A 57,350-nucleotide genomic window follows, 5' to 3' on the forward strand; every position below is an offset into this window, starting at 1 on the left:
GGCGGGCGAGCAGAGCGAGGCGCTGCGCCGTCGCCTCCTGCACCTGATCCTCTCCGGCAGTCCCGTTCCCCGGTCCGCCATCGCCGACCTCTGCGAGCAGACGGGGTGGACGCTCCCCGAACAGGTCACCCTGATCGCCGTCCGCGCCCCGGCCGGCCTGGACCGGGTCGGCGTGGACAGCGACGTACTGGTCGATCTCAGCGACCCGCAACCGCACTTACTGATCCCGGGCCCCTTCGACGAGGCCCGAAGACTCATGCTGGAGCAGGCCATGACCGGCGCGCACGCCGCGATCGGCCTGACGGTCCCGACCGCCCTCGCATCGGACTCGGTCCGCTGGGCACGCCGAGTGCTCGAACTCGTCGACTCCGGCGTGATCGGCGACGCGCCCTTCGTGCACTGCGAGGACCACCTCACCACGCTGTGGCTGCTCTCCGACCCGGCGCTCCTCGATCAGCTCACCGAACGCGAACTCGCCCCGGTCGGCGGGATCAGCGCCGCCCGGCGGGAGAGACTGATCGAAACCCTGAGCATCTGGCTCGACACCCGTGGAACGGCGGCCCAGATGGGCGAGTTGCTCAGCGTGCATCCTCAGACGGTCCGTTACCGGATGCGCAACCTGGAGTCGATATTCGGTCAACAACTGATCGATCCGGAGGCCCGGTTCTCCACCGAGGCGGTGCTGCGCGCCCTGCGACTGCGGGCCCGCAGCGAGCACAGCTCCGGCTGAGCCGGATCACGCCTTCGGCCACAGGTCAACTTACTTACAAGTAAGGCGAAATAGACGGTCAGTCCCAAACGGTTGCGACACGGAGACGCACTCAACGAGAAACCTGGAACCGCGTCCCGTACATATGGAGGAGTCCGGCCGCCCATCCGGTGGCCACACGCACCACCTCCTGGCCAACCATCCGAGAGGGAACCCCACATGACCGCCTCGCACCTGCTCGTACCCGTACCGATCCCCGACCGCGTCGCCGCGCTGATCGGCGCCTGCACTCCGCCGCACATCCTGCAGGCGGAGTTCGACGCCGACTGCGCGGCACGCGAGATCCGCAGGTTCCGCGGACCGCGCCTCGGCATCGAGGACCAGGCCGACCGCGAGCAGGCACTCTCCGAACTGGCCCGCGCCAACAAGGTCCTCTCCGCGTACCACCCCCGGCTCGCCGTGCACGCCGACTCCGTCTGGTGAGCCCTGATGGAGTGCTGTTACCTTACTCAAAAGTAAGTTTACTCCGGAGTAAGGAGCTGGCGTGGCCGACAAGAGCAGCAACCTCACCGCCGAACTGGCAGGACTCGACTTCGCGGCCGTGTCCCCCCAGGAGTTCGCGCGCATCGTCAAGGGGCTCTCCGCCCAGCAGCTCGGCGCGGTCATGCACGGCGAGCTGCGCGCCCGTGTGCTGCGCGAGGTGTTCGGCCGGATGAAGCAGCAGTTCCGCCCCGAGGCCGCCGGGCAGCTCACGGCCCTGATCCGCTGGAAGATCACCGGCGAGAGCGACGAGGTCTTCGAGACCTCGATCGCGGAGGGCCGCTGCACCGTCCGCGAGGGCCGCTCGGAGGCGGAACCCCGTACCACCCTTGTGATGGCCGACGCCGAGTTCCTCAAGCTCGTCTCCGGCAACGGCAGTCCCGTGACGATGTTCATGACGCGGAAGCTGAAGGTGGCCGGTGACGTCGGTCTGGCCTCGGGCCTGACCCGGTACTTCGACATCCCGAAGGCCTGAGCCGGTGAGCTACTTCTCCCTCGCGCTCACCGAGGAGCAGCAGGATCTGCGTAACTGGGTGCACGGCTTCGCCGCCCAGGTCGTCCGCCCCGCAGCCGCCGAATGGGACGAGCGGGAAGAGACCCCGTGGCCCGTCATCCAGGAGGCGGCACGGATCGGTCTGTACGGATTCGAATCGCTCGCCGACATGTACGGCGACCCCAGCGGGCTCTCCCTCCAGATCGCCAACGAGGAGCTCTTCTGGGGCGACGCCGGAATCGGCATGGCGCTCTTCGGCACCTCGCTCGCCGTCGCCGGTATCTTCGCCTCCGGCACACCGGACCAGCTCGCCGAGTGGGTGCCGCAGTGTTACGGCGACGAGACCGACCCGAAGGTCGCGGCCTTCTGCGTCTCGGAACCCCAGGCGGGCTCCGACGTGTCGGCCCTGGCGACCAGGGCCCGCTACGACGAGGCCCGCGACGAGTGGGTGCTCTCCGGGCAGAAGGCATGGATCACCAACGGCGGGATCGCCGAGATCCATGTGGTGGTGGCGTCGGTCGACCCGGCACTCGGCGCCCGCGGCCAGGCCGCCTTCGTCGTACCGCCGCGCACGAAGGGCCTCGAAGCGGGCCGGACCATCAAGAAGCTCGGCCTGCGCGCCTCGCACACCGCGGACGTGTTCCTGGACGACGTCCGGATCCCGGGCCACTGCCTGCTCGGCGGCAAGGAGAAGCTGGACGCCCGGCTCGCCCGGGCCCGTGAGGGCACGAACACCAAGGGCCAGGCGGCGATGGCCACCTTCGAGGTCAGCCGTCCCACCGTCGGAGCGCAGGCCCTGGGCATCGCGCGGGCCGCCTACGAGTACGCGCTGGAGTACGCGGGGCAGCGGGAGGTCTTCGGCCGGCCGATCATCGAGAACCAGTCGATCGCGTTCGCCCTGGCAGACATCCGTACCGAGATCGAGGCCGTACGGCTGCTCATCTGGCAGGCGGCGTGGATGGCCCGCAACGACCGGCCGTTCGACGCCGGCCAGGGTTCCATGTCCAAACTGCGCGCCGGTGAGCTGGCCGTGTCGGCGGCGGAGAAGGCCGTCCAGATACTCGGGGGCGCGGGGTACAGCAGGGAGCATCCGGTGGAGCGGATGTACCGCGACGCCAAGATCTACACGATCTTCGAGGGCACCAGCGAGATCCAGCGGCTCGTGATCGCGCGGGCCGTCTCCGGACACCACATCCGCTGAACCGGGGCCTGCCCCCGGGATGGAGAATGGCGGGCAGCGGCGGCGCACCGCCTGCCCGCTCTCACCTCCCCGGGAGTACGCCTTGTCCACCGCATCCGCCGATCGCCGCCCGTCCCTCCTCTATGTCACCGACTACACGTATGAGGCGCGCGGCCGGCGCTACTGCGACGAGGACATGTTCCTGAGCGAGCGGATGCGGGAGGAGTTCGACGTCGTCGTGTGTCCCCCGCGCGACGCCGCCGCCATGCTGGACGGCATCGACGTGGCGGTCGTACGCAACAGCGGTCCGGTGATGAACTACCAGGAGGCGTACGACGCCTTCCGCGCCCGCGCGCGCGAGCTGAGGACCCGGGTCTACAACCCCCTGGACGGCCGCGGGGACATGGCGGGCAAGCAGTATCTGGTCGACATGAGCCGCGCCGGTCTTCCGGTCATCCCGACCGTGGACCGTGCAGCCGATCTGGGGCTGCTGCCGGAAGCGGCGGAGTACGCGGTCAAGCCGAAGGCCGGCGCCGACTCGGCCGGGCTGAGCTTCACCACAGATCCCGTACTGCCGGAGGGCTCGGACGGCACCCTGCTCGTACAGCCCAGGATCGACTTCCGCTACGAGGTGTCCTTCTACTTCGTCGACCACGACTTCCAGTACGCCCTGTACGCGCCGGACACGGAGCGGCGCTGGGTGCTGGAGCCGTACGAGCCGAGCCCGGCGGACCTGGAGTTCGCCCGCACCTTCATCCGGTGGAACAGCCTCACGCACGGCATCCAGCGGGTCGACGCCTGCCGGACACCGGAGGGTGAGCTGCTGCTCGTTGAACTGGAGGACCTCAATCCGTATCTCTCGCTCGACCGGATTCCCGAGGAGGTCCGGGAGGCGTTCGTCGCACGGATGAAGACCTCCGTACGCGGTCTGCTGGCCTGACCCGTCCGGTCCTTCCCCGCATGCGCCGCCGGATGGCGGATGTGAGGGTGCAAGCGTGACCACTGCCAGCGAGACCACCCCCGCCGCGCAGAGTGCCGCCGCGCCGCCGCCCGTGCTGGACCCGCGCCGGCGGAACATCGTTTTCGCGACCATCGTGCTGGGAATGTTGCTGGCCGCCCTGGACCAGACGATCGTGGGCACCGCACTGCCCACGATCGTCTCGGAGCTCGGGGGCGCCTCCCACATGTCGTGGGTGGTCACCGCGTACCTGCTGGCCGAGACGGTGGCGACGGTTCTGGTCGGCAAGTTCGGTGACCTGTTCGGCCGCAAGCTGATCTTCCAGGTCTCGGCGATCATCTTCATCACCGGTTCGTTCCTGTGCGGTCTCGCGTCCGACATGGTGCTGCTGATCATCTGGCGGGGCATGCAGGGCATCGGCGCGGGCGGTCTCATGGTCACGTCGATGGCGCTGATCGCCGATGTGATCCCGTTGCGCGAACGGGGCAAGTACCAGGGCGCGATCGGTGCCGTCTTCGGGATCTCGACGGTCATCGGACCGCTGCTGGGCGGGCTCTTCACCGACCATCTGACCTGGCGCTGGGCGTTCTACATCAATGTGCCGATCGCGATCGTGGTGGTCATCGCGGCGGCCCGCAACATTCCGTCGGTGAAGGCGGTCGAGCGGCCGGTCATCGACTATCTCGGCATCGCACTGGTCGCCGTCGGCGCCAGCGGACTGATCCTGGCGACGAGCTGGGGCGGCAACGAGTACGCCTGGGGATCGCCGGTCATCATCGGCCTGTTCGTCGCCGGTCTCGTCGCGCTCGCGCTCTTCTGCGTGGTGGAGGGGCGCGCGAAGGAACCGATGCTGCCGATGCGGCTGTTCCGGAACCCCGTGTTCACGGTCTGCTCGATCCTGAGCTTCATCGTGGGCTTCGCGATGCTCGGCTCCATGATCTTCCTGCCGACGTATCTGCAGTACGTGGACGGGGACTCGGCGACGCTCTCGGGCGTGCGTACGCTCCCGCTGGTCGTCGGTCTGCTGATCGCCTCTATCTTCAGCGGCAACGTGGTGAGCAAGACGGGCCAGTACCGGGTGTTCCCCATCGTGGGCACGCTGATCATCGCGCTGGGGATGTATCTGCTCTCCCGGATGGGTCCGGAGACCGGAGTCTGGCTGGAGTCGGTGTTCATGCTGGTGCTGGGGCTCGGCATCGGACTGGCCATGCAGGTGCTGACGATCGCGGTGCAGAACACCGTCGACTACTCCGATCTGGGCACGGCGACATCGGGCGTGACGTTCTTCCGTACGCTCGGCAGTGCCTTCGGTACGGCGGTGTTCGGCACGATCTACGCCAACGCGCTGCGCCCGAACCTCGCCGAAGGCGTGGCGCAGGCGACGCGGGCCGGTGGCGATCCGGCGGTCCTGGCGACGGCCTCGCAGAGCCCGCAGGCCGTGCACGCGCTGCCTCCCGAGCAGTCCGCGCCCCTGGCGCAGGCCTACGCGGACACGCTGCACACGGTCTTCTTCTGGACCGTGCCGGTGGCCCTGATCGGTTTCGTCGTGGCGCTCTTCCTCAAGCAGGTGAAGCTCCGGGACTCCGCACGGGCGGGCTCGACGGACATGGGCGAGGGCTTCGCCCAGCCGAGTGCCGGGGACTCGGCGAGGCTGCTCGAATTCGCCGTGGCCAAGATCCTGCACGGCGCGGGTCCGGAAACGGCGCGACGGATCGTGGCGGACTCGGACACCAGGCTCGACATGGCGGGGGCCTGGGCGGTGATGCAGGTCGACCTGTTCACGAGGATGGTCGGCCATGCGGGCCTCGGTCTGATCGCGACCCGGCACCGGATTCCGCCGGAGGTCCTGGTGCCGGTCTTCGACCGGATGATCGAGGAGGGCTATCTGACCGGGGACGGCAGCCTCTTCACCCACACGGCGGCGGGCCGACGGGAGGCCGCGACGATCTCCGACGCCTGGGCGCGCTGGCTGAACGAGTGCCTGACCGTGGACGGCGCCCGGCCGGACGACCAGCAACTGCGGGCGGCCGTCGACGTGATCGCCAAGCGGCTGCTGGCCGAGGACCTGGCCCAGGAACTGTCGCCCGCTGCCCCGGTGCACGGGTCGGCACAGGTGGGCTCCCCGGTCTGAGATCAGGCATGGTCCCAGGCGCGGGCGCGGGTCTGGGCCGCCCATTCAGGGCGGAGCAGCGACAGGAGCGCGATGTCGTAGCGGCGCCCCCGGTGCAGGCAGGCGGAGCGGCGTACGCCCTCGTGGACGAAGCCGGATCCGGCGAGGACGCGCAGGGCGGCGGCGTTGTCGGTGTGGGTGTGTGCCTCGATCCGTTCGATGGGCAACTCGCCGAAGGCCAGGTCCGTCAGGGCGTCGAGGGCGTCCGCGCCATGGCCCTTGGCCCGGTGTTCCGGGGCCAGGGTCAGATATGCCTCGGCGGTTCCGTCGGCCAGCTGCTGGTCGGTGAGGGCGACGTGCCCGATCGGGGTGCCGTCCGGGAGGAGGACGAGGAAGTCGTCACGGCTGCTGTCGTCGAGATAGCGCTCGATGCGTTCGCGGAGCTCGTACAGCGAACTCGGCCAGGCACCGGTCTCGTGGGCGGTCACGGGGTCGGAGCGCCAGCGCCGGATCAGTTCGGCGTCGTCGGTCTCGACGGGGGTGAACGCGATGTTCCGGCCGCGCCAGCAGGGTTCTCGTACGATGTCCGGCTCTTCCGTGTCCTCGCTCATGCGCGGATCGTACGGGCCGGTGGGCGGCCCCGACACCGGTTATTCCGTGTGTTCAGTCGACGAAGACGCCCGTCGTATAGACCCAGTCGCCCTCGTGGCGGACGAAGCGGCTCTGCTCGTGGAGGGAGTCGGGGCGACCGTCGTCCGTGTAGTGCGCGCGGAACGTGACCGTGCCCGTCGTGTGGAAGGGGCTGCCTTCCGTCGTGCCCAGGATCTCCAGGCGCACCCAGCGCATTCCGGGGTCGAAGTCGACGGCGGGCGGCCGGGTGTCGGGGTGCCAGGTGCGGAGCAGGTACGCGGCGTCCTGGACGACGAAGGCGGCGTACCGCGAACGCATCAGCGCCTCGCAGCTCGGTGCGGCGGCACCGGCGTGCAGGCGGCCGCAGCAGGCCCCGTACGTCGCGGGCAGGCCGCACGGGCACGGAGAGTCCGGGGTGATCCGGGGTGCGGGGGCTCCGGTGCCGGTGGAGCGGCGCGGGCGGGAGGTGCGTCGTGACATGCCTCCATTGTGGCCTGCGCGGCTGCCGCTCAGCGGGCCGGGCCGAAGCGGTCGCGGTACGCGCTGGGGGTGAGGCCCGTGCGGCGGCGGAGCTGGGTGCGCAGGCTGGTCGCCGTGCCGAGACCGCTGGTCCTGGCGACGACGTCCAGGCGTTCCTCGCCGCGTTCGATGAGCCGGCGGGCGAGGGTGACGCGCTGCTCGGTGAGCCAGGCCAGCGGGGTGGTGCCGAGCTGGGCGCGGAAGCGGCGGTGGAGGGTGGCGGGGCTGACCGCGGCGTGGGCGGCGAGCCCGGTCACGCTCAGTTCGGTGCCGAGGTGCCGCTGGGCCCATTCAAGGAGCGGGCCGAGCGAGGTGTCGGCGGTGTCGGGCAGCGGGTGCTCGACGAACTGGCGCTGGCCGCCGTCGCGGTGCGTCGGGAAGACCAGGCGCCTGCCGACGGCGGCGGCGATCTCCGCGCCGTGGTCGCTGCGGATGAGGTGGAGGGCGGCGTCGAGCGCGGCGGCGCTGCCCGCGGCCGTGATCACCCGGCCGTCGTCCACGAACAGGACCCCGGGGTCGAGGTGCACCCGGGGAAAGCGGGTCGTGAAGGCATCGGCCCACTTCCAGTGGGTGGTGGCACGCCGTCCGTCGAGCACTCCGGCCGCGGCGAGCGTGAACGAGCCCGTGCAGAAGCTGACCAGCCTGGCGCCCCGGGCGTCGGCGCGCCGGATGGCGTCGAGGACGGCCGGGTCGGGCGCGGCCTCCGGGTCGGGCCGGTTCGGGACGATGACGGTGTCGGCGCGGTCGGCCGCTTCGAGCCCGGAGACCCCGGAGAGCTGGAAGAAACCGGCGTGCATGGACACGGCGGGGGTGGCGGCGCAGAGCTCGAACTCGTACCAGGGGACGGGCAGCTCGGGGCGGCGCAGGCCGAAGAGCTCGGTGGCCACGCCCAGTTCGAAGGGGTTGGAGCCGGCCGAGACGATCATCGCGACGCGGTGCGCGGGTCCGTGCGAGGATTCTTTCGCCATGTGCGATTCCTAGCACTCCCCCGCACCGCGCGCCAAGGCCGAGGATGAGTGGCATGAGCGAAGACACCGCACAGGCCCTCCCCGAACCGATTCTGCTGAACGATGCGCTGAAGTCGTTCGACGCGCTGTGGAGCCCACGGGTCGTGACCCGCGTCAACGACTACGACGTACGGGTCGCCAAGGTGCACGGCGAGCATGTCTGGCATGTGCACGAGGACACCGACGAGTTCTTCCTCGTGGTCGACGGTTCCCTGGACATCGGGCTGCGCGAGGAGAGCGGGGAGCGGTCCGTCACCCTCGACCGGGGCGCGGTGTTCGTCGTCCCCCGGGGCACCTGGCACAAGCCCTCCTCGGCGGACGGCGCCTCGCTCATGCTGTTCGAGCCGTCCGGTACGTCGACCGTGGGCGATGCCCACGACGAGATCCCGGACCATGTGGACGCGACGACCGGGCACGCGCTCGCCCTCTGAACGCGACCGCCGGATACCGGGGTTGACACTGTGACCGGTCACGGGACAGAGTCCCGCCGATGGAGATCACCGACCTGACCCCCGCCGAGCGCCGCGTCCGGGACGCCTACCCGCGCGGCGCTCTCGTCGACTTCCGTACGGGAGTGGCGGACGAGGACGACCCGGAGGGCGGGGCGGACTGGGGTGCCGAGCGCACGGTACGTGCCGAGGTGCTCCGGGCGCTGCTGCTCTCCGGGGAGGAGACGGACGGAGAGGTGTCCGCCCTGCGGGTGTGGGGCGCGCGGATCTCCGGGGCGCTGAACGTGCGGTACGCGGTCGCGGAGTGCGCGGTGCTGCTGGCCGGCTGCTCCTTCGAGGCGGCGCCGAACCTGTACGCGACGCAGGTGCGGCAGCTGAATCTGAGCGGTTCGGTGCTGCCCGGCCTGGACGCGGCGACGCTTCGCGTCGACGGCGTGCTGCGGCTGACCGGCTGCCGGATTCCCGGCCCCGTGCGGCTCGGCGGCTCCCGGATCACCCGGGCGGTGTTCTTCGACGGAACCAGGATCGGGGTGAACGCCGACGGCACGACCTCCCCCAACGACGAGCCCGTCCTCCAGTTGAACCACGCCGTCACCGAGGACGATCTGTGGTGGCCGCGGCTGGAGGTCCACGGTGAGGTCAGGCTCGACGGGGCCGCGGTCACCGGGCAGATCCAGCTCGACGACGCGGTGCTGGTGAATCCTGGCGCGACGGCCCTCCAGGCGGAGAACCTGAACGTCGGCTCCGATGTGCACGCCATGCGCCTGCGGGTGCGGGGGCGCGTCAATGTCCGCGGGGCCCGCATACCGGGCCAGCTGAATCTCGCGTACGCCCGGCTCTCCAACCCCGGCGGGGCGGCGCTGCGTGCGAGCAGTTGCACGGTCGGCGAGCTGTGGCTCCGGGAGGCGGAGCCGATCGAGGGCGGGGTCAATCTGCGGCGCTCCCAGATCGACCTGATCCACGCCGACCCCGACGTATGGCCGCCCGAGGTCCGGCTGGACGGACTGACGTACACCTCGCTGCTCCCCCACCTCCCCGCGCACCGGCGGCTGCCGCTCCTCGAACGCGAGGTGGAGGGCTACGCGCCGTACGCCTACGAGCAGTTGACGGCGGCGTACCGGCGGATCGGGGACGACGACGCCGCCCGCACGGTGCTCCTCGCCAAGCAGCGCCGGCATCGCACGACGCTGCCCGCGTACGCCAGGATCTGGGGATATGTGCAGGATGCCACGGTGGGGTACGGCTTCCGGCCCGTGCGTGCGGCGGCCTGGCTGTTCTCGTTGCTGCTCGCCGGTGCGCTGGCGTACGCGAGCCACCATCCGCGCCCGCTGAAGAACGGCGAGGCGCCGCCGTTCAGCCCGCTGGTCTACACGCTGGACCTGCTGTTGCCGATCGTCGACTTCGGCCAGGAGAAGGCGTACAACCCGACGGGCTGGTACCAGTGGCTGTCGTATCTGCTGATCGTGACCGGGTGGCTGCTCGCGACGACGATCGCCGCGGGCATCACCCGGTCCGTCAGCCGTCAGTGACGGCGGGCGATCAGGGCTTGCGGGCGACGCCCGCGTATCCGGGAATCGGCTCGTCGCCCGGGACGTCGATGACCTCGCCGAGCTCGGGGCGCCAGTCCGCGGAGAGCGAGACACCGGGCTCGACGAGCTCAAGTCCGTCGAAGAACTTGGTGAGTTCGGCGTGGGTGCGCGGCCGGAGCGTCATCCCGCGGGACTTGTACATGGCGCGCGCCTGGGCCGCGCCCTCCGGGTTGAAGTCGCCCGTGGTGTGCGAGAGCACCAGATAGCTGCCGGACGGCAGTTGCTCCACGAGCCGGTCGACCAGTTCGGCGGCGCCGTCCTCGTCGTCCAGGAAGTGCAGCAGCGCCAGCAGCGAAAGCGCGATCGGCTTGTTGAAGTCGAGTACCTTGCCCGCCTGTTCCAGGATGGTCTCGGGCTCGCGCGCGTCCACCTGGATGTACTCGGTGGCGCCCTCGGGCGTGGAGCGCAGCAGTGCCGCGGCGTGTGCGAGCACGATCGGGTCGTTGTCGCAGTAGACGATGCGCGCGTCCGGGGCCGCCTGCTGGGCGATCTGGTGGAGGTTGGGCTCGGTCGGTATGCCGGTGCCGATGTCGAGGAACTGGCGTACGCCGTTCTCGGCGAGGTAGCGGGTGGCGCGGTGCATGAAGGCCCGGTTCACCCGGGCCATGTCGCGGCCCCGGGAGTCCAGGGCCAGCAACTGCTGTGCCATCTGTTCGTCGACCGGGTAGTTGTCCTTGCCACCGAGAAACCAGTCGTACATCCGCGCGGGATGCGGCTTGCTGGTGTCGATCTCGATGGCATGGCTGGCCTGTGGATCTTGCCCGGTCATATCGCGCTCCATTGGGATTCGTAGGTCGGCGATCACAGCGAACATCTGCTGCGGCGAGAATATGTGCCGGTCCGTCAGGTGAGAAGGAAGTCGGCCTGACCTGCCTTGGCACCCTGGATGAATGCGGCGATCTCGCCGTTGGAGTAGATCAGGGCGGGGCCCTCGGGGTCCGCGGACTGGCGTACCGCGACTCTGCCGTCGGCCAGCTTCATGGCCTCGATGCAGTTGCCCCCGTTGCCTCCGCTCCAGGGCTTGGACCAGCCTTCGGAGCCGAGATCGGCGGCCGGCATGCCGTTGTATATGTCGCTCATCACAGCTCCTTGCGGAAGTCCCGGAGGATTTCCTTCGTGCGTTGTGCAGTTGCGGCCTGAGCCGCCATGCGGTCCATGACTTCGAGGTAGGAGGCCACCTCGGGGCGCGCGTCGAAGTAGACGGCACCGGTCAGGTACTCGCTGTAGACCATGTCGGGCAGTTCGGGGACGGCGAAGCGGAAGAGGACGAAGGGGCCGTACGTGCCCGGATGGTGGCCGGTCGCGAACTCCGCGATCTGCAGCGTCACATTGGGCATCTCGGTGGCTTCCAGCAGCCGGTCGGTCTGGCCCCGCATCGCGTCGGCGTCGCCCACCGGGCGGCGCAGGACGGTCTCGTCCATGATCACCCACAGCTTCGGGGCGTCCTGCTTGGTCAGGAGGGACTGCCGGGCCATCCGCAGCGCCACGTGGCCCTCGATGTCCTCGGGCCGGGTCTGGCCGACGGCTCCGGTACGCATGACGGAGCGTGCGTAGTCCTCGGTCTGGAGCAGTCCGGGGACGAAGTGCGGCTCGTACATGCGGAGGATGCTCGCGGCGCCCTCCAGGCTCACGTACATGCTGAACCAGTCGGGCAGAACGTCGTGGTAACGCTGCCACCAGCCGGGCTTGTTGGCCTCTTCGGCGAGCTCGACGAAGGAGTCGGCCTCCGCGTCCTCGATCCCGTACGCCTTCAGCAGCAGCTGTACATAGGGGATCTTGAGTCCGACCTCGGCCGTCTCCATCCTGCGTATGGTCGCGGGCGCGACCCGGAGCACCTTGGCGGCCTGGTCGCGGCTCAGGCCCGCGCGCTCCCGCAGATCCTGCAGGCGCTTGCCGAGAACGACCTGGCCCACGGTCGGGGCGGACCGCGGTTCGCTCACTTCAGACCTCCCCATGCGCTGTTTGTCGAGCAGTGTGCCATGCGGGTGGCTTCAAAGACACAGTCACTCTGCAATTTTCAGAGTGCCTCTTGCCAAGTGTTCGCGACAGAGGGAGAGTTGGGCAGTGAACCAGTTCGCATGGTCATGGCCGCCCCTTTTCACAAAGGTGCGAAGCGTGACGCAGCCCCCACTGTGAGGAATCGGTCGTGGCACCTGGCAGTGCGCTCATCCCCCGGCTCGTGGACCTCAGCCCCGGGACGGAAGCGCTCCGTTACTGCTTCGCCCTGCCCGCTCAGCCGGAGTCGGTGGCCGGGGCGCGGCGGCTGACCCGAGCCCGGCTGGACACCTGGCGGCTGCGCGGCGACTCCTACGAGGCCGCGGTCCTCATCGTCTCCGAGCTGGTCACCAACGCGGTGGTGCACACGGCGAGTTCACGTGTCGTCTGTGAGCTCAGGCGCTTCGACCGGCGGCTGCGCATAGCCGTGCAGGACCAGGGCCACCAGCCCGGCGGGCCGCGACTGCGCCGCACCGCCGACGACGAACACGGACGCGGCCTGCTGCTCGTCGACGCGATGAGCAGCGCCTGGGGGTCCCACGATGCCTCGGACGCCTCGGGCCGCATCGTCTGGGCAGAACTGCCGCACGGCACGGAGCAGCCATGCTGAAGAACGCCATGTCCCATCTGCGCGGAGTGCGCCGCTCCCGAGTGCCGGAGCAGGGCGGCAGGGGCCGGGTGAGGCTTCCGCTGCCTGCCGCGCTCTCGGCCAGCCTCGGCTGTGACGCGGTGGGGGTGCCCGCCCGCTACGGCTTCCGGCTGATGTCCCATCTGCCGCGCACCGGGTGTGTGTTCGCCGATGCCGACCACTGGTGGTGGATCGTCCCGGCGGGCTCCGACCTCGACCTGGACTGGCCCGAGCAGGTGACGTACGCGGCCGGGGCCTGGGTCCCGTCGGTGCGGCCCCGGCTCATCCACACGCCGGACGGCCGTACGCCCTACACCCCTCCCATTCCGCTCTTCCTCATGGTGTGCCAGGTGACCGGTGTGACTCCCTCCTGGGCACCGGCCGGCCCGCCGAGGGCCGTACCCGCCTCCTGAGAATCCCGCAGCCCTGGTGCGCGTGGTGGGCTAGGACGGGCATGGAGGCACTCTGATCTCACGGCTTGTCGAGATAGCCGAGGCCCGGGTGCACCTTCAGGTAGCCGTCTACCAGGCGGCGGGCGACGGAGACCGAATCGACCAGCGGGTGCAGGGCGAACGCCCGCACCGCAGCCGAGCGGGAGCCGGTCTCCGCCGCTTCGAGCACGGCGCGTTCGACGGCCTTGACCGCCGTGACCAGGCCCACCGCGTGGTACGGCAGCGGGTCTGCGGCGACGGGACGTGCGCCGTTGGCGTCGACGAGGCAGGGCGCCTCGATCACGGCGTCCGCGTCCAGGACCGACAGGGTGGTCCGGTTGCGGACGTTCAGGATCAAGGAGGTCCGTTCGTTGCGGGCGACGGCCCGCATGAGAGCGAGGGCGACCTGTTCGTACCCGCCTGACTCCAGGTCGCTCTCCTCGCGTTCGCCCGCCCCGGCGACATCGCGGTTCTCCGACATGTACGTCGCCTCGCGCTCGGCGCGCGTCCGGTCCCAGGTCACGAGCGGCGGAGCGGCCGGGTCCTTCATCCGGGCGTAGAAGCCCTCCTGCTGTTCGCGGAGGAAGGCGCCGCGGGTCCGCTCGGCCTCCTGGTACGCGCGTACCGCTTCCCGGTTGAAGTAGTAGTAGTGCAGGTACTCGTTGGGAATCGCGCCGAGTGAGCGCAGCCAGTCGGTGCCGAAGAGCCTGCCCTCCTCGAAGGAGCCGAGCAGTTCCGGGTCGGCGAACAGGCGCGGGAGTTCGTCGCGGCCGTCGACGTACAGCCCGCGTACCCATCCGAGGTGGTTGAGACCCACGTAGTCGATCCGCGCCCGGTCGGGGTCCGCGCCGAGGACCCTGGCGATACGGCGGCCGAGCCCCACCGGCGAGTCGCAGATCCCGATGACCCGGTCGCCGAGGTGCCGGGACATGGCCTCGGTGACCAGCCCTGCCGGGTTGGTGAAGTTGATGACCCATGCCTGGGGGGCGAGCCGGGCGATGCGCCGGGCGAGGTCCACCGCGACGGGCACGGTGCGCAGTCCGTACGCGATACCGCCCGCGCCGACCGTCTCCTGGCCCAGTACGCCTTCGTCGAGCGCCACCCGCTCGTCGGCCGCGCGGCCGTCGAGGCCGCCGACCCGGATCGCGGAGAAGACGAAGTCCGCGCCGCGCAGCGCCTCGTCGAGGTCGGTGGTGGCGAGGACGGCCGGCGCGTCACCGATGCCCTCGGCCTGCTCACCGAGGACCCGGGCGACGGCACCGAGCCGGTCGGCGTCCGTGTCGTACAGCGTCACGTGCGTCACGCGGCCCTCTGCGTGATCGTCGAGAAGTGCCCCGTACACCAGAGGCACCCGGAATCCGCCACCGCCAAGAATTGTCAGCTTCACGCTGCTCGATGGTACGGAAGTCGACGCCCGCGCGGGCCCAGGGCCTGTCCGGGCGTCGACGGCGCGTCAGTACCCGCTCCACCAGCGTGTGACGGCCTGCCACAGCCGGGCCGGTGCGCCCGCCCTGCGCTGCGCGGGGATCAAGGGTGCCTGGGCCGGCGCTGCCGGCGCCGGTTCCTGCGGGGAGGCGCCGGGGGCGTGGGCGGGTCGTGGGATCCCTCCGCCGGAGACCGGCCCGGGGGTCGGCCGGGCCGGGGACGACACCTCCCAGTCCTTGCGCGCCAGGGGCCTGTTCATCGCCGTCAGCGGATCGGAGTCGATCTCCTGCTGCGGGCTCGGCGCGAACTTCACGGGCAGATCCACCAGGTGCCGGGACATGATGTTCCCGATCCAGCGCAGCTCGCTCTCCTCGACGCCGAGCTCCATGTCCGGCAGTCGCATGAGCAGCGCGTCGACCCCGACGTCCGCGATGGCACGCCCGATGTCCTGGCCGGGGCACTCGTGCGGACCGCCGCTGAACGCCAGGTGGGCGCGGTTGCCCTCCATGTTGGCGGCGAGGTCGGGACGTACCTGCGGGTCGGTGTTGGCAGCGGCGATCCCGACGAGCAGGGCGTCGCCCGCCTTGATCTGCTGGCCGCCCAGCTCGGTGTCACCGACAGCCCAGCGGCCGAACACCGCGGTGAACGGCGGTTCGTCCCAGAGGGTCTGCTCCACCGCCTCGGGGACCGTCATGTGTCCGCCGCTGAGCCTGGCCCGGAAGCGCGGATCGGTCAGGACCATGCGCAGCACGTTGGCGATGAGGTTGGCGGTCGACTCGTACGCGGCGATGAGGATCAGCCGCAGATGCTCGGTGACCTCGACGTCGGTCAGGGAGGCGGGATGCTCCAGCAGCCAGCTCGCGAGGTCCGGGGCGGGAACGGCGCGCCGCTGCTGGACGAGCCGGCTGAGCGCTGCGACGACGAAGGCATTGCTCGCGACGGCGGTCTCGGTGCCGCGGGTCATGTCGCGGGCGGCCTGCACCAGTCGGTCGTCGTACTCCTCGGGCATGCCGAAGATCGCGCACATCACCATCATCGGCAGGTGCTCGGCGAACTGGCTGACCACATCGGCCGTGCCCTTGAGGCAGAAGTCGTTGACGAGCCGGTTACTGAAGCGGTTGACGTGTCGGCGTACACCGCGGGTGTCGATGCGCGCCATGCTGTCGGTGACGGCGCCGCGCTGGCGCTCATGGGTCGCACCGTCGGCGAACACGCAGACCGGCTGCCAGGTGAAGATCGGCGCGAGCGGGTGGTCGGGGGCGACACTGCCGTCCTGGAGTGCCCGCCAGCGCCGGGAGTCCCGGGAGTACTGCGAGGGCGTCCGTGTCATGTGCAGGTTCTCGCTGTGCCCGAGGACGAGCCAGGCGGGTACGTCCCCGTGCAGCAGCACGGGTGCGACCGCGCCGTGTTCGGCGCGCAGTTTGTCGTAGAGTCCCGCCGGGTCGTTTTCCGCCTCGGGGCCGTAGTACCGGCGCAGTCCGCCGGGGCCGAGACCGAGGCCGTGGGCGGGGCACTCGGGGGGTGGCACGGGTCCCGGGGCCGTTCCGGGTTCGTGCTGGAAGGGCGTTGTCACTATCGCTCCAGAGATCGGGCTGCCCGGAATCCGGGCGAGGGGCTTCGTCAGGCGAGGGGAACGGCGAGGCTGTGCAGATACCGCATCAGGGTCATCAGCACATCCCGGCTGGAGACCCGCAGCCGGGCATCGCAGTCGATCATCGGGACCTCGTCCGGCAGGTCGAGTGCGGTGCGCAGCGCCTCCACCGGGTGATGCGGCGCGTCGGGGAAGGTGTTGACGGCGACGACGAACGGCACGCCGCGCTCCTCCAGCCGGCCGATCACGTCGAAGCTGACCTCGAGCCTTCGGGTGTCGATCAGGACGACGGCGCCCAGGGCTCCTTCGAACAGCCCGTTCCACAGGAACCAGAAGCGTTCCTGGCCCGGGGTGCCGAAGAGGTAGAGGATCAGTTCCTCGCTGAGACTGATCCGGCCGAAGTCCATGGCGACGGTGGTGGCGGTCTTGCTCTCCACCCCGGCGTTGTCGTCCACGCCGACGCCGGCCTGGGTCATGGTCTCTTCGGTGGTCAGGGGCCGGATCTCGCTCACCGAGCCGACCATCGTGGTCTTCCCGACCCCGAATCCGCCGACGATCACTACCTTCACCGCGGCCTTGGCCGTGGTAGGGAGGACGTCCTCGCTCCGGGGGCCGGTGATCGTGTCAGAGTTTCTGAAGTCCATGCATCACCGCTTCGAGAAGGGACCGGTCCGGGAGGGTGGCGCGGACGATGGGCGCACGCGATTCGATCTGTTCGCTCGCGAGCAGTTCGGTGAGGAGCGAGGTCACGACGCTGAAGGGCAGGCTGAGATACGCCGAGATCTCGGCGACGGACAACGGCGCCCGGCAGAGCCGCAGGATCGCGGCCTGCTCGGGCTGGACCGTCGGCGAGGGCTCTGCCTGTGCGACAACCATCGTGACGAGGTCGAGCTCCGCGCGCTCGCCGTCGGGATCGCCGGTGATCACGTACAGCCGTTCCGGGTCGTTCAGCGCCGGGTCGGCCTTTCGGCGTTCTCGTCGGGGAGCACTCATCCGGCCTGCCCGTCATGTCGGGGCGGGCTCGAGAGGTGGGCACCGATCCTGACGACCATGTCGCGCATGCGTGCTCCCACCATTCCGGCATCGACCGTCTCGTCGGCCAGGACCGCGAGGTACGAGCCCGCTCCGGCGGCCATCAGGTAGAAGAATCCGCCGTCGACCTCGATGACGACGAGTCGCATCAGGCCGTCGCTGTAGGGGATTTCCGATGCGACGGCGGCGGCCAGGCTCTGCAGTCCGGCGCAGGCCGCCGCGAGACGGTCGGCTACGTCGGGGTCGCCGCCGTGGCGGGCGATGCGCAGGCCGTCCGATGAGAGCACCACGATCTGGTGGATGCTCGGCACGTCGTCGGCCAGTTCCTTGAGCATCCAGTCCATGTTTCCGCGTTGCTGGATCACTTCAAGTCTCCCTTGTCCCACGCGTCATCAGAGTCCTCGTCGTTCTTCGGTTCCTGGGGCACACCGTTGACGGCCTGGGTGAATGCCTCGAGCCAGAGCCCGGGTGGCGGCGGTTCGCCGTTCTTCCGCCCGCCGTTGTGCCCGTTCTGCGCTCCTGCGGCGGGGGCGGCGGACTGCGCCGTCTGCTGCGGGAGGTTGTGCGAACCGAGCGGGGCGCGACCGCGGCTGCGGCGCTGCGGGAGTCCGCCGGCGGTCCACTCGGTCACCACGGGGACGTCGTCCTCCAGGGCGGACGCTGGGACGACCGGGCCCGTCGCGGCGGCCGGCTTCTCCGTGTAGCCGGGCATGCCGGCGGCGACCGAGGGGGGCAGTTCCGTGGAGACGGGCTTGGGCTTGCGCTTGCCGGGCGGCGGTACGACGTGCTGGAGCGTCGACATGTCGAGCGAGCTCTGGGGCCGCGAGGTGGCGCCGATACCGTGCGCGATACCGGGGGCGGCTCCCGTGGTGAGCATTTCGCGCGGCACGATGACGACGGCACGCACGCCGCCGTAGGCGGACTGCCGCAGAGAGACCTGGAGTTGGTACATCCGGGAGATCCGGCCGACGACGGCCATGCCGAGGCGCGGGGACTCTCCGAGGTCGTTCATGTTGATGCCGGCCTGCGCCTGGGCGAGCATGTTCTCGGCGCGGGCGCGTGCCTCCTCGCTGAGGCTGACGCCGCCGTCCTCGATCTCGATGGCGATGCCGGTCTGGACCTCGACCGCGGTGACGTGCACCCGGGTCTGCGGCGGCGAGTAGCGCGTCGCGTTGTCCAGGAGTTCGGCGCAGGCGTGGATGAGCGGCTCGACCGACGTACCGACGATGGCGACCTTGGCGATCGAGTGCAGGTCGACGCGCTGGTATTCGAGGATCCGGGACATCGCGCCGCGCAGCACGCTGAACAGCGGTACGGGCTTGGGCCATTGGCGGCTGGGGCGGGCGCCGCCGAGTACACCGATGGAGTCGGCGAGCCGTCCGATCAGCGCGGTGCCGTGGTCGATGCGGAGGAGGTCGTCGAAGACCTCGGGGTTACGCCCGTGGTGGTCCTCCATCTCCCGCAGTTCACTGGCCTGCCGGTGGACGATGGCCTGGACGCGCCGGGCGACGCTGACGAACGCGCGCTGCGCGGAGTCACGCATCGCCTCTTCGTTGTCGATGATGTCGAGGATCTGGAAGACCAGGCCGCGCAGGGGCTTGGGGAGGTTGCGGTACGACTCGTCCGCGTCGACGATGTCGCGCATCACCTCTTCGGGTGAGTTGCTGGCACGCAGCCGGCGGATCGCGGCGGGCAGCAGTTCCTTGGTCATCCGCACGGTCTCCGCGTCGGCGGCGGCGATGCGGTGTTCCAGATAGGCGATGCGCTGCTCGTAGTGCGCGCGCTGGACGTTCATGGCGCGGCGGCGGCGGTTGAGTACGACGGTGAGCGCGGAGACCACGAGCGTGGCGATCGCACCGCACCAGACGACTGGTATCCGCGCGGGCTCGGTCACCAGCACCGCACCGGCGGCAGTGGCGCCGGCCATCAGCACAAGGGGCAACAGCACAGCACGGACCACGGGGATTTCTCGGTCAATCGGTGGTGATTCAACACGAACCATCTAAACCCTCTGGCGGTTGATTCGGGAAGCATTCGGAAGATCTGCGCACTTGTGATGACAGTCGTGAACAAGTGCTCGAATTCATATCAACTCGACTTCGATGCGCGTGAGCTTAGCCAGATCAGAACACCGCTTCGGCATATTCACCCAACCCCCTGCGCGAGCACTCCGGCAGTAATACACTCGCCAGTTTTTGCACTCAACGGCGCCAGGCGTGCGCGGGGAGTAATCGGCGACGAGGTCGCGCCCATGTGGTTCTCCCGTGTCCCGTGGTGCGGGATGCTCAAGTGCCACCCGCGTCCCACGGCTTGATGAATCGTCGGATACGCGCCCCGAGCGATGCATTCCGTCCCTCATCGCGGGACAGAGGCACAGGTGATCGAACCGGATCGAAAGAAGCAGATTCATGACCGAGGGACTGATTCACCGGAAAGAAGCCGTGGCGGGGACGCGTGGCTGCACCATCGAGTCGCTGGACACCGGCCTCCGGCTGCTGGGGCTTTTCCTCACCCACGACACACTCACGGTCTCCGGGGCCGCCGAACTACTGGGCGTCGGCCGGTCCACCGCGCACCGGGTGCTCTTCACGCTGGAGGGGCGCGGTTTCGCGACCCGTGACCCCTCCGGACGCGGATACTCGGCCGGTCCCGAGCTGATTCGGCTCGGGCGGCCCGCCGGCTTCGGCGCGGCGCTGCGGGCGCGGCTCTCAGACGTACTGGAGGACGCCGCCCGCCGCACCGGCGAGACGGTGCAGAGTGCCGCGCTGATCGGGGACCGGGTCCTGGTCACCGACGGCCGCGAGTCCTCGCAGCCGGTGCGGGTGGTGCTGGAGATGTCACGCACGCACCCCGCGCACGCGACGTCGGCCGGCAAGCTGCTGCTCTCACGGATGACCACCGCCCAGGTGTGCGCCCTGTATCCGCAGGAGCGGCTGCCCGCGACCACCCCACGGACCGTCACCTCTCGCGCGGCGCTGCTGGACGAGCTGGCGGAGGTCCGCGGCCTCGGTCACGCGGTCAGCAGGGGCGAGTCGGTCACCGGGATGAACGCCGTCGCCGTCCCGCTCGGCGGGGCGGGCCCCCGCGACCGGCTGGCCCTGACCGCTTCGGTGCCCGCCGATCGCGGGGACGACGCGGCACTGGTGCGGCTCGCGGAACAGCTACGGCTCTCGGCCTCGCTGCTGAAGCAGGCTGATAGCGGGCTGAAGCGGGCTGACCCGTCCTGATGCCCCGGCCATGATCCGCCGGACGGGCCCTAGCGGCGGGCACCGCCGATGCGGCCCTCCAACTGCACCAGCAACTCGCTGAGCTGCGCGCTCAGTCGGCTGCGCGCCCCGTCGTCGAGGCCGGAGAGCACACCGCGTTCGTACGCGAGCTGCTGGGGCAGCAGCTCGTCGACGAGGCCGCGGCCCTCCTCGGTGAGTCGGACGTGGGCGACCCTGCGGTCCCGGTCGTCGCTGCGGCGGTCGACCAGGCCGCGTTCCTGGAGGGCGCGCAGGCGCTTGGTCACGGCGGCGCCGGACGAGAACGTTTCGCGGGCCAGCTCGCCGGGCGTGAGTTCGCGGTCGGTACGGCGCACCGCACCGAGCAGGTCGAATTCGGCGCGCGTCAGTCCGGCGGACCGCAGCGGGGCGTCCTCCGCCTGCTGGAGGAGCGCGGCGCAGCGGTTGATGCGGCCGATGATCTCCATCGGGCCGGTGTCGAGCTCCGGATCGACGGCCTGCCACTGCCGTACCACCGAGGCCACGATGTCGTCGGTCACACCGCTCCGTTCCGAGGAGGTGGGAGGGCGATCAGCCCTTGTCTTCGTGCTGTTGCGGCGAGCGTACGGTGTCCGGCCTGCTCGGCCGTGGCAAGCCGGTCCCCGGGCAGGGCGCGCTGCCACCATTCGCCCGCCGCGGCGTCGGCGGCCTGGCGCAGTTCGACGAGGGAGCCGGTGAGCGTACGGCGTGCCCCGGCCAGCTCGACGGTTCCTGACGCAGGGTCGGCGACGGCCCGTACGGCGTCGGCGCGGGCAGCCTCGGCAGCGGCGAGGGCCTTCTCGACGTGTCCGGATGCGCGCCGGTTGGTGACGGCCGTCGCGGCGAGGAAGCCGGCGACGGCACCGACGAGGGTGTCGAGGACCCTGTCCCCGATGAGTTCACCGGCCGGATGGGTACCGCCGAACTCCAGGACGAGGAGGGCCATCGGGGTGACGGCGACCGAGCCGAGCCAGTAGTTACGGGTGATCAGGGCCTCGGCGGCGAAGTTGAAGAAGAGACAGCAGATGATCAGGGCGAGCGGTCCGGTCCGGCTGACCGGGAGCACCGCGGCGAAGACCAGTACGCCGATGAGGTTGCCGAGGGTGCGCTGGAGAGTCCGGTGCCAGGACAGGGTGACGTTGGCCTGGTAGAGGGAGGCCGCGGTGACGATCGCCCAGTACGGCCGGCCGACGCCGAGTGCGGCGCAGGCGTATCCGGCCAGGGCGCAGCCGACGAGGGTGCGCACGGCGACGGGCAGCAGCGGGGAACCCGGGGCGAGGGCGCGCAGCAGGCCTCGGCGGGCACCGCGGCGGTGGGCGGCTGGTTCGGCGTCGACGCCGAAGAGCCCGGCCGTGGTTCCCGGCAGCGGTGGCGGGGAGGGCACGGGACCGCGGGCTCGTGTCGCGGCGGCCCAGGCACGCAGCTTCGCCGTATCGGGTACGAGTGCCCCGGCGTGCCCGTCAAGGGCTGTTGCGGCGAGTACGGCCTCGGCGTGGACCACGAGACGTTCCAGCTCCCGGCGTACGGGGGTGGGGCGGCCCGCGCCGAGCAGTGACTGCCAGGCGCCGTGCACGGCGGCGGTCGCGGCGTGCCGCGTGCGGTGGCCGGGGGCGGCTGCGTACGCGGCGGTGACATCGAGGGCGCGGGCGGTGGCGCGGCGCTCGGGGCCTTCCCTGCGCAGCATCGCGGGGCCGACGGCGACGAGCCAGGCAAAGGTTCCGGCGGCGAGGGTGAGGGCGAGGTGTCCGGGGACCTGGCCGAGTTCCTGCGGTGCGAACAGGGCTGCGGAGGTGACGAAGGTGAAGATGACATGGCCGGGCGGCCCGATACGGGTCGCGTCGCAGAGCGCCTTCTGCGCGGCGGCCAGCAGCGCGGCGACCGCGATCAGGGCCGCGGTCGAGTCGGTGACCGACGCGGTGACCAGCGCTGCGGCGAGGCCGGCGAGCATGCCGAGCACCACGCGTGCGACGGTGCCTGCCCGCCGGGCGTACGGAAGGCTGTGGCCGTAGAGCGCGCAGAGAGAGCCCGCCATCGTGTACATCACGAGGTCGAGCCGGTCCACGGCGAGGAGCAGCAGGTCGGGCACGGCGGAAGCGACGACGACGCTCAGCGCCGGTTTGAACCAGGTGTCCGACGGGCGCGCGAGGCGCAGTGCCCCGACCACCTGGAGGCTGCGGGCGGAGGGCCGCCGGGACGAAATAGCTGCATCACTCACTCAAATACCTTAGCAGGTATTACACCCGTAAAATATTTCCTCTCGGAGCGGCCCGATGGCTGAGGTGTGCGGCCGGTCATAGCGTGCAGGAGACGTACATCAACACGTTCACCGAGGGAGAAGAATGAAGTACTCCAAGCCGCTGGACACCGGCCCCTGCTGGGTCGAGCTGAGCACTACGGACATCCCCGCCGCGAAGTCGTTCTACGCGGCGCTGTTCGGCTGGCGTGCGGAGACCGATCCGCGCCCGGAGGCCGGCGGCTACACCATGGCGCGTCTCGGCGACGCCGCGGTGGCCGCGTTCAGCCCGGTCTACCAGCCGGGGCAGCCCACCGCCTGGACGGTCTCCTTCTCGACCCGGGACGCCGACGCCGCGGTGGAGAAGGTGAAGTCCGAGGGCGGCGCACTGCTGGCCGGCCCGATGGACGTCTTCGATCTGGGCCGGTTCGCGGTGGTCGCCGACCCGTCGGGCGCGGCGTTCTCGCTCTGGCAGCCCCGCGACTTCGCGGGCGCCGAGGTCCTCAACGATCCGGGCGCCCTGGGCTGGGTCGAGCTCTCCACCCGTGACACGACGGAGGCCCTCGCCTTCTACCCGGCCGTCCTCGGCTGGACGGTCAAGGGCGCGGAGTCGTACACCCACTGGGGCGTGGACGGCGCGGACTTCGGCGGCATGATGGCGATGGACGAGAAGTTCCAGCCGGAGGTGCCGCCGCACTGGCTCCCGTACTTCGTCGTCACCGACGTCGACGCCACGGCCGCCATGGCGCTGAGCGCGGGCGGCGACCAGCTGATGCCGCCCACCAGCATCCCGGACGGGCCCCGGATCGCGGTCCTTCGTGACCCGCAGGGCGCCGTGTTCGGCATCCACAAGTCGTACGAAGAAGGCTGAGGGAGCCCTTCGGGACTCTCAGCCCAGGCCGCGGGCGTCCTGCTTGAGCGCGGTGTCGACCGTCAGGGCCGCGGCGACGACCAGGCTCAGCAGCGGCTCGGGCAGCTGGTGGTGGATCTGGAGCACGTAGTTGTCGGCCGTGGTGAACATGGTCTTCGCGAGACCTTCCCAGGTCTTCGTGATCCGGGCTATCTCGGCGTCGTTGTGGTCGACGATCGCGAAGTTCCAGGCGCGCCAGTTCTCCGCCTTGATCGCGCCGATCTTCCGGCCGTCGACCATGATGGCGAAGTTGATCTTGCCGATGGCGTTCTGCTGGACGATCTCGCCGACCGGCTGTCCGTCCGGGCGCTGGACGACGACCCGGGACTTGATGAACTTGGCCGGCCGCGTGAGCAGCAGCTGCGGCTGGCCGTACGCGTCGCGGATCTCCAGGCGGTGCGTCAGGTACTGGTCGATGCTCGCGACGAACCGGAGCACCTTGCGCAGCGCGCTCTGGCCGACCTGCACGACCGAACCGACGGTGTTGCCCTGCTGGTCGAAGACGCTGTACTCGGTCGTCACCTCGATCAGCTTGGCCTTCTGGTTCACGACCAGGACCTGCTGATTGAAGAGCGTGCCCGCGCCCGGGGCTCCCTGCTGGGTCTGCACAGCCTGCAGGGGCACCTGGTGCGGAACCTGCGCGGCCTGCGGCTGGGGCTGGGGCTGACCCTGCGCCGGGTTGGTGTGTTCGGTCCACCGAGAACCGTCCCAGTACCGCAGCAGCTGAGGCGCGCCATGGGGATCCGGATACCAGCCCGCAGAAACGTTCGAGTGCGTTGTCACCGGGGCACACTATCCCGCGAACCTGTGACCCCACATTCCTTGAATCTTCACACACCACTACGATGGCGGCGATGACCAGGCTGAGCGAGCGGACGGACCGGCGACGGAGCGGCGCACGCGTGCCCGCCGCCCTCGGCTGGGTCCTGGTCCTCCTGGCGATGGTGTTCTGCTGCTCGTTGAGCACCGCCGTGGCTGCCTCGCCACCGGGCGACACCGCGCCCCCGGCGCCCGCCCGGGCCATGACCCCGACGCCCGAGAGCGCCGCCTCGCTCGTGGTGGCCCACGCACCGGACCACCGGGGCATGGGCAGTTCCTGCCACGGCACCTCGGACCACTCCTCTGCGGTCGTCATGCCGGGGCCGCCCGCACCCGTCGGCCTTCCCACCGCCCCGGCGGTGGCCCCGGCCGTCCTCCCGCTGTCCGGAGCCGCCGCGATCCGCGGCCCCTCCAACGACGGCGTGGGCGCGGTCGACCGTCTCCGTCTGCAGATCCAACGGATCTAGAGGCCGGCCGGCCCTCCTTCGGGCCGGCTCCTGCCTCTACCTTCCCCACGCATCGCGCACGCCCGCGCCTGCGTCGTCCCGTTGAACCCGAGGACCAGTCATGGCTTCCGCCAAGAACAAGAACCAGAACACCCCCGCCGCCGCCCGCCGGGCCAAGCTCGACGAAGCCCGCCGCAAGGAGCGGGCACGCGAGCGCCGCGTCCGCATCATCACCATCAGCGCCTCCGTCGCCGTGGTCGCCGCACTCGTCGCCGGAGGCGGCTATCTGATGGCCGCGGCCGACGACAAGGACAAGGCCGAGGAGCAGGCCAAGTCCTCCCCGGTCAAGGGCGAGAAGACCTGGGACAAGCTCAAGCAGAACCATGTGAGCCAGAAGGTCGACTACCCGATGAACCCGCCCGTCGGCGGCGACCACAACCAGGTGTGGATGAACTGCGACGCCGACGTCTACGCCGAGGAGATACCGAAGGAGAACGCGGTCCACTCCCTGGAGCACGGCGCGGTCTGGGTCACGTACAACGACAAGGCGAAGGACGCCGACATCGAGGCGCTCAAGAAGCGGGTCTCGACCACCCCGTACTCCCTGATGAGCCCCGTCGCGGACCAGAAGGACCCGCTGATGCTCAGCGCCTGGGGCAAGCAGGTGACGGTGAAGAGCGCGACCGACTCACGCGTCTCCCAGTTCTTCGCCAAGTACGTCCAGGGCCCGCAGACCCCTGAGCCGGGTGCCGCCTGCTCGGGCGGGCTGGACAAGTGACCTCCGCCGTACGCGCCCCCCGCCCGATGGTGCTGGCAGGTGCCGTGGTGTTCCTGCTGGCGCTGGGTCTTGTGGTGCTCACGATCGGACAGCCGTCCTCGGCGGCCTCGTCCGGTACGTCCTCGTCGGCCGCGCCCGCTGAGACCTCCGCCGATGTGGGCTTCGCCCGCGACATGGCGGTCCATCACCAGCAGGCCGTCGAGATGTCCTTCATCGTCCGCGACCGTACGGACGACGAGGACGTGCGCCGTCTCGCGTACGACATCATCAACACCCAGGCCAACCAGCGAGGCATGATGCTGGGCTGGCTGGAGACATGGGGCAGGCCGAAGAGCTCGGAGCAGCCACCCATGAAGTGGATGGGGCACACCGTCACGGCCACGGGCGACGGCTCGCTGATGCCGGGCATGGCCACCGACGCGGAGCTGGACGAGCTGCGGGCGGCCAAGGGCACGGCGGCCGAGATCCTCTACCTGCGGCTGATGACCGTCCACCACCGCGCCGGCGCCGAGATGGCTCGGGCGGGGGCCGCGGCGGCGGGCACGGACGAGATCAAGAACCTGGCGGCGGGCATGGTCCGCGGCCAGCAGTCGGAGATCGGGCTCATGGCGGACATGCTGAAGGAGCGCGGCGCCACGGCCTGACGAGCGACGGTTCGTCCTCGGACGGGGCCGCCCCGTCGCCCGGTCCGCCGGGCGGTGGGGCGGCCCTCGCTCTGTTCGGCGGCAGGTGCTGCCTGCCGGAGATAGGGTCAGCGACAATATGAAGAGCAACCTCACACCCCTGGGGCCCAAGGCGGACAAGGACACCGTGCGACGCCACAACCTGAGCCTCGTACTGCGGGCCGTCCGGGACGAGGGCGAGGCCGGGGAAGCGACGAGGGCCGGAGTGGCCGGCCGGGTGGGGCTGACCCGGGCCGCCGTGTCCTCACTGGTCGAGCAGCTCATCGAGAGCGGTTTCCTCACCGAGTCCGGGAAGACCTTCAGCGGGCAGGCCGGGCGCCCCGGCACGGCCCTCAAGGTGACGCGTACGGGCCCGGCCGGGCTCGGCGTGGAGATCAACATCGATTACGTGTCGGTGTGCGTCGTGGATCTGGCGGGTACGGGGCGGGTCCGCCAGACCGAGCATCTCGACAACCGGGGAGCGCCGCCCGCCGAGGTGCTGGCCCGGGCGGCGCGGATCGCCGCGGGCACGCTGGAGTCGGCGCGCGAACAGGATCTGCACCCGGTCGGGGCCGCGCTCGCGCTGCCGGGTCTGGTGTCCGGCGGTTCGGTGCGCCAGGCGCCCAACCTCGGCTGGAACCAGGTGCCCGCCGAGGCTTTGTTCGCGGACGCGCTCGCCGGGCTGCGGCCCGGCCGGGCGGCGCTGCCGGTGAGTTCGGAGAACGAGGCCAATCTCGCGGCGCTGGCCGAGCTGTGGTTCGGCGGCCTGGACAAAGCGCGCAGCTTTCTCTATCTGACGGGCGAGATCGGGGTCGGTGGAGCCCTGGTGCTCGACGGTGAACTGCTGCGCGGTGCGCACGGTTTCGCCGGGGAGATCGGGCATGTGGTGGTGGACCCTGCGGGTCCCGAGTGCCGTTGCGGTTCCCGGGGCTGCCTGGAGCAGTACGCGGGACAGGCGGCGCTCCTGCGCGCTGCGGGTATCGACGGCGACCGCACCGGTTCGGTGGCCGAGCTGGAGAGGCGTGCGCGGGCGGGCGACGCGCGGGCGGTGGACGCGGTGGCCGAAGCAGGCCGGATGCTGGGCAGGGTGCTGTCGGGGGCGGTGAACCTGATCGACCCGGAGGCGGTGGTGCTCGGCGGTATCTACCGGAGCCTGATGCCGTGGCTCGCGCCACCCGTCGACGAGGAGCTCACGGGCCGGGTGGTCTCCGGCCTCTGGTCCCCCGGCAGCGGAAGGCTGCGTGCCTCGTCCGTGGCGGGGGACGCGGCGCGGGGCGCGGCGGCCCTGGTGATGCAGGACGTGCTGGCCGACCCGGTGGCGTACGCCGGGCGGAACGTACCGTCGCGACTGCCGTGACGGGCGGACCGCCGGTGCTGCCGATCGCCGTCGGTAGGGTGGCCCGATGACTGAGACCTGGGGCCCTGACGACACCGGTGTACTGACCTTGCCGTCCGGCCTGCTGGTGCGCGGCCGGGGGCTGCGCCACCCGCTGCCAGCCGGATCGGTGCCCGCCTTCGGGGTGTATCTGCTGGGCGAGGAACCGGCTCCCGTCACATGGGAGTCGCGATGGGTGCCCTGGCCCGACTTCCGGCTTCCCAAGGACCGGGTGCGGGCCCGGGAGGTGTTCGGAGAGGCTCTCGCGCGGGCGGCCACGGAGCGCGTGGAGGTCGCCTGCGGAGGCGGCATCGGGCGCACCGGCACCGCGCTGGCCTGCATGGCCGTGCTGGACGGGGTCCCGGCTGACCGGGCCGTGGCGTTCGTACGCAGCTCGTACCATCACCGTGCCGTCGAGACCCCGTGGCAGCGGCGTTTCGTGCGGCGCTTCGACGCCCTGGTGTGACGCCGGGCATGGGAGGGAAGCCTGATGGTTCCCTCCCACGGACCCGTGTACGCGCCAGGGGTCAGCGCACCCCGAGCAGGTGGTCCATCGCCAGCTGGTCCAGGGCCTCGAACGCCATGCCGCGTTCGGCCGCCGCCGTGATGTCGAACTCCTCGTACGCCGAGCGGTCGGCGAGCAGTCCCGCCACGCCGTCGGCGGCGGTGGGCAGCGCCAGTTCGTCCAGGCGGGATGCGAGCAGCGCCTCCTGCACGGCCGGGTCGGCGCGGAACGCCGCCGCGCGCTCCTTGAGGATCAGGTAGTTGCGCATGCAGCCCTCGGCCGAGGCCCAGACGCCCGCGTAGTCCTCGGTCCGCGGCGGCTTGAAGTCGAAGTGGCGCGGGCCCTCGTAGCCACCGGTCTCCAACAGGTCCACCAGCCAGAACGCCTGGCGCAGGTCCCCGGCGCCGAAGCGCAGGTCCTGGTCGTACTTGATGCCCGACTGGCCGTTGAGGTCGATGTGGAAGAGCTTTCCGGCCCACATCGCCTGGGCGATGCCGTGCGGGAAGTTGAGCCCGGCCATCTGCTCGTGACCCGTCTCCGGGTTCACGCCGACCAGTTCCGGGCGCTCCAGGCGCTCGATGAAGGCGAGGGCGTGGCCGATGGTCGGGAGGAGGATGTCGCCGCGCGGCTCGTTCGGCTTGGGCTCGATCGCGAAGCGCAGGTCGTAGCCCTGCTCGGTGACGTAGTCGCCCAGCAGGTCGAACGCTTCCTTCATCCGGTCGAGCGCGACCCGGATGTCCTTCGCCGCCCCGGACTCGGAGCCCTCGCGCCCGCCCCACGCCACATAGGTGGTGGCGCCGAGTTCGACGGCGAGATCGATGTTGCGGAGGGTCTTGCGGAGCGCGTACCTGCGCACGTCCCGGTCGTTGGCGGTGAACGCCCCGTCCTTGAAAACCGGGTGGGTGAAGAGGTTCGTCGTGGCCATCGGCACCACGAGTCCGTTCGCGTCCAGCGCCTGCCGGAACCGCTTGACGAGGCCCTCACGCTCCGCGTCCGTCGAGCCGAACGGGATGAGGTCGTCGTCGTGGAACGTGACCCCGTACGCGCCGAGCGCGGCGAGCCGCTGCACGGACTCGACCGGGTCGATCGCCGCGCGGGTCGCGTCACCGAACGGGTCGCGCCCCTGCCAGCCCACTGTCCACAGACCGAAGCTGAACTTGTCCTCCGGTGTGGGCGTGAAGCGTTCCGTCATCGTCTGGCCGCCTTCGAGTGAGCTATTTGTTCAGTGTCATGACTAATCATGCACGGAGGGCCCGCGGGACGTAACCCCCTCCACTACGAAACCTGGTTCACCCCTGGTCCGGCGGGGTGCGATCCCGTAATTTGTTTGCCTGACGTTCAAATCTCCGACGAGAAGAGGTAGCCCATGCCGCCGCGCAGCGTCGTCATCGGCGTGGACAGCTCCACCCAGTCCACGAAAGCGGCGGTGACCGACGCCGTGACCGGCGAGCTCCTCGCCGTCGGCCGCGCCCCGCACACGGTCACGGGTGAGGGCGGGGCCCGCGAGAGCGATCCCGAGATCTGGTGGCAGGCGCTGTCCCGGGCGGTGGTCGCCGGGCTCACGGAGTCCGGGATCGGCCCCTCCGCGGTCACAGGTATCGCCGTCGCCGGACAGCAGCACGGCCTCGTGGTGCTCGACCGGGAGGGCCGGCCGCTGCGCCCGGCCATGCTGTGGAACGACACCCGGTCCGCCCCGCAGGCCGCCGCCCTCACCGCCGCACTCGGCGGCCCCGGCGAGTGGACCGCGCGCACCGGCTCGGTGCCGGTCGCCTCCCTCTCCGCGACGAAGTGGCAGTGGCTGCGCGAGAACGATCCAGGCACCGTCGCGGCTGCCGCCGCCGTCCGGCTCCCCCACGACTTCCTGACCGAGCGCCTCACGGGCACCGCCTTCACCGACCCCGGGGACGCTTCGGGGACCGGCTGGTACTCGACGGCCAAAGGCGCGTACGACCCCGAACTCCTCGCGCTCATCGGCCTGGACGGCTCCCTGCTGCCGGAGGTGGCCGCCACCGGAGCGACCCGGACGGGCTCCCTGACCACAGCCGCCGCCGAGGCACTCGGCCTGCCGGCCGGGATCGCCGTCGCGGCGGGCACCGGCGACAACATGAGCGCCGCCGTCGGTCTGGGCCTGGGCGGCGCGGGGCTCCTGGACCACCCGGTGCTCAGCCTGGGGACCTCGGGGACGGTGTTCGCCGCGTCCCGAACCCGGCCCGTGTCGGCGGCCCTCTCCGGCTTCGCCGCAGCCGACGGTACGTACCTCCCACTGGCGTGCACCCTCAACTGCACGCTCGCCGTCGACAAGGTGGCCACCCTGCTGGGCCTGCACCGCGACGACACGGCGCCCGGCGGTGAGGCCGTACTGCTGCCCTATCTGGACGGCGAACGCACCCCCGACCTGCCCTTCGCCTCCGGCCTGCTCACCGGCCTGCGGCACGACACCACCCCGCAGCAACTGCTGGGCGCCGCCTACGAGGGCGCGGCCTTCACCGTGCTGCGCGCGCTCGACGAGCTGCTGCGGGCCTGCGGTCTCGACCCGGCCGACCCCGCTGTCGCCGCCCGCCCGCTGCGGCTGATCGGCGGCGGGGCCGGTGGCCGCACCTGGGTGGAGACCGTGCGCCGCCTCTCCGGGCGCCCGCTCGTCGTGCCCGGCAGCGGTGAGCTGGTCGCGCGCGGCGCCGCGGCGCTCGCCGCATCGGCGGCCGGCGGCGGCGATCCGGTGGCCGTGGCGGCCTCCTGGAACACCGGCGAGACCGACCGTCAACTACCGCCGGTCGAACGGGACATGGAGACCTGGGAACGGGTAGGGGCCGTACTGGAGCGGGCCGCGGGACCGGTACTCGGAGGCTGAGCCCGGGTCACGAACCGGCCTTCCCCGGACCGGTTTTGGGATGCCAACGGATCTTCAATAGGATCCGGCGATGATCATAAGAAGACGGCTGCGGGCCGGGGTGTGCGTACTGCTCGCCACCCTGGCCGCGTGGCTCGGCACCACCCTCCCCGCCGCCGCGGACGAACCCACCGGCTCCACATCCCCCAAGGTCGAGCTGGTCCTCGACGTCAGCGGCTCCATGCGTGCCAAGGACATCGACGGCCAGTCCCGGATGACCGCCGCGAAGCAGGCGTTCAACGAAGTGCTGGACGCGGTGCCCGAAGAGGTGCAGCTCGGCATCCGGACGCTCGGCGCCGACTACCCCGGCGACGACCGCAAGACCGGCTGCAAGGACACCAAGCAGCTCTACCCGGTCGGCCCGCTGGACCGTACCGAGGCCAAGACCGCGGTCGCCACCCTGGCACCCACCGGCTGGACCCCGATCGGTCCCGCGCTGCTCGGCGCGGCCGACGACCTGGAGGGCGGCGAGGGCACCCGCCGGATCGTCCTCATCACCGACGGCGAGGACACCTGCGGCCCGCTCGACCCCTGCGAGGTGGCCCGTGACATCGCAGCCCGCGGTGTCCATCTGGTCATCGACACCCTGGGCCTGGTACCCAACGCCAAGATCCGCCAGCAGCTGACCTGCATCGCCGAGGCCACCGGCGGAACCTACACCGCCATCACGCACACCGAGGAACTCTCGGGCCGCGTCAAGCAGTTGGTGGACCGTGCCGCGGAGCCCGTGGTCACTCCGGTGGCGACCGAGGGCGCCGACAGCTGTTCCGCGGCCCCGGCGCTCAAGGCCGGTCTCTACACGGACCGCGAGAAGTTCGGCGAGCACCGCTGGTACCGGGTGGACGTGCTGCCGGGCCAGGAGCTGCGCGCTTCGGTGAGCGTGTCGGCCGACCGCGCCGTCAACAACGACTACGGCGTCCTGCTGCGGGCCCTGACCGTGCACGGCCGCGAGATCGTCCGCGGTTCCGAGGCGGGCACCGGCCGTACGGACGTGATCTCGTCCGGGCTGCGCTACCCCAAGGCCGAAGAGGACGGCACGGACGAGGAGGACCTGAGCCCCGAGGCGGTCTGCCTCCAGGTCAGCAACTCCTTCTCGGCCCCCGCTTCGGTGAAGACCTCCCCCGGCATGCCGGTCGAGCTGACCATCGACGTCGTGGACGCTCCGGACGAGGCGGCGGACGTCGCCGCGTTCGGTCTCGGCCGCGGCTGGTGGCTGCTCGGTGTGCTGGTCCTCACCGGACTGGTCGCGGGCCTGCTGACCGGCTGGATCTCGCGCTGGCGTGTCGCCGTATGGAGGACCAACTGATGCGTACGACACGTGTACTGACGGCCACCGTGCTGGCCGGCCTCGCCCTGCTGACCTCGGCATGCTCCGCGACGGACGACAGCCCCTCGGCAGCCGCGAGCACAGGCTCAAGCACAGGCTCGCAGACGAGTACGAGCACGAGCGCCGCGTCCGACAGCGAGGATGGACCCACGGAAGCGGGCACCACCTTCCGTACCGCGACCGCCGTCCAGCAGGGGCAGCGAGCCACCGCCGAAGCCTCGACGGGCGACTACCTGTACTGGGTGTTCCCCGCCGACGCGGGACAGCGGGCGACCGTTCGCACGAAGGTCACGCTCCCCGAGAGCGCCACCCGGCACGGCGTGTCCACCTGGCAGGTCGACGTGTACGACGGACTGCGGCGGCGGCAGGCGTGCATGTACGGCCATCAGACCCGCAAGGCGGCGGCGGACGCGGCCACGGTCGAGCTGACCTGCGTCCTGCGGACCGTACGCGCCTGGTCGGAGCCGTGGGCGAACGATCCGCTGCCCGGCAGCTATTACGTACGTCTGACGGTCCTCGATCTGCCAGCGACGGACCTCGGACTGCCGGTGAACGGCGAGCTGGAGGTCACCTCCGTCGACGGGGGCGGCGCCCACGACGTGGACGGCTCGCTCGCCGAACCGCTGGTGCCCGGCGTGTCCTCCGTGGAGCAGGCGTCGGACGACGGGACCGCGGTGGAACGGGTCTCGCTCGGCAGCGAACCGGACGACGGCTGGGCCTCCGGCTGGTGGACTGACCGCTGGCTGTGGACCGTGGGCGGCGGCGTGCTCGGTGCGCTGGCAGCCGTCTTCGGCTACTCCCTGACGCGCGGCAACGGCCGTCCCTCCCGGGTGCCCCCGGGCGTCTGACCGACGGCCGCTCGGGACGGGTGCGGCGCGATGCCGGACCCGTCCCGAGCGGCGGGCCAAAGGCCGTGTTCGAATACGTGTCCTCTTGCGGCTACGCTCGACAACTCACCTACTCCACAAGGCCGATGACGGTTCCGGCCATGCGGGTCACTGCGTACCGGCTGCGGTGCGCCACCAGGGAGCGGAGTCCTTTCATGTCCAGGGATACGGAACTCGTAGCGGGCCCCAGGGGGTTGCCGTTCCTCGGGAACCTTCCTCAGTTCGGGAAGGACCCGCTCGCCTTCTTCGAGCGTCTTCGCGGCCACGGGGACATGGTGCGCTGGCGATTCGGCCGCAACCGCTGCGTGTTCATCTCCGACCCCGACTGCATAGGCGAGCTGCTCACCGAGACGGAACGCACCTTCGACCAGCCCGCGTTGGGCATCGCGTTCCGTACCGTGATGGGCAACGGCGTGGTGGTGGCGCGTGGTTCGGACTGGCGGCGCAAGCGTTCACTGGTCCAGCCGTCCGTACGGCCCAAGCAGGTGAAGTCGTACGCGGCGACGATGGCGTCGTGCGCGGTGGAGCTGGCGGACACCTGGTCGGGCGGTGAACGGGTCGACATCAAGCGGGAGATGGCGGCGCTGACGCAGAAGATCGCGGTACGCACCATCTTCGGCGTGGACACCCCGGCCGACGCGGATTCCATGGGCCGGGCGATGGATGTCGCCCAGCAGGAGATCGGCAAGGAGTTCAGCGGTATCGGCGCGATCCTCCCCGACTGGGTGCCGACGCCGGGCCGGGCCAGGATCAGGAAGGCCGCCGCGGTCATCGACGCCGAGGTGAGCCGGGTGGTCGCCCGCCACCGTGACGGCGACGGGGAACGCCCCGATCTGCTGAGCCGGCTGCTCACCGCGGTCGACGAGACCGGCACGCACCTCACCGACGAGGAGATCCGCGACGAGACGGTCACCCTCTACATCGGTGGTCACGAGACGACCAGTTCGACGCTGGTGTGGGCCTGGTACCTGCTCGCCCGCAATCCGCAGGCGCGCGCGGCCCTCACCGAGGAACTGGACCGGGTGCTCGGCGACCGGGAGCCCGGCTTCGACGACTACGCACAACTGACCTACGCCCAGTCGGTGGTGAAGGAGACGCTGCGCCTGTACCCGACGATCTGGCTGGTCACCGGGGTCGCCAAGGAGGGGGCGAAGATCGGCGGCGTACCGATGCCCGTGGGGACGCGGGTGTGGAGCAGCCAGTGGTCCACCCAGCGCGACCCGCGCTGGTTCCCCGAGCCCGAGACCTTCCGGCCGGAGCGCTGGGACCCGGAGAGCGGCGACGAGATCGCGGAGTACGCGTGGTTCCCGTTCGGCGGCGGCCCCAGGGTCTGCCTCGGTACGCGCTTCGCGATGGTGGAGGCCGTCCTGATCCTGGCCGTGCTGGCGCGGCGCTTCGATCTGGACGTGGACCCGGGCACGATCGGCCACGTACCGTCGCTGACCCTGCAGCCCGACCGCGAGGTACTGGCTACGGTGCGGGCGCGGTGACGCAGGACATGGTCTGAGGGCGCTGCCGCGGATGACCGTCCGCGGCAGCGCCCCGCCTCATGCGGCCCGTCCTACTTCTTCAGCCACTTCTTCCACACGTCCGGGTTCTCCTCGATCCAGCGCCCGGCCGCCTGCTGCGGGGTGAGCTTCTCCGAGGCGATCATCGTGGACACCTCGTTCTGCGCGTCCTCGGTCCACTTGAACTTCTTCAGGAAGTCCGCGGCCTCACCGCCCCGCTTCGCGAAGTCGGCGTTGAGGTACTTCTGCAGAGGTGTCGTCGGATAGGCGCAGTCGATGGCCTTCGGGTCCTTGGCTGCGCACTCCTCGGTGTACTCGGGGAGCTTCACCTCCACCATCGGCACCTCGTTGAACAGCCACTGCGGCTGGTACCAGTAGCTGAGGAAGGGCTTCTTCTCCTTGGCGAACTGCTGGATCTGGGTGATCTGGGCGGCCTCGGAGCCGGCGAAGACGACCTTGTAGTCCAGGTCGAGGTTCTTTACCAGTGCGGTGTCATTGGTGACATAGGACGGTGACCCGTCCATGAGCTGGCCCTTGTCGCCGCTCTCCGGGGTGCGCAGTTCGTCGGCGTACTTGTCGAGGTTCTTCCAGTCCGTGACGTCGGGGTGCTTGTCCGCCCAGTACTTCGGTACGTACCAGCCGATGTGACCGGTGACGCCGAGGTCGCCGCCCCGGACGATGGTCTTCTTGTCCTCGACGTACAGCTTCTCCTGGTCGGGGTGGCCCCAGTCCTCCATGATCGCGTCGACGCGGCCCTGGCTCAGGGCGTCCCAGGCGGGGATCTCGTCGGTCTGGACAAGGTCGACGCGGTAGCCGAGTTCGTCCTCCAGGAGCTTCTGGGCGACGGCCACGTTGGCCTGCGCGCCAACCCAGGACTGTACGGAGAGCGTGACGGTCTTGATGCCCGCCGGGGCGGCGAAGGGTGAGGTCTGCTTCGTCATGTCCGCGGCGCCGCAGCCGGTGACGGCGAGCAGGGCGGCGGCCGATGACACGGCGGCGAGGACGCGGGTTCGGGTGCGGATCGGCGTACGAGCCATGTCAGCTCTCCTTCCGCGCGGTGCGCGTGGTGGGCTGGGTGACCCGGTCGAGCATCAGCCCCAGGCAGACGATGGCGGCGCCGGCCACGAGGCCGGTGGCCAGGTCGCCCTGGGCGAGGCCGAGCACGACGAGGTATCCGAGCGCGTCCGATCCGACGAGCGCGCCGATGATGACCACGGCGAGGACCAGGACGACGCCCTGGTTCACGGCGAGGAGCAACGCGGGACGGGCCAGGGGCAGTTGGACCTGGCGCAGTTGCTGGCCCCTGGTGGCGCCCAGTGAGCGGGCGCACTCCATGGCGGCCGGGTCGACGCCGCGCAGACCCTGGGTGGTGATGCGGATGACGGCCGGGAGCGCGTAGACGATCGCGGCTGCCGCGGCGGGGGCGCGGCCGACGCCGAAGAGGGCGACGACCGGGATGAGGTAGACGAACTGCGGCATGGTCTGGAAGACGTCCAGGACCGGGCGCAGCAGGCGTTCGAACCGTTCGCTGCGGGCGGCGCCGATGGCGATGCCGAAGCCGAGGACCAGGGTGACGGAGACGGCGGCGAGGACCTGGCTGAGAGTGTCCATCGAGGGCTCCCAGACACCGAGGACACCGATGGCCGCCATGGCGAGTACGGCGGTCAGCGCGGTGCGCCAGGTGCCGATGGTCCAGGCGAGTGCGGCGACGACGAGCAGCACGGACCACCAGGGCAGGCCCTGGAGTCCGCTGCGCAGCGGGTTGAGTATCCAGTTGGTGAAGTGGGCGGCCCAGTCGGCGGTGCCGCCGACGACGGGGATGCCGGTGTAGAGGTGGTCGACCATCCACTCCTTGGCGGTGTTGACCGGTCCTGCGATGGCGACGATCGCGCCCTCGGGCCAGATCCGGCCGCCCGTGAACCGTCCCACGACGGCGACGGCCGCCACGATCACGGCCGCGAGGCCCCAGCCGCGTGCGCCACGCAGCACGGCGGGGCCTGTCGGCTCCGCACCGATCCGGCGGCCTGCGGCCTCGGTCGTACGGTCCAGGACGACGGCGAGCAGGACGATCGGGATGCCCGCGGCGAGTGCGGCGCCGACATCGACGGAGGACAGCGCCTGGTAGACGCGGTCGCCGAGGCCGCCGGCACCGATCACGGAGGCGATGACGGCCATGGACAGGGCCATCATGATCGTCTGGTTGAGGCCGAGAAGCAGTTCCTTGCGGGCCAGCGGCAGCCTGGCCGTGAGCAGCCGCTGCCTGCCGGTCGCGCCGAGCGAGGTGACGGCCTCCATGACGCCCTGGTCGGCGCCGCGAAGCCCGAGTGCGGTGAGGCGTGCCATCGGCGGGGCCGCGTAGACGACGGTCGCGAGGACCGCGCCGGGGACACCGATGCCGAAGACCAGTGCGACGGGCAGCAGATAGGCGAAGGCGGGCAGCACCTGCATGGTGTCGAGTACGGGGCGCAGCGCACGGTACGTACGGTCCGAGAGCCCGGCCGCGAGGCCGAGAAGGACGCCCAGCACCACCGACGCGAGGACGGCGACGACCATCAGGGCGAGCGTCTGCATCGTCTGCACCCACATGCCCAGGAGTCCGCAGACGACGAAGGAGACGGCGGCGGTGAGGGCGAGCTTCAGGCCCGCCACCCGCCAGGCCACCACGGCGGCGACCGCGGTGACTCCGGCCCAGCCGAGGGCCAGCAGCACCAGGTAGACACCGCGCACCGACAGGACGACGGCGTTGCTGATGTGGCCGAAGAAGTAGAGGAACAGCGGGTGGCTGTCGCGGTTGGCGATGATCCAGTCGTTGACCTCGCCGAGCGGCGCCGTCAGATCGACGGTCAGGGCGCCGGGCCACGCGGCGCCGCCCCAGCGGGCCTGCACGACGGGTACGGCGACGGCGGCGATCAGTGCGAGGACCAGCAGCTTCGCGAGGGAGGGGCGGCGGAGCAGCGCCAGGAGCTGTCCGCGCCCCGGCGGTCCGGCGACGGCGGGTTCGGTCGCTTGGGCGGTGGCCATCACGCGGCCACCGCCCGGGAGTCGAAGGCCCCGGTGCCCGCGACGACTCCGAGCAGGCACTCGCGGTCGACGACACCCACGAGCCTGCCCTCGTCCATGACGCGGGCCGACGCGTCGCCGGAGCGGGCGACGGCTTCGATGGCTTCGGAGACGGTGGCGTCGGGGCGCAGCGCGGGACCTCGGTCGGCCTCGCCCGCGGCCGCGGGCCGCATGGCGGTGGAGACCGTCAGGACCTGTTCGCGCGCCACGTCGCGGACGAACTCGCGTACGTAGTCGTCGGCGGGCGAGCCCACGATCTCCTCGGGAGTGCCGAGCTGGACGATGCCGCCGTCGCGCATGAGCGCGATACGGGTGCCGAGGCGCAGCGCCTCGCTCAGGTCGTGGGTGATGAAGACCATGGTCCGGCCCTCCTCGCGGTGCAGGCGGACGACCTCGTCCTGCATCTCGCGGCGGATCAGCGGGTCGAGGGCGCTGAACGGTTCGTCGAAGAGCAGGACGGACGGGTCGACGGCGAGTGCGCGGGCCAGGCCGACGCGCTGCTGCTGGCCGCCGGAGAGCTGGGAGGGGCGGCGCTGCTCAAGACCGGCGAGGCCGACCTTCTCCACCAACTCGGCTGCCTTCAGACGCCGTTCGCTCTTGCTCAGGCCCTGGATCTCCAGGCCGTACGCGACGTTGTCGAGGACGGTGCGGTGGGGCAGCAGACCGAAGTGCTGGAAGACCATGGCCGCGCGGTGGCGGCGAAGCTCGCGCAGGCGCGTGCGGTCCATCGCGAGCACGTCCTCGCCGTCGATGGCCAGGGTGCCGCTGGTCGGCTCGATCAGCCGGGTCAGACAGCGTACGAGGGTGGACTTGCCGGAGCCGGACAGGCCCATGACGACGAAGACTTCGCCCTTGCGGACGTCGAAGGAGACGTCCCGTACGGCGGCGGTGCAGCCGGTGCGTTCCCGCATCTCGGCCGGAGGCAGATCCGCGTGCTCGCTGCCGGGAATGCGGTCGGCCTTGGGGCCGAAGACCTTCCAGAGATTCCTGACGGAGAAGACAGGGGTGTCGGTCGTGGTCATCGGACATCGCCTCCAGCGGTCGAACCGAGCAGTGTCGAACCAAGCAGCGTCGAACCAAGCAGTTCAGCGCATTTCTCGCCGACCATGAGGACGCCGATCATCGGGTTCACGGCGGGCATCGTCGGGAAGACGGAGGCGTCGGCGATCCGGATGGATTCGAGCCCCCTGATGCGCAGTTGGGGATCGACCACAGCCGCGGTGTCGTCGGCAGCGCCCATCCGGCAGGTGCCCGCCGGGTGGTAGACCGTGTGCGCGACCTTGCGGGCGTACTCGCTGATGTCCTCGTCGGAGGTGACATCGGGTCCTGGACACACCTCGCGCTTGAGCCAGTGCGCCAGAGGTTCGGTCTTCGCTATCTCGCGGGCGAGCTTGATTCCGTCGACCAGCGTGCGGCCGTCGTGGTCGTCCTCGTCGGTGAAGTAGCGGAAGTCCAGGGCGGGTTTGACCTCGGGGTCGGCGCTCGTGAGGTAGAGGCGGCCCCGGCTGCGCGGCTTGGGGATGTTGGGGGTCATCGACACACCGTGCTCGGGGCGCTCGTAGCCGAGGCGCTCCGGGTTGTCGGTGAACGGGATCTGGTAGAAGTGGAACATCAGGTCGGGGCCCCGGGATTCGGGGTCGCGCCGCACGAAGAGGCCCGCGTCGGAGTCCATCGCGGAGTTCTCCGGGATGGGTCCGTCGGTCTCCCAGACGATGACCGACTCGGGGTGGTCGAGCAGATTCTCGCCGACACCCGGCAGGTCGTGGACGACCGGGATGCCGAGCGCCTCCAGGTCCTTCCTCGGTCCGATTCCGGAGTGCATCAGCAGCCGGGGGGTGTCCACCGCGCCCGCGCAGACGATCACTTCGCGGGTGGCGCGCAGCAGCAGCTCCTCACCCTCCTCCGTGCGGACGTGCACGCCGGTGGCGCGGTTGCCATCGAACTCCAGCCGGTGGGCCCAGGTCTCCAGCAGGATCGTGAGGTTGGGGCGGTCACCGGCCTCGATGTGCGGGTGGAGGTAGGCGACGGAGGCGGAGGAGCGCTTGTTGTTCTCCGGGTGGTAGGCGAGGTCGAAGAAGCCGACGCCTTCGTGGAAGGGCTTCTTGTTGAAGCCCTCGACGCGCGGGACGCCCGCCGCGGCCTGCGCCGCGTCGACGAAGTCGCGGGCGATGGCGTTCCTGTCCTTCTCGTCGACGGGGACGATGTGGTTGCGCAGCCTGGCGAAGTACGGGTCCATGGCCGCCGCGTCCCAGCCATCGGCGCCCGCCTCGGCCCATTCGTCCCAGTCGCCGGGCAGCGGCTTGAAGCTGATCAGGGTGTTGTGCGAGGAGCAGCCGCCGAGCACCCGGGCGCGGCTGTGCCGGATGTGGGAGTTGCCGCGCGGCTGTTCGGTGGTGGGGTAGTCGTAGTCCAGGTCACCGCCGAGCAGCCCGAGCCAGCGGCGCAGGGTGAGTACGTCGTCGCGGTCGATGTCGGTGGGGCCACCCTCGATCACGGTGACGGTGACGTCGGGGTTCTCGGTGAGCCGTGAGGCGATGACCGAGCCGGCCGTGCCGCCTCCGACGATCACGTAGTCGACGGGTTCGGGCCGGGCTGTGCGGGGGGTGGGGTGCAACGGGTCACTGCTCCTTCTGCAAGGTGCTTACGTTTATGACGTGCTGCGAACAGGCGATGGAGCTGGGGTCAGCCGGCGAACCAGCGCTGGGGGCGCGGGTTGAGGTTCTGGTAGATGTGCTTGGACTCGCGGTACTCGGCCAGTCCGGTGGGGCCGAGCTCACGGCCCGTACCGGACTTGCCGAATCCGCCCCACTCGGCCTGCGGAAGGTACGGGTGGTAGTCGTTGATCCAGACGGTGCCGTGCCGCAGCCGCCCCGCGACCCGGCGGGCGCGGCCCGCGTCGGTGGTCCAGACGGCGCCCGCGAGGCCGTAGTCCGTGTCGTTGGCCAGGGTGATGGCCTCTTCCTCGGTGCGGAAGGTCTCGACGGTGAGGATCGGTCCGAAGGTCTCCTCGCGGACCACCTTCATCTCGCGGTGGCAGCTGTCCAGGACCGTAGGCCGGTAGAAGTAACCGCCCGCGGGCCGCACCGGGGAGGGTTCGGGGCGTGCGCCGCCGGAGCGGACGACCGCGCCCTCTTCCCGCGCGGAGGCGACGTACGCCTCGACCTTGGCGAGTTGCTGCGCGGAGACGAGCGGTCCGCACTCGACGCCGTCCGCGGTTCCCCTGCCGAGCCTGATGGCGTCGGCGCGGCGGGCGAGTTCGGTGACGAAGCGCTCGCGGACCGATTCCTCGATGATGAGCCGGGCCCCGGCGGAGCAGACCTGCCCGCTGTGGAAGAACGCGGCGTTCAGCGCCTGGTCGACGGCGGTGTCGAAGTCCGCATCGGTGGCGCAGGCGTCGGCGAAGACGACGTTGGGATTCTTGCCGCCGAGCTCCAGCGCGACCTTCTTGACGGTGGGGGCGGCGGCCTGCGCCACCTTCGTACCGCTGGCGAGCCCGCCGGTGAAGGAGACGAGGTCGACGTCCGGGTGTTCGGAGAGGCGCGCGCCGACCGGGTCGCCCGCGCCGGTGACGAGGTTGGCCGCACCGTCCGGCAGTCCCGCCTCGGACAGCAGCCGGATCAGGTGGACGGTGGACAGCGGCGTGACCTCGCTGGGCTTCAGGACGAAGGTGTTGCCCGCGGCGAGCGCGGGGGCGATCTTCCAGCTGGCCTGGAGGAGCGGGTAGTTCCAGGGTGCGATCAGGGCGCAGACGCCCACCGGCTCGTGCACGACGATGCTGTGTACGTCGGGGTCACCGGCGTCGACGACCCGGCCGCCGCTCTCGTTCATCACGAGGTCGGCGAAGTAGCGGAAGGCGTTGGTCACGTCGTCGACGTCGACGCGTCCCTCTTCGAGCGTCTTGCCGGTGTCGCGGCTCTCGACGAGGGCGATCTCCTCGCGGTCGCGCTGGAGGAGGTCCGCGACACGGCGCAGGAGCCCGGCGCGCTCTGCGACCGGCCGGTGGGGCCAGGGGCCGTCGTCGAAGGCGCGGCGCGCGGCGGCGATCGCCAGGTCGGTGTCCTCGGTGCCGCCTTCGGCGACGAGGGCGAGGACGGTGGCGTCGGCGGGGTCGATGATCTCGCGTGTCGCGCCTGATGCGGCGGCCTGCCAGATGCCGTCGATATGAATCGTGTCGAGCGCCGCCATGTCCTGATCTGCCTTCCGTACCCGAAATGCTCCCCGCCGGATCGGCCGGGAGCGTGCGCGGGCGGACCGTGGTCCGGTCGCACCAGCGGCCTGGACCCCTCCCCGGTCGGGCGGAATGTATGCCAGGAACTTCACGCTGAGTGATGCGGCTCACTCTGAGCAGCCGCACGGACCCTGGAAACAGGGCGGCCCGCCGGTGGTCCCTGATGCGGGACCGCCCGGCGGGCCGTCGACGTGGTGTGAGCGGGCGAGTGCGCTCGGTACGGGTTCCGGTCCTGCCTCAGACGGCGACGGTGACCGTCCCGGTGCCCTCCCCCGTAACCCCGGAGCCCTCGACGCTCACGTGGTACGCCCGGCCCGTCCCCTCCGCCGTCACCCGCACAGTGCCCCCGTCCCGTACGACACGGAACACTGCGGCCGGAACACCCGAGAGGTCCGGTACGGAAACGGTCCGCTCGGCGGCCGGGGCGTCCCCGAACACCCGCAGGGTGAGCCCGTCCAGCCAGTCCCCGTCGGGCCGCTGGTCGTCCGCACCCCAGGGCAGTACGGCGCCGGGTCTGACGAGCAGCGGCAGGCTGTCGAAGCCGTGCGTCTCCCGGTGCCAGGCCGGGCCGGTGAGCCGCTCGCCGGTCAGCAGTGAGGTCCAGGTGCCTTCGGGTACGTAGAACTCGACCTCGCCGTCGGCGGCGAAGACCGGGGCTACGAGCAGATCGGGGCCGAGCATGTACTGGCGGTCCAGCGTGCGCGTGGCCGGGTCCTCGGGGAACTCCATCAGCATGGGCCGCATCACCGGGACGCCCGTGCGGTGCGCCTCGGCGGCCACCCCGTACAGATAGGGCATCAGCCGGTGCTTGAGGAGGGTGAACTGCCGTGCCACATCGACCGCTTCCGCGCCGAAGGCCCACGGCACCCGGTAGGACACGTTGCCGTGCAGCCGGCTGTGCGAGGACAACAGCCCGAAGGCGAGCCACCTCTTGAAGACCTCCGGGTCGGGCGTGCCCTCGAAGCCGCCGATGTCGTGGCTCCAGAAGCCGAAGCCGGACAGGCTCAGCGACAGACCCCCGCGCAGTGACTCGGCCATCGCGGTGAACGAGGCGAAGCAGTCGCCGCCCCAGTGCACCGGGTACTGCTGGCCGCCCGCCGTCGCGGAGCGGGCGAAGAGCACCGCCTCGCCGTGGCCGCGCTCCTTCTCCAGGAGTTCGAAGACGGTGCGGTTGTAGATCTGCGCGTAGTAGTTGTGCATCCGCTCCGGGTCCGAGCCGTCGTGCCAGACGACGTCCGTGGGGACGCGCTCGCCGAAGTCCGTCTTGAAGCAGTCGACGCCCTGGTCGAGGAGGACCCGCAGTTTGCTGTTGTACCAATCGCGCGCCGCCGGGTTGGTGAAGTCGACCAGTGCCATGCCGGGCTGCCACAGGTCCCACTGCCAGACGTCCCCGTTCGGCCTGCGCACCAGATAGCCGTGCTCCGCGCCCTCAGCGAACAGGGCGGACTTCTGCGCGATGTACGGGTTGATCCACATGCTGATCCGCAGTCCACGCTCCTTGAGCCGGGCCAGCATGCCTTCCGGGTCGGGGAAGACCTCCGGGTCCCAGAGGAAGTCCGACCACTGGTACTCGCGCATCCAGAAGCAGTCGAAGTGGAAGACGGTGAGGGGGATGTCGCGCTCGGCCATCCCGTCCACGAAGGACGTGACGGTCTCCTCGTCGTACGAGGTGCAGAACGAGGTGGTCAGCCAGAGGCCGAAGGACCAGGCGGGCGGCAGCGCGGGCCGGCCCGTCAGCGCGGTGTAGCGGGACAGCACCTCCTTCGGCGTCGGTCCGGCTACGACGAAGAACTCCAGTGACTGGTCCTCGACGCTGAACTGCACCTGCCCGACCGACTCGGAGCCGAGCTCGAAGGAGACCTTGCCCGGGTGGTTGACGAAGACGCCGTAGCCGCGCGAGGAGAGGTAGAACGGGATGTTCTTGTACGCCAGTTCACTGCTCGTACCGCCGTCGGCCTGCCAGATGTCGACGCTCTGACCGTTCTTGACGTACGGCGTGAAGCGTTCGCCGAGGCCGTAGACGTTCTCGCCCACCCCCAGGCTGAGTTGGGCGACCATGTGGTGCGCGCCGTCGGGTGTGGTGGCGAAGGCGGTCCCCTTGGCGTCGACGCCGGTGAGGCGTCGCCCCTGGTCGTCGAGGAAGGTCATGCCCCACGGGCCCTCGCCGTCCATGCGCAGGGTCAGCGGACCGCTGGTGAGTTCGGTGACCGGGCCGTCGCGGCGCACGCGGGCGGTGAACGCGGGGTCGTTGCCGGGCAGCAGCTCGAAGTCCGGTCCGCGCCCGGCCTTTCCGGCGTGATGGGTGGCGCGTACGCCGATGATCCCCTCGGCCGGGGAGAAGCATTCGACGGTGATCAGCGGGGTGTTGAGCGTGTCGCCGCGCTCGGCGACGTGCTTGACCGCCGCGTAGGCGGTGAACCGGTCGTCCTCCGCGCGCAGATCACGGATCTCGGTCGCGTAGCAGGCGCGGACGCCCTCCCGCATGAGCCAGAAGCCGTCGGTGAACTTCATGAGGACTCCTTGCCGGAGATGGAGGCGGAGACGGAGACGAAGGCGAGGTGGGCGAGTCGTACGCCACCGTGCAATGTCACATGTACGTCCTGGACACCACCGGCGACGATCGGGACCTCGTGCGTGCGGTAGTCGTACGTTCCGCCGGTGGCCGCAACAGCGATGCTCACCGGTCCCGCGCCCGTATCGATCACCACCTCGCCCTCCCCCGCCGCCGTCACCGCGACGCCGCGCACTCCGTCCCCGAAGTCGCACCGCCTGAAGAGGAGTTGCCCGTCACCGCCCGCGAGTGGAGCGACCGCGTCGCCGTCCGTTCTCGTACGGTCGACGATCTCCGTCGCACGCTGCTCGTCGTAGTCCGCCGCTTCGAGACCGCACCGCACCACGGGCCGCGGACCGGACGCCTCGCCTTCGATGACGACCGTGGCCATGCACCGGATGTCGGCGCTGGAGGCTCCGGCCAGGAATTCGTACATCCCCGGCTCGACGGTCCAGCGGCCGTGCGCCACGTCCCAGTGGCCGAGATCGTCGACCGGCACGAGGAACTCGACGCGCTCCGCAGCGCCGGGTGCGAGGCGCGGGCGGCGGTGACCGATCAGCTTGCGCAGCGGCAGGCCGGCTCCCCGCTCCGTGCCCCGTACGTAGAGCTGGGCGACTTCGTCCGAGGCGACCGCGGAGGTGTTGGTGACGGTCAGCGACACCCGCAGGCGGTCGTCCTCACGGGCTGCCGTCAGTCCGGAGTACGCGAAATCGGCGTACCCGAGTCCGTGTCCGAACGGGTAGAGCGGGGTCCCCTCGAAGTAGAGGTAGGTCTGCCGGGAGCCGATGATGTCGTAGTCCAGCAGGTCCGGCAGGTCGCCGTCGGAGGCGTACCAGGTCTGCGGGAGCCGGCCGGCCGGGGACACGTCACCCGCGAGGACACGGGCGAGCGCGGTGCCCGCGGCCTGACCGCCGTGCGCCGTCCACAGCAGCGCGGGCAGGGTGGCCGCCGCCTCCGTGACCGCGTACGGATAGGCGGAGGTCAGGACGAGGACCGTGCGGGGGTTGGCGGTGTGCGCGGCGCGCCACAGCCGTTCCTGCTGGGGCGGCAGGCCAAGCGTCGTACGGTCCTCGGTCTCGCGGCCGTTGATGTGCGGGTCGTTCCCGGCCACGACGACGACGGTGTCGGCGGCTGCGGCGGCCCGCGCCACGGCGTCCTCGCCGCGCTCGACCACCTCGACCCCGAAGACCGAGGCGCGGGCGGCCGAAACTTTCTCGCCGGAGTCGGCAACCTTTACCCCGTCGGTGGCGACTGTCACGTACCCACCTGTCCCGATGTGCAGAAGGCGGTGCCCGCCGTCGTGCCCCTCAGCTCCCGCCACTCCCTCCACCGCTTCCAGACGGAACGTCTCCTGGACGACCCAGCCTCCCGGTTCGTCGGCGGACGCCCGTATGTACCCGTCGTCCGCGACCGACAGATAGCGGCCTTCGGCGGTACGGAGCGTGAGGACACCGCCGCCCCAGTCGACGAGCGCGAGTTCGGTGGCCTGCTCGCCGCAGGTGAGCGGCGGCAGGTCGGTGCGTCCGGCGAGGAGCGCCGGGTCGAGAGCGCCTTCGGCGCCGCGCGCCGGGCCGGTGGCCTCGCCCGAACCGGCGCTCTCCTCCGCGCCCGGGACCTGGAGCCAGCCGTCCGCGCACTTCAGCCGCACCCGGTCCGCGCCTTCGGCAAACGTGACGTTTTCCGCCCCGTACCGCTCCCGCAGTCCGTCGAGCGGGGTCGAGCGGTGCAGGAGCGTGCCGCTGTACCAGTCGAGCTTGCAGGCGTCCCCGAGCAGTCCGACGACGGCCACGGTCCGGCCCGCCTGCGGGGCGAGTGGCAGCAGCCCGTCGTTCTTCAGCAGCACCACGGCCTGTTCCGCGGCCTCCTGGGCGAGGGCCCGGTGCCCGGCCGTGTCGAAGTCGGCGGCCCCCGCGTACGGGTCGAGGTCCGGGTCGAATTCGCCGAGCGAGAAGCGCAGGGCGAGCAGTCTGCGTACCGCCGTGTCGATGTCGCTCTCGTCGATCAGTCCCTTGTCGAGCGCGTCACGGATGCGCCCGGTCATCACCGCGGAGTCCTGGCCGTGGTCGGTGAAGCTGTCCACTCCGGCCTTCAGAGCCGCGGCGGTCGCTTCCTCGTGGGTGTCGAAGTAGTGCTCGGAGTCGACGAGGTTGGAGGGCGCACCGGCGTCCGAGCAGACGACGAGGGGCTGCTCGGTCCAGCGGCGCAGCTGCTGGGCGAGGAGCGGCGAGACGTGGTTGGGGCGGCCGTTGACCAGGTTGTACGCCGGCATGACACCGGCGACCGCGCCGGCCCGTACGGCGTCGCGGAAGGCCCGCAGGTCGTACTCGTGCAGCACACGCGGGCGGACCGACGAGGAGGCGGTGTCGCGGCCGGTCTCGTTGTTGTGCGCGAGCCAGTGCTTGAGGACCGGGGCCGTACGCCAGTAGCGGGGATGGTCGCCGCGCAGCCCCCGGGTGTACGCGACGGCGATGGCGGAGGTGAGCGCCGGGTCCTCGGCGTACCCCTCTTCGCCGCGGCCCCACAGCGGATGGCGCAGCAGGTTCACTGTCGGGGCCCAGACGTTGAGTCCGACCCGGTCGTCCTCGGCGCGCTTCGCGCGGACCTCGTCGCCGACGGCCTCGCCGATCCGGCGCACCAGTTCGTCGTTCCAGGTCGCGCCGAGACCGACGGCCTGCGGGAAGACGGTCGCGGGGCCCATCCAGGCGACTCCGTGGAGTGCTTCCTGTCCGGTCCGGAACGCCCCGAGTCCCAGCCGCTCCACCGGGGGCGCGAACTGGTGGAGCATCGCGATCCGTTCGTCGAGCGTGAGCCGCCCGAGCAGATCGTCGGTGCGCCGGGCGAAGGGCAGCTGCGGGTCGCGGAAGGGCAGCGAATGGTCCGTCACGTGCGGGTCCCCTAGGAGAGGTGGGAGGTCTGAGCGCTCCGTCGAGGCGCTAGGGCCTCTCGTTCGGACTGGAAGATCTTTCGAAGCGCTTCGATGCTCCGTGCCGAACCCCGCAGGTGTCAAGGGTGCGGCACACCTCAGCCGAGCCCTGACGCCCAATCAAGGGCCGTATAGCGCCCACGGCTCCATGGAAACAGTACGGAAACAGCTCCGAGGAATCCGGGATCGGACTCTTGTGCGGCCGGATGGCTTCACTTAACCTCGCTGCAACATCGAAGCGCTTCGACAGCACTTCGAACCTTGTGAATCAGGCCGGTCCCGCCGGTTCAGTCAGTAACGCCCCACCTCAGACACAGGAGCCGACCGGCGGTCGTCCGCCGTGTGTCCTGGTGCGCCTCGAAGGGTTGACGCAATGACGCCGAATTCCTCCTCTTCCCCGAGCCGGAGAAGCTTCCTCGCCTCCACCGCGGTCGTCGTGGCCGCGGTCGGCGGCGGGATGCCGCTGCTCGCCGCCTGCGGCGGTTCGGGCAACGCGAAGAACGAGGGCACCACGACCGGCAAGAAGCTCAAGGGCCTGCTGCCGGCGTATGTCCCCTCCGAGGCGGTCACCCCCGACATCGCCGCCAAGAACGGCTCCGCGATCGGCTTCACCACCGCCAAGCCCGCCGACCAGCTGGTCGTGTCGGTACCGAAGAAGCTCGGTAAGGGCGGCGAGGTAAGCATCATGGCCCCGCTGTGGGGCACCTCGCCCGGCACCGGCAACGCGTACTGGACCGCGATGGACGAAGCCTCCGGCGTCAAGGTCACGTGGCAGAACCAGGACGGCAACGTCTACGGCCAGAAGCTGGGCGCCGTCCTCGCCTCCAGCAATGTCCCCGACGCGGTCGTCGTGCCCGGCTGGGAGCTGAACGGCAAGATACCGAGCGCGATCGCCAACAAGTTCGCCGACCTCGGCCCCTATCTGGCGGGCGACAAGGTGAAGGCGTACCCGAACCTCGCCGCCATACCGACCGGCGCCTGGCAGCGGGCGGTCTTCGGCGGCAAGCTGCGCGGACTGCCCTTCCCGGCCGAGTCCACGCCGAACATCGCGCCGTTCTACTCGCCCGGCTTCTTCGAGGAGAAGGGGTACGAAGTCCCCACCACCACCCAGGAGTTCTACGACCTCTGCAAGGAGATGAACGCCCCGAAGAGCAAGGTGTGGGCCTGCGGCGACATGACCTGGTCGGCGTACGCCTTCTTCGGGGTGCTGCCCGAGAAGCCGTACTACTGGAAGCTCGTGGACGGCAAGCTGGTCAACCGGTACGAGACCGACGAGTTCCTGGAAGCGCTGGAGTGGTCGCGCTCGCTGTACTCCGCCGGCTTCGTCCACCCCGACGTGAAGGCCGAACGCGGCGACCAGAAGAACCTGTTCTCCTCGGGCAATCTCAGGATGTACAACGCCGACATCTCCGACTGGTACGGCGCGACGGCCGTGCAGCGGCTGGCCGACCCGAAGTTCTCCATGGCGGCGATGGACATCTTCGCCCACGACGGCGGCAAGCCCACGCTGTACGCGGGGCCGCCCTCCAACATCTGGTGCTTCATCAGCGAGAAGGCCGACAAGAGGAGGATCGAGGACATCCTCGCGCTCGCCAACTTCACCGCTGCCCCGTACGGCTCCAAGGAGCAGCGCCTGAAGGCGTACGGCGTCGAGGGCGTGCACCACACCGTCAAGGACGGTGTGATCGCCAAGACCGAGGACGGGAACAACCAGGTCTTCGCGACGTACGAGTACATCGCGAGCTCCGCCCCCTTCCGCGCCTACCCCGACCACCCGGACGTCGCCAAGGGCATGGTCGAGTGGCAGCAGCGCCAGGGCGCGCACACGCAGAAGCCGCTCTTCCACGGCATGCAGGTCCAGGAGCCGGCCCGGTTCGCGGAGCTGAACTCCCAGTTCGAGGACCTGGAGAAGGACATCGTCCGCGGGCGCAAGAAGGTCGGCGACATGCAGCGGAACGTCTCCGACTGGCGCTCGCGCGGCGGCGACAAGCTCCGCGACTGGTACAAGAAGCTGCTCGACGAGACCGGCGACTCGGCTTCCTGACATGGTCGACACCGAACCCCGTACCAAGGCCGAGGCCCGCCGCCCGGCCGTGAGGGAACAGCGCGTCAAGGCGGTCGAGATCACGGGTGGGATCACGCTGCGACACCGGCTGCGGCGTGATCGCACGCTGATCCTGATGACGCTCCCGGCGATCCTCCTCCTGGTCGTCTTCGCGTACATCCCGCTCGCCGGGAACGTCGTCGCGTTCCAGGAGTACGACCCGTACATCGCCGACAACGCCTTCCAGGCGATCCTCCAGAGCCCCTGGGTCGGCCTCGAACAGTTCCAGCAGATGGTGAACGACCGGCTGTTCTGGGCGGCGCTGCGCAACACGCTCGCGATCTTCCTGATTCAGCTGACCCTGTTCTTCCCCGTCCCGGTCCTCCTCGCCCTGTTCATCAACAGCTTCGTCCGGCCGCGCGTGCGCGCGGTCGCGCAGGCGATCCTCTACCTTCCGCACTTCTTCTCCTGGGTGCTCGTCGTCACCGTCTTCCAGCAGATGTTCGGCGGCGCGGGCCTCATCTCGCAGACCCTGCGGGACCACGGCCACAACGGCATCGATCTGATGACCGACCCGGGGCTGTTCAAGTTCCTGATCACCTTCGAGATGATCTGGAAGGACGCCGGCTGGGGCGTCATCGTCTTCCTCGCGGCGCTCGCCTCCGTAAGCCCCGACCTGTACGAGGCGTCCGCGATGGACGGCGCGAACCGGTGGCGCCGCATGTGGCACATCACATTGCCCGCTCTACGCCCGGTCGTGGCGCTGCTGCTCGTGCTCCAGGTCGGCAACGCGCTGACCGTCGGCTTCGAGCAGATCCTGCTGCAACGGACGGCGGTGGGCCCCGGTGCCTCGGAGGTTCTGGACACCTACGTCTGGAACGTCGGCATCACCAACGGCGGCTTCAGTTACGCGGCGGCCGTCGGCATCGTCAAGGGAATCTTCGGCCTGCTGCTCGTGCTCGGGGCCAACAAGGTCGCCCATCTCATGGGCGAGCAGGGGGTGTACAAGAAGTGAGCCTGCTCGCAGGAAAGCTGAACGGACGGCAGCAGGGCCCTCTGGTACGGGGCAGGCTGCGGCCGGTCTGGGAGGAGGAGCCGACGAGGTCCGGACTCGCCACCAAGGGCGTCGTCCTCGTGGGCGTCTGCCTCGCGGTGCTCTTCCCGCTCTGGGTGGTGATCATCACGAGCCTGTCCTCGGTGCGGACCATCACCGAGACCGGCGGACTCGTCGTGATCCCCCGGGGCATCACCTTCGTCGCCTACCAGGAACTCCTCGGCGGCGGCCAGGTGACCAGGGCCACCGTCGTCAGCCTCTGTGTGACGGTGGTCGGCACGCTGTTCAGCATGACCGTGTCGGTCATGTGCGCGTACGGGCTCTCCCGCACCGGATCGGTCCTCCACCGGCCGTTCCTGGTGATCCTGCTCGCCACGATGTTCTTCGGCGCCGGACTCATCCCCACCTACCTGGTGGTGCAGGGCCTCGGCCTCACCGACTCCTATCTGTCGCTGATCCTCCCGAGCGCCCTGAACGTCTTCAACATCCTGGTCCTGCGCGCCTTCTTCATGAGCACCGCGCAGGAACTCATCGAGAGCGCCCGGATCGACGGGGCCGGCGACTTCCGCATCCTGTGGCAGATCGTCATGCCGCTCTCCCGGGCCGTCATCGCGGTGATCACGCTCTTCTACGCGGTCGGCTACTGGAGCGCCTGGTTCAACGCCTCGATCTACATCAGCGACCCGGACATGCTCCCGTTGCAGAACATCATGAACCAGCTGGTCCTCAAGCAGGAGCGGCCCGTCGGCCTCGCCCAGGCCATCAACACCGGGGGCCTGTCCCCGCTCGCCATCCAGATGGCCGTAATGGTGCTGGCCCTGCTGCCCGTCGCCGTCCTCTCGCCCTTCGTCCAGAAGCACTTCAAGAAGGGCATGCTCACCGGCGCGATCAAGGGCTGAGCCCCGGCGCCGCGCCCCGCACCGTACGACCCCACCACTCCCCCACCGGAAGGTGTTCGTCATGCGCGCTTCGTCCGTCCCCATGCCCCGCCGTCGCACCGTGCTCGCCGGAGCGGCCGTCGCGGCGGCGGCCTCCGCCCTGCCCGCCGCCGCCCCCGCGGTCGCCGCGCCCCGCCGCCGGAGGGAAACCGCCCAGGCGTACCGCTGGCGCACCGCGGCGATCGGCGGCACCGGATTCGTGACGGGCGTGCTCTTCCACCCGGCCGTGGCGGGCCTGGCCTATGCCCGTACCGACATCGGCGGCGCCTACCGCTGGGACGCGGCGCAGGCCCGCTGGACCGCGCTCACCGATCATCTCGGTTGGGACGACTGGAATCTGCTGGGCGTCGAGGCACTGGCCGTCGACCCGGCCTTCCCCGACCGGCTGTACCTCGCACTCGGTACCTACGCCCAGTCGTGGGCGGGTCCCGGCGCGGTGCTGAGATCGAACGACCGGGGCGCGACCTGGGCCCGCACGGACCTGACCGTGCGGCTCGGGGCGAACGAGGACGGCCGGGGTGCGGGCGAGCGGCTGCTCGTCGACCCGCGCGACAGCGAGACGCTCTGGCTCGGCACCCGCCACGACGGCCTGCTGCGCTCGACCGACCGCGGTGCCACCTGGGCCCCCGCCGCCTTCCCCGCCACCCCGTCGGCGAGCGGCCAGGGCGTCACGCTGCTCGTGGCCGCGGGCCGGACGGTGTACGCGGGCTGGGGCGACGGCGGCACCGCGCTCTACCGCACGGACGGCTCGGGCGGCTGGCAGGCGGTGCCGGGGCAGCCGTCCGCCGGTGCGGCGGCGACGAAGGTACCGATCCGTGCCGCGTACGACGCGGGCACCCAGGCGCTGTACGTGACCTACGCGGACGGCCCAGGACCCAACAACCAGTCCAACGGCTCCGTCCACCGCCTCGACACGGTGACGGGCGCCTGGACCGACGTCTCTCCCGTCGCGCCGAGCGGCGGCGACGCCTTCGGCTACGGCGGTGTCGCCGTCGACGCGCTCCGCCCGGGGACGGTCGTCGTGTCGACCAACAACCGCTGGGGGGCCGTCGACACCCTCTTCCGATCCACGGACGGCGGCGCAAACTGGACCTCCCTGAAGGACTCCGCGGTCCTCGACGTGTCCGAGACCCCGTATCTGCGCTGGGGCGGGAGCGAGGCGAAGTTCGGCTGGTGGATCCAGGCCCTCGCCGTCGACCCCTTCGACTCGCGGCGCATCGTGTACGGCACGGGCGCCACGATCTTCGGGACGCGCGACCTGGTGCACTGGGCGCCGGAGATCCGGGGCCTGGAGGAGTCGGCCGTACGGCAGCTGATCGCGCCGCCTTCGGGCGGGGCCCAACTCCTCAGCGGGCTGGGGGACATCGGCGTGATGTACCACGAGTCGCTGACCTCGTCCCCATCACGCGGCATGGCGTCGAATCCGGTCTCCGGCTCGGCCACCGGGCTGGCGCTGGCCACGCTCAAGCCCTCCTACGTCGTACGGGCCGGCTGGCCATCGGGCGGGGCCGCCGGAGCGTACTCGAACGACGGCGGCGCGAGCTGGCAGCCGTTCGCCTCCCAGCCGTCCCTGGCCGCTTCGGCTCCCGGCCCGATCGCCGTGAGCGCGGACGGCGCGACGCTCCTCTGGTCGTTCATCCACTGGGACGGCACGAAGTACCCCGCCCACCGCTCGACGGACGGCGGCGCCACCTGGGCCGAGGTCCCCACCTTCCCGAAGGGCGGCACACCGGTCGCCGACCCGCTCGACGCCAAGCGCTTCTATGTGTACGACACCGACACGGGTGCGGTGTTCGCGTCGAACGACGCGGGCGCAACCTTCACCCGGGGTGCCTCGCAACTGCCTTCCGGTGACGTGCAGTTCCGTATCGCGGCAGCTCCCGGCCGCAGCGGCGACCTGTGGCTCTCGGCGAAGGACAACGGGCTGTTCCGCTCGACGGACGGCGGTCTCGCTTTCACCGCGGTGGTGGGCTGCCATGCCTCGCACGCCCTCGGCTTCGGCAAGGCGGCGCCTTCGACGGGCCGGCGGGTCAGGGCCACCTACCCGGCGATCTACCAGACCGGCAGGGTCTCCGCGGCGTACGACGGTGTCGCGGTACTGCGCTCCGACGACGCCGGGGCGACCTGGGTCCGGATCAACGACCAGGCGCACCAGTGGGGGTGGACCGGCGAGGTCATCACCGGCGACCCCCGCGTGTACGGCCGGGTCTACCTCGGCACCAACGGCCGCGGTATCCAGTACGCGGACCCCGAGTGAGAAACGAGACGTCCATGCCGTCCCTGCGCGACGCCGCCCGCGGCCGCATCCTCTTCGGTGGCGACTACAACCCCGAGCAGTGGCCCGAGAAGGTGTGGACCGAGGACGCCCGGCTGATGCGGGAGGCGGGCGTCAACTCCGTCACCCTCGGCGTGTTCTCCTGGGCGAAGATCGAACCACGCCCGGGAGCACGGGAGTTCGGCTGGCTCGACCGGCTGATGGACCTGATGCACGCGCACGGCATCGGAGTCGTCCTCGCCACACCGACCTCGTCGCCACCGCCCTGGATGGGCGCGCTGCACCCGGAGACGCTGCCGCGCTCCGAGGACGGTTCGGTGGTCTGGTACGGGTCCCGGCAGCACTTCTGTGCCAGTTCGCCCCTCTACCGGCGCTACGCCGCCGCGCTCACCGAGGACCTGGCGGCGCGGTACGCGGACCACCCGGCGCTCACCGTGTGGCACATCAACAACGAGTACTGCACGCACTGCTGGTGCGATGCCACCGCCGAGCACTTCCGGCGCTGGCTGACCAACCGCTACACCACACTGCCGGCACTCAACGAGGCATGGGGCACTTCCTTCTGGAGTCAGGGATACGACTCCTGGACGGAGATCCTGCCGCCCCGCAAGGCGCAGTACCTGCACAACCCGGCGCAGCTGCTGGACTTCAAACGGTTCACGTCCGACGCACTGATGGAGTGCTATCTCGCCGAGCGCGACATCGTCGCCCGGCACAGCCCGCACATCCCGGTGACCACCAACTTCATGCCGCTGTGGTCGGGTCAGGACGCATGGGCGTGGGCGGCCGAGGAGGACATCGTCTCGGTCGACATCTATCCGGATCCGCGGGACCCGCAGGGCGGCCAGTACAACGCGATGCTCGCCGATATGACGCGCTCGCAGGCCGGCGGCCCGTGGATGGTGATGGAGCAGGCCGCGGGCCCGGTCAACTGGCGTGGGGTCAACCACCCCAAACCGGCGGGGCTCAACCGGCTCTGGTCGATGCAGTCCGTGGCCCGTGGCGCCGACGCAATCTGCTATTTCCAGTGGCGGCAGTCCCGGCAGGGTGCGGAGAAGTTCCACTCGGGCATGCTCGGCCACGCGGGCGAACAGGGCCGCACCTTCGGTGAGATCAAGCAGATCGGAGCGGAGCTCGAACTCATCGGCCCGGAGGTCAGCGGCACGGCCGTGACCTCCGACGTGGCGATCCTGCACGACTGGGACGCGTGGTGGGCGGGCGCGCAGGAGGGCCGTCCGTCCTCTCTGCTCTCGTACACGGAGGTCGCGCAGTCCTGGCACCGCGGTCTGTGGGAAGGCGGTTACGCGACCGAATTCGCCCGCCCGAACGCCGACTTGAGCGCGTACCGGATGGTCGCCGTACCCCACCTCTACCTCCTCACGGACGCGGCGATCGACAACCTGGTCACGTACGTCCGAGGCGGCGGCACACTGGTCTGCGGGTTCTTCACCGGCATCGCCGACGAGGACGACCGGATCAGGCCGGGCGGCATGGACGCACGGCTGCGCGAGCTGTTCGGCATCCGTACGGTGCACGAGTGGTGGCCGCTCGACGCCGACGCGGTGGTGGAGTGCGAGGGCTTCGACGGCGGGCGGTGGTCAGAGGAGCTGGAGCCTGACGGCAGCGCGGAGACGGTCGCCGCCTACCGCGGCGGCGAGCTCGACGGACTGCCCGCGGTGCTGCGGAAGGGCTCCGCCTGGTACGTGTCGACGCTGCCGGCCCCGGAAGCCCTGCGCGCGCTGCTGGGCCGAGCGGCCGGGGATGCGGGCGCCCGCCCCGTGCTGGCGGACCTGCCCGCCGGGGTGGAGGCGGTGCGCCGGGGTGACGTGCTGTTCCTGCTCCACCACGGCCGGGGCCGGGTGACCGTACCGCTGCCCGGTCCGTACGTCGATCTCCTCACCGGCACGAAGACGGACGGCAGCGTGGTGCTGGACCGCTACGGCGTCGCCGCGCTCAGGAGCACCACCGCACCATGACCAACGGCACGAAGGACCGGCCCCCGCTCAGGCTCCGGCGGGGGCCGGTCCCGTGCTGGCCCTGATCGTCAATTCCGGTGTCAGCAGCTCGACTTCGTCCGTCCCGCGACCGGCGAGCTTGGCCACGACCTGCTCGACCGCCCGGCGGCCCATCTCCTGGGCCGGAATGGCCACCGAGGTGAGCCGCACGGATGCCTGGGAGGCCACCTGGTCGGGGCAGATCGCGACGACGGAGACATCCTCGGGCACGGCGCGACCCTGCTGCTGGAGCAGGTTGAGCAGTGGCTCGACGGCGGCCTCGTTCTGCACGATGAATCCGGTGGTGCCCGGCCGCTCGTCGAAGATACGGGCCAGCGTGCCGGCCATCGCCGCGTAGCCGCCCTCGCACGGCCGGTGCAGCACCCGGACGCCTTCCTCGCGGGCCTTGGCCCGCACTCCGTCCACGGTGCGCTCGGCGAAGCCGGTGTGCCGTTCGTACACCGCTGCGGCCTCCCCGATCACCGCGAGTTCGCGGTGCCCGAGACCGGCGAGGTGTTCCACGCAGAGCGCGCCGGTCGCCTCGAAGTCGAGGTCCACGCAGGTCAGCCCGTCCGTGACGGCGGGCAGGCCGATGAGGACGGCGGCCCGGTCGGTCTCCCTGAGCAGGGGCAGGCGCTCGTCCTGGAGCTCCACGTCCATCAGGATCATGGCGTCCGCGAGGGAACTGCCCGCGATCCGCCGCACGGCCGCTGGGCCTTCCTCCCCGGTGAGGAGGAGGACGTCGTACCCGTGCGTGCGGGCGGTGGTGGCGACGGCGATGGCGATCTCCATCATCACCGGCACATACATGTCGGTGCGCAGGGGCACCATCAGCGCGATGATGTTGGACCGGCTGCTGGCCAGGGCACGGGCGCCCGCGTTGGGGTGGTAGCCGAGCTGCTGGATGCTCTGCTCCACCCGCTCACGGGTCGAGGCCGAGATGGAGCGCTTCCCGCTGAGGACGTAGCTCACCGTGCTCGCGGAGACTCCGGCGTGCTGGGCGACCTCGGCAAGCGTGACCATGCAGCTCTCCATTACGGACGACGATTGACGGAATAACGATTCTTCGAAGCGCTTCGACGCAGAGTCTCGGCAACCCATTTACCATCTGACATGCACAGATACTTGGAGCCTAGAGCGCTCCGCACAGCCTGTCCAGAGAGCAATCGAAGCGCTTCGACAATCATGTCTCCCGCCGCCTCTCCCGACACCTCCGCCAGGCCGGCTCGCGGCCGGGGACAGTCAGTAGTCGCCGCCGAGGACGAAAAGGTTGCCGCGCCCCACGGACTACCTGCCGTACACGCCAGACTAACGGCGGTCCGGACCGCCCGGACGGGAACCCGGAGCGACTGTCGGAGGCGGGTGGTATCCATGATCCCCATGGATACCGAGCACGCTTCCCCGGATGACCTCGCCGC

51 protein-coding genes (1 of these 51 running past the window's edge) are annotated in these 57,350 nt (G+C 70.5%); 27 read left to right on the forward strand and 24 right to left on the reverse strand.

Annotation, left to right across the window (positions count from 1 at the left end; genetic code table 11):
• The 6 genes from ACWGO0_RS09905 to ACWGO0_RS09930 all read left to right on the forward strand — a co-directional run.
• Positions 1-730: PucR family transcriptional regulator (locus tag ACWGO0_RS09905; protein ID WP_453530738.1), on the forward strand; the 730-nt coding region annotated here is incomplete at its 5' end.
• A gap of 198 nt (positions 731-928) precedes the next feature.
• Complete coding sequence (locus ACWGO0_RS09910) at positions 929-1,192, forward strand: hypothetical protein (protein ID WP_453530741.1); 264 nt, start codon at positions 929-931, stop codon at positions 1,190-1,192.
• A 61-nt stretch (positions 1,193-1,253) separates the two neighbouring features.
• Entirely contained in the window at positions 1,254-1,724 is a 471-nt protein-coding gene (locus ACWGO0_RS09915) for an SCP2 sterol-binding domain-containing protein (protein WP_453530744.1), read from the forward strand.
• 4 nt (positions 1,725-1,728) lie between these two features.
• Positions 1,729-2,943, forward strand: coding sequence for an acyl-CoA dehydrogenase family protein (locus ACWGO0_RS09920; protein WP_453530747.1), 1,215 nt, complete (start codon positions 1,729-1,731; stop codon positions 2,941-2,943).
• A gap of 19 nt (positions 2,944-2,962) precedes the next feature.
• Positions 2,963-3,862, forward strand: a complete 900-nt coding sequence (locus ACWGO0_RS09925) for a hypothetical protein (RefSeq protein ID WP_453530750.1) — start codon at positions 2,963-2,965, stop codon at positions 3,860-3,862.
• Between the two features lie 55 nt (positions 3,863-3,917).
• Positions 3,918-6,011, forward strand: coding sequence for an MDR family MFS transporter (locus ACWGO0_RS09930; RefSeq protein WP_453530753.1), 2,094 nt, complete (start codon positions 3,918-3,920; stop codon positions 6,009-6,011).
• Between the two features lie 2 nt (positions 6,012-6,013).
• Here ACWGO0_RS09930 and ACWGO0_RS09935 read toward each other — a convergent pair whose 3' ends face one another.
• The 3 genes from ACWGO0_RS09935 to ACWGO0_RS09945 are packed head-to-tail and all read right to left on the reverse strand — an operon-like array spanning position 6,014 to position 8,107.
• A complete protein-coding gene (locus tag ACWGO0_RS09935) occupies positions 6,014-6,601 on the reverse strand; it encodes a GNAT family N-acetyltransferase (protein WP_453530756.1) in 588 nt (195 codons plus the stop codon).
• A 52-nt stretch (positions 6,602-6,653) separates the two neighbouring features.
• Positions 6,654-7,100 (reverse strand): YchJ family protein, encoded by a 447-nt coding sequence (locus ACWGO0_RS09940; RefSeq protein ID WP_453530759.1) that lies wholly within the window; start codon positions 7,098-7,100, stop codon positions 6,654-6,656.
• Between the two features lie 29 nt (positions 7,101-7,129).
• Positions 7,130-8,107, reverse strand: coding sequence for a helix-turn-helix domain-containing protein (locus ACWGO0_RS09945; protein ID WP_453530762.1), 978 nt, complete (start codon positions 8,105-8,107; stop codon positions 7,130-7,132).
• 53 nt (positions 8,108-8,160) lie between these two features.
• Here ACWGO0_RS09945 and ACWGO0_RS09950 point away from each other — a divergent pair, with 53 nt between their 5' ends.
• Complete coding sequence (locus ACWGO0_RS09950; RefSeq protein WP_453530765.1) at positions 8,161-8,577, forward strand: cupin domain-containing protein; 417 nt, start codon at positions 8,161-8,163, stop codon at positions 8,575-8,577.
• A gap of 59 nt (positions 8,578-8,636) precedes the next feature.
• Positions 8,637-10,124 (forward strand): membrane-associated oxidoreductase, encoded by a 1,488-nt coding sequence (locus ACWGO0_RS09955; protein ID WP_453530767.1) that lies wholly within the window; start codon positions 8,637-8,639, stop codon positions 10,122-10,124.
• 10 nt (positions 10,125-10,134) lie between these two features.
• On the opposite strand, the gene ACWGO0_RS09960 is transcribed toward ACWGO0_RS09955, so the two are convergent.
• The 3 genes from ACWGO0_RS09960 to ACWGO0_RS09970 form a co-directional block, all read right to left on the reverse strand.
• The gene (locus ACWGO0_RS09960) at positions 10,135-10,953 is read right to left on the reverse strand and encodes an SAM-dependent methyltransferase (protein WP_453530770.1); all 819 of its coding nucleotides are present in this window, start codon (positions 10,951-10,953) and stop codon (positions 10,135-10,137) included.
• Positions 10,954-11,027: 74 nt separating this feature from the next.
• A complete protein-coding gene (locus tag ACWGO0_RS09965) occupies positions 11,028-11,264 on the reverse strand; it encodes a DUF397 domain-containing protein (protein ID WP_382736895.1) in 237 nt (78 codons plus the stop codon).
• Positions 11,264-12,124, reverse strand: a complete 861-nt coding sequence (locus ACWGO0_RS09970) for a helix-turn-helix domain-containing protein (protein WP_453530773.1) — start codon at positions 12,122-12,124, stop codon at positions 11,264-11,266. The genes ACWGO0_RS09965 and ACWGO0_RS09970 overlap by 1 nt, the downstream gene beginning before the upstream one ends.
• A 206-nt stretch (positions 12,125-12,330) precedes the next feature.
• On the opposite strand from ACWGO0_RS09970, the gene ACWGO0_RS09975 reads away from it, so the two are divergent.
• Positions 12,331-12,789, forward strand: a complete 459-nt coding sequence (locus tag ACWGO0_RS09975; RefSeq protein WP_453530776.1) for an ATP-binding protein — start codon at positions 12,331-12,333, stop codon at positions 12,787-12,789.
• On the forward strand, positions 12,783-13,220 hold the full coding sequence (locus tag ACWGO0_RS09980; protein ID WP_453530779.1) for a hypothetical protein: 438 nt from the start codon (positions 12,783-12,785) through the stop codon (positions 13,218-13,220). Before ACWGO0_RS09975 ends, ACWGO0_RS09980 begins: the two co-directional genes overlap by 7 nt.
• Positions 13,221-13,278: 58 nt before the next feature.
• Here the strand turns inward: ACWGO0_RS09980 and ACWGO0_RS09985 are convergent, their stop codons facing one another.
• The 6 genes from ACWGO0_RS09985 to ACWGO0_RS10010 form a co-directional block, all read right to left on the reverse strand.
• Positions 13,279-14,625: a 6-phospho-beta-glucosidase gene (locus ACWGO0_RS09985; protein ID WP_453530782.1), complete on the reverse strand. Its 1,347-nt coding sequence runs from the start codon at positions 14,623-14,625 to the stop codon at positions 13,279-13,281.
• Between the two features lie 66 nt (positions 14,626-14,691).
• Positions 14,692-16,236 (reverse strand): cytochrome P450, encoded by a 1,545-nt coding sequence (locus tag ACWGO0_RS09990; RefSeq protein WP_453530785.1) that lies wholly within the window; start codon positions 16,234-16,236, stop codon positions 14,692-14,694.
• A 47-nt stretch (positions 16,237-16,283) separates the two neighbouring features.
• Positions 16,284-16,898 (reverse strand): GTP-binding protein, encoded by a 615-nt coding sequence (locus ACWGO0_RS09995; protein ID WP_453530788.1) that lies wholly within the window; start codon positions 16,896-16,898, stop codon positions 16,284-16,286.
• A complete protein-coding gene (locus tag ACWGO0_RS10000) occupies positions 16,879-17,247 on the reverse strand; it encodes a DUF742 domain-containing protein (protein WP_453530791.1) in 369 nt (122 codons plus the stop codon). The genes ACWGO0_RS09995 and ACWGO0_RS10000 overlap by 20 nt, the downstream gene beginning before the upstream one ends.
• Complete coding sequence (locus tag ACWGO0_RS10005) at positions 17,244-17,651, reverse strand: roadblock/LC7 domain-containing protein (protein WP_453530794.1); 408 nt, start codon at positions 17,649-17,651, stop codon at positions 17,244-17,246. The genes ACWGO0_RS10000 and ACWGO0_RS10005 overlap by 4 nt, the downstream gene beginning before the upstream one ends.
• Positions 17,648-19,288 (reverse strand): sensor histidine kinase, encoded by a 1,641-nt coding sequence (locus ACWGO0_RS10010; RefSeq protein WP_453530797.1) that lies wholly within the window; start codon positions 19,286-19,288, stop codon positions 17,648-17,650. The genes ACWGO0_RS10005 and ACWGO0_RS10010 overlap by 4 nt, the downstream gene beginning before the upstream one ends.
• Positions 19,289-19,694: 406 nt before the next feature.
• Here ACWGO0_RS10010 and ACWGO0_RS10015 point away from each other — a divergent pair, with 406 nt between their 5' ends.
• Entirely contained in the window at positions 19,695-20,513 is an 819-nt protein-coding gene (locus tag ACWGO0_RS10015; protein WP_453530799.1) for an IclR family transcriptional regulator, read from the forward strand.
• Positions 20,514-20,542: 29 nt separating this feature from the next.
• Here ACWGO0_RS10015 and ACWGO0_RS10020 read toward each other — a convergent pair whose 3' ends face one another.
• On the reverse strand, positions 20,543-21,049 hold the full coding sequence (locus tag ACWGO0_RS10020; protein WP_453530802.1) for a MarR family winged helix-turn-helix transcriptional regulator: 507 nt from the start codon (positions 21,047-21,049) through the stop codon (positions 20,543-20,545).
• Positions 21,046-22,743 carry an FUSC family protein gene (locus tag ACWGO0_RS10025; protein WP_453530805.1) on the reverse strand — a complete coding sequence of 566 codons (1,698 nt, stop codon included), beginning with the start codon at positions 22,741-22,743 and terminating at the stop codon, positions 21,046-21,048. The genes ACWGO0_RS10020 and ACWGO0_RS10025 overlap by 4 nt, the downstream gene beginning before the upstream one ends.
• 124 nt (positions 22,744-22,867) lie before the next feature.
• On the opposite strand from ACWGO0_RS10025, the gene ACWGO0_RS10030 reads away from it, so the two are divergent.
• Complete coding sequence (locus ACWGO0_RS10030; RefSeq protein WP_453530808.1) at positions 22,868-23,632, forward strand: VOC family protein; 765 nt, start codon at positions 22,868-22,870, stop codon at positions 23,630-23,632.
• Positions 23,633-23,650: 18 nt separating this feature from the next.
• On the opposite strand, the gene ACWGO0_RS10035 is transcribed toward ACWGO0_RS10030, so the two are convergent.
• Positions 23,651-24,454, reverse strand: coding sequence for a phospholipid scramblase-related protein (locus ACWGO0_RS10035; RefSeq protein ID WP_453530811.1), 804 nt, complete (start codon positions 24,452-24,454; stop codon positions 23,651-23,653).
• Between the two features lie 71 nt (positions 24,455-24,525).
• On the opposite strand from ACWGO0_RS10035, the gene ACWGO0_RS10040 reads away from it, so the two are divergent.
• The 5 genes from ACWGO0_RS10040 to ACWGO0_RS10060 all read left to right on the forward strand — a co-directional run bounded on the left by ACWGO0_RS10040 (position 24,526) and on the right by ACWGO0_RS10060 (position 28,217).
• Complete coding sequence (locus ACWGO0_RS10040; protein ID WP_453530814.1) at positions 24,526-24,957, forward strand: hypothetical protein; 432 nt, start codon at positions 24,526-24,528, stop codon at positions 24,955-24,957.
• Between the two features lie 100 nt (positions 24,958-25,057).
• Positions 25,058-25,714, forward strand: coding sequence for a DUF3105 domain-containing protein (locus ACWGO0_RS10045; RefSeq protein WP_453530817.1), 657 nt, complete (start codon positions 25,058-25,060; stop codon positions 25,712-25,714).
• A 26-nt stretch (positions 25,715-25,740) separates the two neighbouring features.
• The gene (locus tag ACWGO0_RS10050) at positions 25,741-26,358 is read left to right on the forward strand and encodes a DUF305 domain-containing protein (RefSeq protein ID WP_453531149.1); all 618 of its coding nucleotides are present in this window, start codon (positions 25,741-25,743) and stop codon (positions 26,356-26,358) included.
• 118 nt (positions 26,359-26,476) lie between these two features.
• Entirely contained in the window at positions 26,477-27,733 is a 1,257-nt protein-coding gene (locus ACWGO0_RS10055; RefSeq protein WP_453530820.1) for an ROK family protein, read from the forward strand.
• Positions 27,734-27,779: 46 nt separating this feature from the next.
• Positions 27,780-28,217, forward strand: coding sequence for a protein-tyrosine phosphatase family protein (locus ACWGO0_RS10060; protein WP_453530823.1), 438 nt, complete (start codon positions 27,780-27,782; stop codon positions 28,215-28,217).
• A 61-nt stretch (positions 28,218-28,278) separates the two neighbouring features.
• Here ACWGO0_RS10060 and xylA read toward each other — a convergent pair whose 3' ends face one another.
• Positions 28,279-29,448 carry a xylose isomerase gene (xylA, locus tag ACWGO0_RS10065; RefSeq protein WP_453530826.1) on the reverse strand — a complete coding sequence of 390 codons (1,170 nt, stop codon included), beginning with the start codon at positions 29,446-29,448 and terminating at the stop codon, positions 28,279-28,281.
• A 174-nt stretch (positions 29,449-29,622) separates the two neighbouring features.
• Here xylA and xylB point away from each other — a divergent pair, with 174 nt between their 5' ends.
• The 4 genes from xylB to ACWGO0_RS10085 all read left to right on the forward strand — a co-directional run bounded on the left by xylB (position 29,623) and on the right by ACWGO0_RS10085 (position 34,847).
• Entirely contained in the window at positions 29,623-31,104 is a 1,482-nt protein-coding gene (xylB, locus tag ACWGO0_RS10070; RefSeq protein ID WP_453530829.1) for a xylulokinase, read from the forward strand.
• Positions 31,105-31,174: 70 nt separating this feature from the next.
• Complete coding sequence (locus ACWGO0_RS10075) at positions 31,175-32,449, forward strand: VWA domain-containing protein (RefSeq protein WP_453530832.1); 1,275 nt, start codon at positions 31,175-31,177, stop codon at positions 32,447-32,449.
• A complete protein-coding gene (locus ACWGO0_RS10080; RefSeq protein ID WP_453530835.1) occupies positions 32,449-33,318 on the forward strand; it encodes a hypothetical protein in 870 nt (289 codons plus the stop codon). Before ACWGO0_RS10075 ends, ACWGO0_RS10080 begins: the two co-directional genes overlap by 1 nt.
• Before the next feature lie 194 nt (positions 33,319-33,512).
• The gene (locus tag ACWGO0_RS10085; RefSeq protein WP_453530838.1) at positions 33,513-34,847 is read left to right on the forward strand and encodes a cytochrome P450; all 1,335 of its coding nucleotides are present in this window, start codon (positions 33,513-33,515) and stop codon (positions 34,845-34,847) included.
• Positions 34,848-34,918: 71 nt separating this feature from the next.
• Here ACWGO0_RS10085 and ACWGO0_RS10090 read toward each other — a convergent pair whose 3' ends face one another.
• From ACWGO0_RS10090 to ACWGO0_RS10120, 7 genes are all read right to left on the reverse strand, one after another.
• Positions 34,919-35,902, reverse strand: coding sequence for an ABC transporter substrate-binding protein (locus ACWGO0_RS10090; protein ID WP_453530841.1), 984 nt, complete (start codon positions 35,900-35,902; stop codon positions 34,919-34,921).
• A gap of 1 nt (position 35,903) precedes the next feature.
• The gene (locus ACWGO0_RS10095; RefSeq protein WP_453530844.1) at positions 35,904-37,886 is read right to left on the reverse strand and encodes an ABC transporter permease; all 1,983 of its coding nucleotides are present in this window, start codon (positions 37,884-37,886) and stop codon (positions 35,904-35,906) included.
• Positions 37,886-38,947, reverse strand: coding sequence for a quaternary amine ABC transporter ATP-binding protein (locus ACWGO0_RS10100; RefSeq protein WP_453530847.1), 1,062 nt, complete (start codon positions 38,945-38,947; stop codon positions 37,886-37,888). Before ACWGO0_RS10100 ends, ACWGO0_RS10095 begins: the two co-directional genes overlap by 1 nt.
• A complete protein-coding gene (locus ACWGO0_RS10105) occupies positions 38,944-40,539 on the reverse strand; it encodes a GMC family oxidoreductase (RefSeq protein ID WP_453530850.1) in 1,596 nt (531 codons plus the stop codon). Before ACWGO0_RS10105 ends, ACWGO0_RS10100 begins: the two co-directional genes overlap by 4 nt.
• A gap of 68 nt (positions 40,540-40,607) precedes the next feature.
• Entirely contained in the window at positions 40,608-42,110 is a 1,503-nt protein-coding gene (locus tag ACWGO0_RS10110) for an aldehyde dehydrogenase family protein (RefSeq protein ID WP_453530853.1), read from the reverse strand.
• A 280-nt stretch (positions 42,111-42,390) separates the two neighbouring features.
• Positions 42,391-44,664 (reverse strand): alpha-xylosidase, encoded by a 2,274-nt coding sequence (gene yicI, locus ACWGO0_RS10115; protein ID WP_453530856.1) that lies wholly within the window; start codon positions 44,662-44,664, stop codon positions 42,391-42,393.
• Positions 44,661-47,588, reverse strand: a complete 2,928-nt coding sequence (locus tag ACWGO0_RS10120) for a glycoside hydrolase family 3 C-terminal domain-containing protein (RefSeq protein ID WP_453530859.1) — start codon at positions 47,586-47,588, stop codon at positions 44,661-44,663. The genes yicI and ACWGO0_RS10120 overlap by 4 nt, the downstream gene beginning before the upstream one ends.
• 412 nt (positions 47,589-48,000) lie before the next feature.
• Here ACWGO0_RS10120 and ACWGO0_RS10125 point away from each other — a divergent pair, with 412 nt between their 5' ends.
• The 5 genes from ACWGO0_RS10125 to ACWGO0_RS10145 all read left to right on the forward strand — a co-directional run bounded on the left by ACWGO0_RS10125 (position 48,001) and on the right by ACWGO0_RS10145 (position 55,914).
• Positions 48,001-49,671, forward strand: coding sequence for an extracellular solute-binding protein (locus tag ACWGO0_RS10125; protein ID WP_453530862.1), 1,671 nt, complete (start codon positions 48,001-48,003; stop codon positions 49,669-49,671).
• 1 nt (position 49,672) lies between these two features.
• Positions 49,673-50,686: an ABC transporter permease gene (locus ACWGO0_RS10130; RefSeq protein WP_453530865.1), complete on the forward strand. Its 1,014-nt coding sequence runs from the start codon at positions 49,673-49,675 to the stop codon at positions 50,684-50,686.
• Between the two features lie 2 nt (positions 50,687-50,688).
• The gene (locus ACWGO0_RS10135) at positions 50,689-51,624 is read left to right on the forward strand and encodes a carbohydrate ABC transporter permease (RefSeq protein ID WP_453531152.1); all 936 of its coding nucleotides are present in this window, start codon (positions 50,689-50,691) and stop codon (positions 51,622-51,624) included.
• Between the two features lie 61 nt (positions 51,625-51,685).
• Positions 51,686-53,920, forward strand: a complete 2,235-nt coding sequence (locus tag ACWGO0_RS10140) for a 1,4-beta-glucanase (protein WP_453530868.1) — start codon at positions 51,686-51,688, stop codon at positions 53,918-53,920.
• A 14-nt stretch (positions 53,921-53,934) separates the two neighbouring features.
• The gene (locus ACWGO0_RS10145; protein WP_453530871.1) at positions 53,935-55,914 is read left to right on the forward strand and encodes a beta-galactosidase; all 1,980 of its coding nucleotides are present in this window, start codon (positions 53,935-53,937) and stop codon (positions 55,912-55,914) included.
• A 27-nt stretch (positions 55,915-55,941) separates the two neighbouring features.
• On the opposite strand, the gene ACWGO0_RS10150 is transcribed toward ACWGO0_RS10145, so the two are convergent.
• A complete protein-coding gene (locus tag ACWGO0_RS10150; protein ID WP_453530874.1) occupies positions 55,942-56,955 on the reverse strand; it encodes a LacI family DNA-binding transcriptional regulator in 1,014 nt (337 codons plus the stop codon).
• 357 nt (positions 56,956-57,312) lie between these two features.
• Here ACWGO0_RS10150 and ACWGO0_RS10155 point away from each other — a divergent pair, with 357 nt between their 5' ends.
• Positions 57,313-57,350, forward strand: partial view of an SMI1/KNR4 family protein gene (locus ACWGO0_RS10155; RefSeq protein WP_453531155.1) — the beginning only. Its footprint extends 523 nt past the window's final position; 38 of the gene's 561 nt are visible here — the first part of the coding sequence; its start codon is at positions 57,313-57,315; the stop codon falls past the right edge of the window.

The organism is Streptomyces sp. NPDC055749, from assembly GCF_053617235.1.

Coding starts and splice junctions, on each gene's coding strand:
- ACWGO0_RS10075 (WP_453530832.1), top strand. CDS start 31,175: ATGATCATAAGAAGACGGCTGCGGGCCGGGGTGTGCGTACTGCTCGCC.
- ACWGO0_RS10080 (WP_453530835.1), top strand. CDS start 32,449: ATGCGTACGACACGTGTACTGACGGCCACCGTGCTGGCCGGCCTCGCC.
- ACWGO0_RS09950 (WP_453530765.1), top strand. CDS start 8,161: ATGAGCGAAGACACCGCACAGGCCCTCCCCGAACCGATTCTGCTGAAC.
- ACWGO0_RS10010 (WP_453530797.1), bottom strand. CDS start 19,288: ATGGTTCGTGTTGAATCACCACCGATTGACCGAGAAATCCCCGTGGTC.
- ACWGO0_RS10030 (WP_453530808.1), top strand. CDS start 22,868: ATGAAGTACTCCAAGCCGCTGGACACCGGCCCCTGCTGGGTCGAGCTG.
- ACWGO0_RS10050 (WP_453531149.1), top strand. CDS start 25,741: ATGGTGCTGGCAGGTGCCGTGGTGTTCCTGCTGGCGCTGGGTCTTGTG.
- ACWGO0_RS09945 (WP_453530762.1), bottom strand. CDS start 8,107: ATGGCGAAAGAATCCTCGCACGGACCCGCGCACCGCGTCGCGATGATC.
- ACWGO0_RS10055 (WP_453530820.1), top strand. CDS start 26,477: ATGAAGAGCAACCTCACACCCCTGGGGCCCAAGGCGGACAAGGACACC.
- ACWGO0_RS10045 (WP_453530817.1), top strand. CDS start 25,058: ATGGCTTCCGCCAAGAACAAGAACCAGAACACCCCCGCCGCCGCCCGC.
- xylA (WP_453530826.1), bottom strand. CDS start 29,448: ATGACGGAACGCTTCACGCCCACACCGGAGGACAAGTTCAGCTTCGGT.
- ACWGO0_RS09910 (WP_453530741.1), top strand. CDS start 929: ATGACCGCCTCGCACCTGCTCGTACCCGTACCGATCCCCGACCGCGTC.
- ACWGO0_RS10090 (WP_453530841.1), bottom strand. CDS start 35,902: ATGGCTCGTACGCCGATCCGCACCCGAACCCGCGTCCTCGCCGCCGTG.
- ACWGO0_RS09965 (WP_382736895.1), bottom strand. CDS start 11,264: ATGAGCGACATATACAACGGCATGCCGGCCGCCGATCTCGGCTCCGAA.
- yicI (WP_453530856.1), bottom strand. CDS start 44,664: ATGAAGTTCACCGACGGCTTCTGGCTCATGCGGGAGGGCGTCCGCGCC.
- ACWGO0_RS10100 (WP_453530847.1), bottom strand. CDS start 38,947: ATGACCACGACCGACACCCCTGTCTTCTCCGTCAGGAATCTCTGGAAG.
- ACWGO0_RS10110 (WP_453530853.1), bottom strand. CDS start 42,110: ATGGCGGCGCTCGACACGATTCATATCGACGGCATCTGGCAGGCCGCC.
- ACWGO0_RS10095 (WP_453530844.1), bottom strand. CDS start 37,886: ATGGCCACCGCCCAAGCGACCGAACCCGCCGTCGCCGGACCGCCGGGG.
- ACWGO0_RS09955 (WP_453530767.1), top strand. CDS start 8,637: ATGGAGATCACCGACCTGACCCCCGCCGAGCGCCGCGTCCGGGACGCC.
- ACWGO0_RS10140 (WP_453530868.1), top strand. CDS start 51,686: ATGCGCGCTTCGTCCGTCCCCATGCCCCGCCGTCGCACCGTGCTCGCC.
- ACWGO0_RS09935 (WP_453530756.1), bottom strand. CDS start 6,601: ATGAGCGAGGACACGGAAGAGCCGGACATCGTACGAGAACCCTGCTGG.
- ACWGO0_RS10145 (WP_453530871.1), top strand. CDS start 53,935: ATGCCGTCCCTGCGCGACGCCGCCCGCGGCCGCATCCTCTTCGGTGGC.
- ACWGO0_RS10085 (WP_453530838.1), top strand. CDS start 33,513: ATGTCCAGGGATACGGAACTCGTAGCGGGCCCCAGGGGGTTGCCGTTC.
- ACWGO0_RS10000 (WP_453530791.1), bottom strand. CDS start 17,247: ATGAGTGCTCCCCGACGAGAACGCCGAAAGGCCGACCCGGCGCTGAAC.
- ACWGO0_RS10130 (WP_453530865.1), top strand. CDS start 49,673: ATGGTCGACACCGAACCCCGTACCAAGGCCGAGGCCCGCCGCCCGGCC.
- ACWGO0_RS09960 (WP_453530770.1), bottom strand. CDS start 10,953: ATGACCGGGCAAGATCCACAGGCCAGCCATGCCATCGAGATCGACACC.
- ACWGO0_RS10040 (WP_453530814.1), top strand. CDS start 24,526: ATGACCAGGCTGAGCGAGCGGACGGACCGGCGACGGAGCGGCGCACGC.
- ACWGO0_RS09925 (WP_453530750.1), top strand. CDS start 2,963: ATGGAGAATGGCGGGCAGCGGCGGCGCACCGCCTGCCCGCTCTCACCT.
- ACWGO0_RS09940 (WP_453530759.1), bottom strand. CDS start 7,100: ATGTCACGACGCACCTCCCGCCCGCGCCGCTCCACCGGCACCGGAGCC.
- ACWGO0_RS10015 (WP_453530799.1), top strand. CDS start 19,695: ATGACCGAGGGACTGATTCACCGGAAAGAAGCCGTGGCGGGGACGCGT.
- ACWGO0_RS10150 (WP_453530874.1), bottom strand. CDS start 56,955: ATGGTCACGCTTGCCGAGGTCGCCCAGCACGCCGGAGTCTCCGCGAGC.
- xylB (WP_453530829.1), top strand. CDS start 29,623: ATGCCGCCGCGCAGCGTCGTCATCGGCGTGGACAGCTCCACCCAGTCC.
- ACWGO0_RS09980 (WP_453530779.1), top strand. CDS start 12,783: ATGCTGAAGAACGCCATGTCCCATCTGCGCGGAGTGCGCCGCTCCCGA.
- ACWGO0_RS09995 (WP_453530788.1), bottom strand. CDS start 16,898: ATGGACTTCAGAAACTCTGACACGATCACCGGCCCCCGGAGCGAGGAC.
- ACWGO0_RS10060 (WP_453530823.1), top strand. CDS start 27,780: ATGACTGAGACCTGGGGCCCTGACGACACCGGTGTACTGACCTTGCCG.
- ACWGO0_RS10125 (WP_453530862.1), top strand. CDS start 48,001: ATGACGCCGAATTCCTCCTCTTCCCCGAGCCGGAGAAGCTTCCTCGCC.